Origin of the sequence: Streptomyces sp. AC602_WCS936 (genome assembly GCF_019049125.1) — a bacterium.
GTDB lineage: Bacteria > Actinomycetota > Actinomycetes > Streptomycetales > Streptomycetaceae > Streptomyces.
The window spans coordinates 352306-409315 of sequence record NZ_JAGMUF010000090.1 but is presented as its reverse complement, the minus strand read 5'-3'; the positions used below and the strand labels follow the sequence as shown (position 1 = coordinate 409315).

Genomic DNA, 57010 nt, shown 5'->3' with positions numbered 1-57010 from the left:
TCCGTACGGCCATCACCTGCGGGAACTGACGCTGGCCACCGCCAAGGAGCGGGTGCGGCGCGGGCGGCTCGCCCTCGATCTGCTCGCCCGGCACGGGGCGGACGGGGAGATGGCGCCGCTCGGTTCGCGGCTGCCGGGCTCGCTCAACCGGTTCGAGATCTCGTCATAACGTTCCGGAAACTCTCTTCACAAAAGAAGACACGACCGCGCACAATCCCACACACCTGCGTCGCCGTTCCAGCCCTCACCTCAAGGATGATGACCATGCGCAACCGCAGAGCCGCACTCGCCGCCATAGCCTCCGCCGCCTCGCTCGCCCTGACGCTGACCGCCTGCGGCCAGAACAGTGAGGGCGGCAGCGAGGAGGACAAGGGAGGCAGCGACGGCGCCACCATCGGCATCGCGATGCCGACCAAGTCCTCCGAGCGCTGGATATCCGACGGCGCCAACGTCGAGAAGGAACTGAAGGCCAAGGGCTACGAGACCAAGCTCGTCTACGGCGAGGACGACCCGGACCAGCAGGTCGCCCAGATCGAGAACATGATCACGCAGGGTGTGGACGCCCTGATCATCGCCGCGATCGACAACAAGTCCCTGGGCAACGTGCTCCGTCAGGCCAAGGACGCCGACATCCCGGTCATCTCCTACGACCGGCTGATCCTCGGCACGGAGAACGTCGACTACTACGCCTCGTTCGACAACGAGAAGGTCGGCGAGCTGCAGGGCTCGTACATCGTGGACAAGCTCGGGCTGAAGGCGGGCGAGAAGGGCCCGTTCAACATCGAGCTGTTCGCCGGCTCCAACGACGACAACAACACCAAGTACTTCTTCAACGGCGCGATGAAGGTCCTGAAGCCGTACATGGACAAGGGCCAGCTCGTCGTCCGCTCCAAGCAGACCGACCTCAACCAGGTCACCACCCTGCGCTGGGACGGCGGCACCGCGCAGAAGCGCATGGACGACCTGCTCACCTCCAGCTACCGCAGCGCCCGCGTCGACGCGGTGCTCTCGCCCTACGACGGCATCTCCATCGGCATCCTCTCGGCCCTGAAGTCGGACGGCTACGGCTCCGGTAGCAAGCCCATGCCGGTCGTCACCGGTCAGGACGCCGAGATCGCCTCGGTGAAGTCGATCAAGGCGGGCCAGCAGACCCAGACCGTCTTCAAGGACCTGCGCGAGCTCGCCAAGGTCGCCGCGAACATGGTCGACGCGGTCCTGAACGACAAGAAGCCCGAGGTCAACGACACCAAGTCCTACGACAACGGTGCCAAGGTCGTCCCCGCCTACCTGCTGAAGCCGGTCAGCGTCGACAAGTCCAACTACAAGAAGGTCCTCGTCGACGGCGGCTACTACACCGAGGACCAGCTCAACTAACCGGGTCCCTACAAGGATTGGAAGGCACGACCATGGCGGGACCCGTCCTGGAAATGCGCTCGATCGTCAAGACCTTTCCCGGTGTCAAAGCGCTGTCGGACGTCACGCTGACCGTCCGCCAGGGCGAGGTCCACGCCATCTGCGGGGAGAACGGCGCCGGCAAGTCGACCCTGATGAAGGTGCTCTCCGGCGTCCATCCGCACGGCAGTTACGAGGGGGACATCCTCTTCGAGGGCGAGACCTGCCGGTTCCGGGACATCCGGGCGAGCGAGCAGCACGGCATCGTGATCATCCACCAGGAGCTGGCGCTGGTGCCGTACCTGTCGATCGCGGAGAACATCTTCCTCGGCAACGAGCACGCCAAGCGCGGCCTGATCGACTGGACCGAGACGCTCAGGCACGCCACCGAACTGCTGCGCCGGGTCGGTCTCGACGAGCACCCGGAGACCCGCGTCGCCGACATCGGCGTGGGCAAGCAGCAGCTGGTGGAGATCGCCAAGGCGCTGTCGAAGAAGGTGAAGCTGCTCATCCTCGACGAGCCGACCGCGGCGCTCAACGACGAGGACAGCGGCAAGCTCCTCGACCTGATCCTTCAGCTGAAGGAACAGGGTATGACCTCGATCATCATCTCGCACAAGCTGAACGAGATCCGCCGGGTCGCCGACTCGGTGACGATCATCCGCGACGGGCAGTCCATCGAGACCCTCGACGTGAAGGCGGCGGAGACCACCGAGGACCGGATCATCTCCGGGATGGTCGGCCGGGACCTGGAGAACCGCTTCCCGGAACGCACCCCGCACCACCCCGAGGAGGGGGCCGCGCCCGCCCTGGAGATCCGCAACTGGACCGTGCACCACCCCATCGACCAGCAGCGCAAGGTCGTCGACGACGTGTCGATCGAGGTGCGGCGCGGCGAGATCGTCGGCATCGCCGGGCTGATGGGCGCCGGGCGCACCGAGCTGGCGATGAGCGTCTTCGGCCGCACCTACGGCCGGCACGCGGGCGGCACGGTCCTCAGGGACGGCGCCGAGGTCCGTACGAAGACCGTCCCCGAGGCGGTCGGGCACGGCATCGCGTACGTCACCGAGGACCGCAAGCACTACGGCCTCAACCTCATCGACACCATCAACCGGAACATCTCGCTGACCGCGCTGGGCAAGGTCGCCAAGCGGGGCGTGGTCGACGAGCACGGGGAGCGGCAAGTCGCCGAGGACTACCGGAAGTCCATGAACATCAAGGCGCCGACCGTCTTCGAACCGGTCGGCAAGCTGTCCGGCGGCAACCAGCAGAAGGTCGTCCTCAGCAAGTGGATCTTCGCCGGTCCCGAGGTGCTGATCCTGGACGAGCCCACCCGGGGCATCGACGTGGGCGCCAAGTACGAGATCTACACGGTCATCGACCAACTGGCCGCCCAGGGCAAGGCGGTCGTCTTCATCTCCTCCGAACTGCCCGAGCTGCTCGGCATGTGCGACCGCATCTACACGATGGCCGCGGGCCGGCTGACGGGGGAGTTCTCACGGGCCGAGGCCTCGCAGGAAGCGCTGATGCGTCGGATGACGAAGGACACGAAGGACAAAGAGGTAACCCGATGAGCACGGACGTGACCGCGAAGACCCCGGCCCCGGCGCCGCCCGGCTCAGGCGGTCCGGCCGCCGGCGGCCTGTGGCAGCTGATGCTCGACGGGATGCGCCGCAACATGCGGCAGTACGGCATGCTGATGGCCCTCGGCCTGATCGTGGCCCTGTTCGCCGTCTGGTCCGACGGCGACCTGCTGCTGCCGCGCAACGTCTCCAACCTCGTGCTGCAGAACAGCTACATCCTGATCCTCGCGATCGGCATGATGCTGGTCATCATCTCGGGCCACATCGACCTGTCGGTCGGCTCACTGACCGCGTTCACCGGCGCGATGGCCGCGGTGCTGATGGTCAGGAACGACCTGCCCTGGCCGGTCGCCGTGCTGCTGTGCCTGGCCATCGGGGCCGCCGCGGGCGCCGCGCAGGGGTTCTTCATCGCCTATCTCGGCATACCGTCGTTCATCGTGACCCTCGCGGGCATGCTGCTCTTCCGCGGTCTGACGGAGATCTTCCTGGAGGGCCAGACCCTCGGCCCCTTCCCGAGGGACCTCCAGAAGATCGCCAACGGCTTCCTGCCGGAGGTCGGACCGGAGACCAACTACCACAACCTCACCCTGCTGCTGGGCTTCGCGCTGATCGCCTTCGTGATCTACCAGGAGGTCCGCGACCGCAAGCGGCAGCAGGAGTTCGCGCTCGAGGTGCTGCCGGCCAAGCTGTTCTGGCTCAAGCTGGTGGCGCTGGTCTCCGCCGTCCTCGTCGTCACCCTGCTGCTCGCCAGCTACAAGGGCGCGCCGATCGTGCTGCTCATCCTGGGCGTGCTGGTCGTCGGGTTCGGCTACCTGATGCGCAACGCGATCGTCGGCCGCCACATCTACGCCATCGGCGGCAACCTGCCCGCGGCCAAGCTGTCGGGCGTGAAGGACAAGAAAGTCACCTTCCTGGTCTTCCTGAACATGGGCATGCTCGCGGCCCTGGCGGGTCTGGTCTTCGCCGCCCGCTTCAACGCGGCCTCTCCCAAGGCCGGTCTCAACTTCGAGCTGGAGGCCATCGCCGCCTCCTTCATCGGCGGCGCGTCGATGAGCGGCGGAGTCGGCACGGTCCTCGGCGCGATCATCGGCGGCCTGGTCCTGGGCGTGCTGAACAACGGCATGAACCTCGTCGGCATCGGCACCGACTGGCAGCAGGTGATCAAGGGCGCGGTGCTGCTGGCGGCGGTCGGGTTCGACGTGTGGAACAAGCGCAGGGTCGGTTCGTAACGGATCTCGGGCCCCGCCGCTCACGGCGGGGCCCGCTTCTTCTCACGGAAGTACAGGAGCCGCACGTATGGAACTGAGCAGACGCACGGTCATCGCATCGGCGGCCGCCGCCGGCCTGACGGCCACCGCGGCCGGCGGCACGGCACACGCCACGGGAGGCAGGAAGCCGGTGAAGGAGCTCTTCGGCAAGCTCGCCGACGGCACGAAGGTGCACCGCTGGTCGCTGGAGAACGGCGGCACGCGGATGAAGGTGCTGTCGTACGGCGGCGTCGTCCAGTCCCTGGAGATCCCCGACCGCCGGGGCCGCCACGAGAACGTCTCCCTGGGCTTCGACAACCTCGACGACTACGTGGCGTCCAGCCCCTACTTCGGCGCCCTGATCGGCCGCTACGGCAACCGCATCGACGAGGGCCGCTTCACGCTGGACGGCAAGACGTACCAGCTCTCCGTCAACGACGGCGCGCACAGCCTGCACGGCGGCGCCCAGGGCTTCGACAAGCGGGTCTGGGAGGTCGAGCCGTTCACCGACGGCCCCGACGTCGGCCTGGTCCTGCACTACACCAGCGTCGATGGCGAGATGGGCTACCCGGGCACGCTCAGGGCGAAGGTGACGTACACCCTCACCCGGCGCGGCGAGTGGCGCATCGACTACGAGGCCACCACCGACAAGGCCACCGTCGTCAACCTCACCAGCCACGTCTACTGGAACCTGGCCGGCGAGGGCAGCGGCACCATCGAGGACCACGAGCTGTCGATCGCCGCGTCCCGCTACACACCCACCGACGCGGGCCTGATCCCGACGGGCGAGCCGGCGAAGGTGTCCGGCACGCCCTTCGACTTCCGGCGAGCCAAGCCGATCGGCCGGGACATCCGCGACGCCCACCCGCAACTCGTCACCGCCAAGGGCTTCGACCACAACTGGGTGCTGGACAAGGGCATCACCGACCGCCCCGAGCACATCGCCACCCTGCGCGAGGGCACCTCGGGCCGCACCCTGCGCATCGCCACCGACCAGCCCGGCCTGCAGTTCTACTCGGGCAACTTCCTCGACGGCACCCTCACCGGCACCGGCGGCTCGCTCTACCGGCAGGGCGACGCCCTGTGCCTGGAGACGCAGCACTTCCCGGACTCGCCGAACCAGCCGTCGTTCCCGTCGACCGTGCTGCGGCCCGGGCAGACGTACCGGACGACGACGGTCCACTCGTTCGACGCGTGAGGACCCGGGACGCCGGGCGGGCACACTTTCTTCACAGGCGTTGAACGGCGTCACCCGTCCCTCCGTATGTAAGGGCGGCCCGCGCTCCCCCGCGCGGGCCGTCCACAGACGGAGGTCCACTTGTCCGGCAACGTCACCTCGCTGTTCCGCGGCACCGCGGCGCACAGCCCGTCGATGGCGGCGCTGACGCGGGAGAGCGGCGGCGAGGCGGGCGCGGGTCCGGTGGACTTCTGCATCCCCTGCAACCCGTACTTCCCCACCCCGGCGATGTTCGACGAGCTGGCCGGCCGGCTGCGCGACATCATCACGTACTACCCGAGCGGCGCCGACACCATCACGGCCGAGCTGTGCGGCCTGCTGCGACTGCCCCCGCAGTGCGTGGCGATGGGCAACGGCTCCACCGAGCTGATCACCTGGATCGACCACCTGCTGGTCCGCGAGTCCCTCGCCGTCCCCGTCCCCACCTTCGGCCGCTGGACCGACCAGCCGATGGAGACCGGCAAGCGGGTCGACATGTTCCCGCTCCAGGAGTCCGGCGGCTTCGCCCTCGACCTCGCGCGGTACGCCGAGTTCGTCCGGGCCCGCGGGACGCGGGCGGTGGTGATCTGCAACCCCAACAACCCCGACGGCGGCTACCTGCACAAGCAGACGCTGGTGCGGTTCATGGACGCGATGGCCGACCGGGACCTCGTCGTGATCGACGAGTCCTTCCTGGAGTTCGCGGACGCGGAGGCGGAACCCAGCGTCGTGCAGGAGGCGATGCTGCGCCCCAACGTCGTCGTCCTGCGCAGCCTCGGCAAGAACTTCGGCCTGCACGGCATCCGCTTCGGCTACCTGGTCGCCAACCCGGCGCTGGCCGGCCGGGTGCGCGCCATGCTGCCGAAATGGAACCTCAACTCCTTCGCGGAGCACGTGGTGTTCATGCTGCGCGACCACGGGCCGGAGTACGCGCAGAGCCTGCACCAGGTCCGCCGCGACCGCCTGGAGATGGCCAGTCAGCTGTCCGCGCTGCCCGGTCTGACGGTCTATCCCTCCCAGGGCAACTTCCTCTTCGTGCGCCTGCCCGTGGGCGCCGAGGGCACCGTCGTCCGGGACCGCATGCTCACCGAGCACCGGGTCCTGGTCCGTGAATGCGGCAACAAGATCGGTTCGTCCAGCCGCTTCCTGCGACTCGTGGTGCGCCCCCAGGTGGACGTGCGTCGCCTGGTGTCCGGCCTGGAACAGGTGCTCTACGGGTCCAGGAGGGGAGCCGCCGTGCCCGAGCCCGCCACCGGGACCGGCTACAGCTCGGGCACGGCGGCGGTGGACCGCCTGGTGAGCGAGACCAACGGGGCCGGGATGCGGGCGCTCGCCGACCGGCCGGCCGGCCCTCCGGGGCTCGCCGCCGCTCCGGCCGCCGGCACCGGCATGCCGCTCCCCGCCGCGGTGCCCGTCGCCCCGGCGGCGGCCCTCGCGGGCCCGATGCCGGTGCCGGCCCCGCCGCAGGCCCCGCAACCGGCGCCGGCCCCCCAGCCGGCGCCGTACCCCGGGCCGGTGCCGGTCCCCCACCCGGCACCGGCCCCGCAGCCCCTGCCCGCCGCCCCGGCGGCCTCCTACGCGCCGCCCGCCGGTCCCACCCCACCCGGTGTCCCGGCCCATGGTGGTCTCACGGCCGCCCAGGTCAGGGGCACCAACGGCCTGGAGTCGGTGCCGGCGACGGGCTGGCCGAACGCGGCGGGGGCGGGCCGGGCGGGCTGACCCGCCCGGCCTACTCGTCCGTGGAGCCCGGGGAACCCGACGGGGCCGGGCACTGCGTGCCGGTCGGGGAGGCGGTGGGGTCGGGAGACGGACTTCCCGGTTCCGCGGGGCAGCCGTCCGATGCGGTCGGCGTCGGGCTCGGGCCGGTCGGGTCCGGCGTGGGCGACGGGGAGTCGGTCGGGTCCGGCGTGGGCGACGGGGAGTCGGTGGGGGTCTCGGTGGGCGGCAGGGAGGGGTCCGGGCTCGTCGGAGGCGGCGTCGAGGAGGACGGGTCCGGGGACGGGGACGGCGGCGGGAGGGACGGGGACGGCCCGGAGCCGCCCGGCGCGGTGGTCGGGTCCGGGCCCACGACGATGCCGTCGTCACCTGCCCCGCCTCCGCCCCCGCCTACGCCCGCGCCCCCGCGGCCACCGCCGGCGCCCCGGTCGTCGACGGGTTCGGTCGCCGGTGTGTCGCCGCCCGCACCGGGGCTCTTCGGGACGACGCCCCTGCCGTCGGGGACGGGGTGGACTCCCCTGCGGTAGAACTCCAGCCAGTACCTGACCAGTTCCACGTAGGTGCGGGAGTTGTTGTAGCTGAGGAGCGCACGGTCCAGGTCCGCGGCCCGGCCCAGATCCCGGTCACCGGCGCACAGGTAGTGGCCGGCCGCCAGAGCCGCGTCGAAGACGTTGTTCGGGTCGGCGCGGCCGTCGCTGTTGCCGTCCGCGCCCCAGCGGGCCCAGGTGGACGGCAGGAACTGCATCGGGCCCACCGCCCGGTCGTAGACCGTGTCACCGTCGTGGGCGCCGCCGTCCGTGTCCCGGATCAGGGCGAAGCCCCGCCCGTCGAGGGGCGGGCCGGTGATGCGGCCGAGGGTCGTGCCGTGCCGGTCCACCGCGCCGCCGCGTGCCTGGCCGGACTCGACCTTGCCGATCGCGGCGAGCAGTTCCCAGGGCAGCCGGCAGCCGGGGTCCGTCCTGCCGACGGCCGACTCGGCGGTGCGGTAGGCGCGCAGCACGGTGGCCGGGATGCCCGACTGGGCGCGGACGTCCCGCCCGGTCGCGGCGGCGGCCGGTGTGCCGTTCCGCTTCGTCAGAGGCGGGAGTTCGGTGTGGTAGGAGCCGTCGCCCGGCGGAGCGAGTTCGGCGAACGGGCCGTCCGCCGTCGGCCGGAGCAGGTCGTCGGCGGCCGGACCGGCGTGGCCGTCCTTGGCGTCCCGGGCGAGGCCGGGGGCCTGGGAGGCGGTGAGGGCCGCCATGGCCGCGACCGCGAGGGCGGTCGTGCGCAGTCCCCTGCGGGCCCGGCGGGCGTGCAGGCGTCGGGCACGGCGTACGGACATGGTCGTCACTCCTGTCGGTTCCGTCTCAGACACGGGGCGGGCGAGGCGCGGGCGGTGAGGACTCAGCGGCCGAAGGTGTCGATGGCGGAGACGAGCCAGCGTCCGTCCCGGTGCACCAGGTCGACGGCGAGCATGGCCGCCGCGTACACGCCCTGGTCCTCGGCGGTGTCCTCGCCCGCCGGACCCTTCTCGTCCGGGGCCGCGCTCCCGGTGGTGGCGACGCTGCTCTGGTCGGCGTAGAGGAGGACCCGGGCCCGGTCGCCGTCGATCCGCTCGACCGCGCTCTCGGTGACCGACGTGGTGATCACCGCCTTCTGCTCGTCGGCCCGCGCACGGACGTCGGCGAGCAGGTCGCGGTGCTGGTCGACGGCCTTGCCTGTCAGGAGGTCCTTCGCCGCCTCGTCGAGGGCGCCGGGATCGGCGTGGTCGTAGGAGAAGAGCCGGTCGACGGCCTCGGCCGCCCGGCCCTTGATCTCGCTGGTGCGGGCGAGGTCGGTCAGGGCCGTGTTGGCCCGCGCGGGCTCGGACCTGAGCGCCTCGGCCTCCGCGTGCGCCCACCCGGCGAAGCCGCCGAGGAGCACCGTCAGCGCGCACAGCAGCGCGAGTACGAGGGGGCGGCGGGGCCGGGCCCGGACGGTCCTCTCGCCTTCGGCCGCGGGCGGCTCGGCCGGGGTGTCCGCGGGCGCCGGGACGGCCGTGGCGCCGCGCGGGGCGGCCCGGACCGCCGTGCGTTCCGGGCGCCCGGCGGGGTCGGAGGCGGTGACGGGCCGGGGCTCGCGGGCCTGGCGGCGCCGTTGACGGTTGATGTGGTGACGGGTCGTCGACATGGTGCGGTGTCCTCCTCGCTGCGGCCGGCCTGCGCGGTACGGGACCGGTTCAGCCGGCCGAAGTGCCGCCCACGGGCGCCTGGCCCAGGGCGCTCAGCTTCCACCGGCCGTCGGTCCGGGTGAGTTCGCCGAGCATGCGGCTGTCCTTGTCGGTCGTCGCTCCGTCGGCCGCCTTGACGGTGACGCGCAGGGCGACCAGCACCCGGGCGCGGCCCGCGCGGTCGTCGACTTCGGTGACGGCGCCCGACAGCACCCGGGCCGTGGTGACCGTCTTGGCCTCCTTCACCTGCTCGGTGAACTCGGCGCGTCCGGAGGTGAGTTGCTCGTGCAGTTCGCCGGTCGTCGACGACTCCCACAGGTCGAGGTCCCGCTTCAGCTCGCGGTGATCGAGCGTGTTCAGGTTCTGCACGGCCTGTTCCCCGGCGGCGAGTGCCGCGTCCCGCTGCGCGGCGTACGCGGCCCGGTCGTCGTGGGCCGCCCGGTACCAGTCCTGCCCCGTCCACGCCGCGAAACCTCCCGCGACGAGGGTCAGGGCGAGGGCCAGGACCGGCAGCGACCGGGAACGGGCCACGGGGCGGAGGCGGACCGGGCGTTTCATGGGGTGCTCCCGTCTCCCGCGCATGTTCAGCGGGCCTTGATGTCGGTGATCCGCCACCGGTCGTCCTCCAGCCGGGCCGTGACCGTGAGCTGGGCCGCCGCGGTGGTGACCTCGGTGCTGTCCTTGCCCTTGTGGGAGGTCTGGTCGAGGAAGACCAGCAGGCGGGCCCTGTCCCCGTCGAGTTCGATCACTCCGGTGCGGACGGCCCGGGTGCTCAGGGTGACGCGCTGCTCGGTGAGGTCGTCGCGGACCCGGGCGAAGAGGGTCTCGTACTGGCGGGCGGCGCGGCCGTCGAGGACGGTGGCCGCGGAGCGCTCGGCGGCCGCGGTGCCGTCCGGGGTGTAGGAGAAGACACGGGCGAGGGCGTTGCCGATGTCGCCCGCGACGCGTGAGGTGGCCTCGGTGTCGGTGAGCGCGTGGTTCCGGGCGGCCTCGGCCGACGCCAACCGGTGGGCCGCGTAGAAGAACCCGCAGCCGCCGAGGAGCAGGACCGCGGCGGTCCCGGCCAGGGCGGCCCGCCGCAGGCGCCCGTGCGGCGGGCGGGGGGCCGGGGTGTCGCCGGGGTCGTCCGAGGCGGGCTCGTCCGAGGCGGGATCGTCCGAGGCGGGCTCGTCCGCGGAGTCCGGTTCCTGGGACGCGAGTTGCCCGCCCGCGGAGTCCGCTTCCGGGTGCGGGGCCCGCTCGTCCACCGTGCCGGGCTCCGGTGCGGTGCCCCCGCGCGGCAGCCACTTGGGGGTCATCGCTCCCCGCCCTTCTCCTCCGTGACCGGTACGGCGCTCAGCGCCCGGACCTTCCACTCCTCCTCGCCCGTGCGGGCCAGGACGGCCTCCAGGCGTTTGCGGTCGGTGGCCGGCTTCTTCGCCCCGTCGGGGACGACCTCGACGCGGACGGTGGCGATGAGCTTGGCCGTGCCGGACCGGGTGTCGAGGGCCGTGACGGCGGCCTCGGTGACCGTGCCGCGCGCCGACGTTCCCGCCTCGGCCTCGGTGTCGCCGAGTTCCCGCTGCAACGGCCCGGTGGAGACGGCGCGCCAGTCCCGGATGCTCTGCTCGGCCCTCTGCCGGGTGGAGGCGTCGAGCGTGGTGAGTACGGCGATGCCCTTCCGCCCGTCGGCGAGTGCCTCGTCCCGTTCCCGGCCGTGGGCGAGCGAGTCGTCGGTGCGTGCCTGCGCGTACGTCCACGCGCCGGTGGCGCAGAGGCCGAGGGAGAGCGCGAGGCCCGCTGCGGCGATGATCCTGGGCCATCTCATCGCGTGCTCCCGGTGGCCGGAGCGAGGAGGCCGGCCAGCCCGGCCGGTGCCTCGCCGCTCTGTCCCGGCAGGGCGAGCGCGCCGGGGAGCGCGGCGGGGGTGTCGTCCTTCGCCGGTGTCCCGCCGTCGCCCGGGGGCAGGGAGCCGGGTCGGGCCGGGTCGGGCACCGCGCCGCTCTTCGGGGCGTTGGCCGACCCGCGTACGTTCTTCCCGCTGGACGCCGGGGCGGCGCAGGCCGCTTCGGTGTTGAGGGCGGGTGCGGTGCCGAGGTCGAGGCCGTTGCGGTAGCGGGTGGCGCCGTATCCGTCGGTGCAGGGCAGGGGACTGAAGAAGGTGACGGCCAGACCGAGGTTGAGCTTGCCGCCGTCGACGGCGGTGGCGCCGGCGGCTACGGCAGCCGGGTACTTCACGAGGAGTTCCTCGATGCCGCGCTGCCGGGTGACGGCCACCTGGGAGGTGGTGAGGAGGTTGGCGAGGACGACGCCGAGGCTCGGGTCGAGGTCCCGCAGCAGGCCGCTGACCTGGGTGGCGGCCTCGGGGGTGACCGCGAGGAGGCGGCGCAGGTCGGCGTCGGAGCCCTTGAGGGCCCGGGCCAGTTCCTCGGCGCCGACGGCGAAGTCGCGGATGGCCTGGGACTCCTCGGCCTGGGTGCGCAGGACTGTCTCGCCGTCGTGGATGAGCCGGGTGGTGGAGGGCAGGGCGCGGTCGGCGGCCCGGACGAAGTCGCTGCCGCTGTCGAGCAGCACCTGGAGGTCGTCACCGTGTCCTTCGAAGGCCTTGCCGAACTCGTCGACGACCGTGCGCAGGTCCTCCAGCGGGACGGAGGTCACGAGGTCGTCGACGCTGGTGAGGACGTCGGTGACGGGCGCGGGCACCTGCGTGTCGGCCTGTTCGATGCGGGTGCCGTCGGTGAGGTAGGGCGAGCCGTCGCTCTCGGGCCGCAGGTCGATGTACTGCTCGCCGACGGCGGAGAGCCCGGCGACCACCGCCTTGGTGTCGGCGGGGATGCTGGGCGCGGACTTCTTGATGCGCAGCTCGGCGACGACGCCGTCGGCGGTGAGGTCGATCGGGCCGACGCGGCCCACCGAGACGCCCCGGTAGGTGACGTCCGAGTGCGTGAACAGGCCGCCGGTGCGCGGGAGCCGCACGTCCACGGTGTAGTAGTCGGCGACACCCACGTACCGGCCGAGGTCGGCGTAGCGGATGCCGAGGAAGGAGAGGGCGAGGACGGCGACGAGGAGGAAGGCGAGGTTCTTCAGCCGTACGGCGAGGGTGATCACCCGCGTTCACCTCCGGACCCGGACCCGGACCCGGCCCCGGACGCGGAGGGCAGCGGCAGCGGCGAGGTGGAGCCCGGCGCGGCGGCCGGGGACGGCTGTTGCCCGGGCACGAGCGGCGGGATCACCTGGGTGCCGGGCTCGGCGGCCATGCTCAGGTACGTGTTGAGGTAGTCGCCCTTCACTCCGCTGAGGATCTCGTCGGTGAAGGGGTACGTCAGCAGCACCTGGAGGGAGTCGGGCAGGTCCGTGCCCGCGTCGGCGAGCGCCTTCAGCGTCGGCGCGAGGGCCTTGAGGTCGGCGATCATGTCGTCCTTGCTGGCGTTGACGGTGGAGACGGCGACGCCGGACAGGGTGTCGAGGGAGCGCAGCATGGTCAGCAGGGAGCCGCGCTGCTTCTCCAGGGTCTTCAGTCCGGGCGAGAGGTCGGTGAGGACGGTGCCGACGTCGTCCTTGCGGGTGGCGAGGGTCGAGGAGAGCCGGTTGACCGCGTCGAGGGCGTCGGTGATGTCGCCCCGGTGGTCGTCGAGGTCGCCCACGAGGGTGTCGACCCGCTTCAGCATGGAGCGGACCTCGGGTTCGCGGCCGCCGAGCGCGGCGTTGAGCTCGCGGGTGATGGTCTTCAGCTGGCTGACGCCGCCGCCGTTGAGCAGCAGGGACAGCGCGCCGAACACCTCCTCGACCTCGGTGTTGCGGCTGGTGCGGGCCAGTGGGATGACGCTCCCGTCGGTCAGCCGGCCGGCTCCGGTCTCCTCGGCGGGTGCGACGAGCTGGATGTACTTCTCGCCCAGCAGGCTGGACTGTTCGAGCCGGGCGGTGGCGTCGGCGGGCAGCCGCACCTCGCCGTTGATCTCCATGGTGACCCGGGCCTTCCAGTCGTCCCGGCCGAGTTCGATGCCGGTGATCCGGCCGACGGCGACGTCGTTGACGCGCACCGCGGAGTGCGGGACCAGGCTGAGCACGTCCTGGAGTTCCGCGGTGACGGTGTAGGGGTGGTCGCCGAGGTCGGCGCCGCCGGGCAGCGGCAGGTCCTCGATGCCGTCGAAGCCGCTCGGGACGACACCGACCCCGCCGACGGTCAGGGCGAGGGCGAGACCCGCGGCGGTCAGTCCGCCCGCGGTGAGCCCGGCGGCCCGGCGCGCGGTGAGCGTGCCGCGCTTCATCGGCCGTCTCCCTTCTTCCCGTCGGTCGCGCCGGTCTTCCCGTCGGTCGCACCGGCCACGGGCAGCGGCAGCAGCGGCCCGCCGATGCTGATCTCGTTGAGGTTGGCGCGGCCGTCGAGGGTGCGGGTGTCGGGGTTGTAGGCGTTCACGACGTTGTCGGCCGCCAGCGGTGCCACGTCCAGCGCCTCGGCCAGCGAGGCCCGTTGCTCGACCAGGGTCCGGGTGAGGGGGACGAGCCGGTCGACGTTCTTCTTCAGCTCGCCCCGGTTGTCCTCGATGAAGGTCTTGACCTGGCCGAGGGCCGTGCCGAGTTCCTCCAGCGCTCCGGTGAGGTCGTCCTTGTTGTCGGCGAAGAAGCTGACGACCTCGTCCAGGCGTTCCTGGGCGGTGCGCACGTCGGTGTCCTTGTTCTTCAGCATGGTGGTGAAGGTCTGCAGGCTGCTGAGCGTCCGGAACAGGTCGCCGCTGCTGCCGTCGAGGGTCTTGGCCGCCTTGCCGAACTCCTCGATGCTGTCGCCGATGGCCTCACCGTTGCCGTCGAGGTTGTCGGCACCGGTCCGCAGCAGGTCGGACAGGGCACCCTCGGCGTTGGCTCCGTCCGGGCCGAGGGCGTCGCCGAGTTCGGTGATCGAGGCGTAGATCTGGTCGATCTCGACGGGGACGTGGTTGCGGGAGGCGGGCAGGACGGCGCCGTCGGCGAGGGCGGGGCCCTCGCGGTGGGCGGGGGTGAGTTGCACGTAGCGGTCGGCGACGACGCTCGGCGCGACGACGACGGCCCGCGCGTCCTCGGGGACCTTGATCCCCTCGTCCAGGCGGAGGCCGACGCGGACCCTGGTGCCCTCGGGCCGCACCGACTCCACCTCGCCGACCCGCACCCCGAGGACGCGCAGGTCGGATCCGGCGTAGACGCCGATGGTGCGGTCGAAGAAGGCGGTGACGCGGATGCCGTCGGCTTCGAGGGCGCGGGCCGTGACCAGGCCGCCGGCGGCGAGCACCACGAACGCGAGCACCCCGGTGAGGATCTTTCGGCGTCGGCTCATCACTCACCGCTCCCCTGGGCCGCCGCCGGCTGTTTCGGCGGCAGGCATCCGGTCTCGGGCTGGGACGTCTCGGGCAGGTAGTCGCGGGGCACGACGCCGCACAGGTAGCTGTCGAACCAGCGGCCGTTGCCCAGGGTGTTGCCGACCAGGCGGTAGTACGGGCCGACCAGTGCGAGGGTCTTGCCGAGCTGGGTGTTGTTCTTCTCCAGGACGCCGGTGACCCGGCCGAGCGCCTTGAGGGTGGGGCCGAGCTGCTTCTCGTTGTCCTCGACGAGGCCGCCGAGTTCGGTGCCGAGGTCCCGGCTGCCCTTGAGCAGGGCGCTGATGGCGGCCCGGCGGTCCCTGAGTTCGCCGAGCAGGGAGCCGCCGTCCTCGATGAGCAGCTCGAAGCTGGACTTCTTGTTCTCCAGGGTCTTGGTGAACGTGGCGCTTCCCTCGAGGAGTTCGGCGAGCTTCGCGTCGCGCTTGGAGATGGACCGCGACAGGTCGGACAGGCCGGTGGCGGCCTTGCGCACGTGGGGCGGTGAGTCCTTGAAGGTGTCGGTGATGGTCTCGAAGCTCTCGGCGAGCCGCCCGGTGTCGATGGCGTCGACGGTGCCGCTGAGGTCCTGGAAGGCCTGGGTAACGTCGTAGGGGGAGGTGGTCCGGTTCAGCGGGATGCGGCTGCCGGGGTCCTGGCGGCCGGAGCCGAGCGGGTCGAGCGCCAGGTACTTGTCGCCGAGGACGGTCTTGATGGCGATGGCGGCGGTCGTGCGGTCGCCGAGCCAGGCGTCCTCGACCTCGAAACCGACCTTCACCTTGGCGCCGTCGAGCGCGACGCCGGTGACCTGGCCGACCTTGACGCCGGCGATGCGCACCTCGTCCCCCTCCTCCAGGCCCGCCGCCTCGGAGAAGTCGGCGCTGTAGGAGGTGCCGCCGCCGAGCGGCAGCCGGTCCACGTGGTAGACGAGGAGGGCGACCAGGGCGAGGACGAGCAGCCCGGCGACGCCGACGGCGACGGGGTTGCGTTCCCTGACCGGTTTGACCCGGGGGCCGGTGCGGGGGCGCTTCATCCGCGGCACCTCGATTCGGTGATCGCGATGCCGGTGGGCGGCTTCGAGCCGTCGGAGGTGGTCACTTGGCTCACGCGCGCCTCGCAGAGGTAGAGGTTGAACCACGAGCCGTAGGAGGACAGGCGGGCCAGGGCGGTCATCTTGGCGGGGGACTTCTCCAGGAAGTCCTCGATCTGCGGGGTGTGCTCGCCGAGGTTGGCCGAGAGCCGGCCCAGTTCACGGACGTTCTTCTTGAGGGGTGCGCGTCCGTCGTGGAAGAGGCCGGCGGTGACGGTCGTCAGGTCGCCCATGGCCGCGACGGCCTTGCCGAGGGGTTTGCGGTCCGCGTTGAAGCCGGTGACGAGTTCCTGGAGGGTGGCGACGAGGTCGTCGAAGCCGTCCTCGCGGTCGTTGAGGGTGTCCAGGACGGTGGTGAGGTTGTCGACGACCTCTCCGATCACCTTGTCCTTGGCGGCGACGGTGGTGCCGAGCGAACCGATGTGGCGGATCAGGCTGTCGACGGTGGCGCCCTCGCCCTGGAGCACCTGCACGATCGATCCGGCGAGTTCGTTGACGTCCTTCGGGGAGAGCCCCTCGAACAGCGGCTTGAAGCCGTTGAAGAGCAGCGTCAGGTCGAGCGCCGGCGTGGTGCGCTCCAGCGGGACGGTGCCGCCCTCCTCGAGCGTGCCGGAGACGTCGCCGCTGCCGCGGCCGAGGGCGACGTAGCGCTGGTCGACGATGTTGAGGTACTTGACGGCGGCGGTGGTCGAGCGGGGCAGCCTGCGGTCCTCGCGGACGGTGAAGGTGACCTCCGCGGTGCGTCGTTGCACGACGCGTACGCCGGTCACCTCGCCGACCGTCACCCCGGAGATCCGCACGCTGTCGCCCTCGATGAGCCCGGTGACGTCGGTGAACAGGGCCTTGTAGGTGCTGGTTCCGCTGCCGGAGCCGGTGCCGGAGCCGGCGACGCTCAGGCCCAGCACGGTCGTGGCGAGGGCGGTGACCACCACGAAGACGAGGGACTTGAGCAGCGGCCCGGTCAGCGGGCGGCGCCGGGTGGGCGCGTGGTCGGCCGCGGTCATCGCAGGGTCACCTCCGTTCCGCGGTAGACGGGGCCGACGAGCAGGCTGCTCCAGTCGGGCAGGTCCCCGGGGCTCTGGCCGGCGGCGGGGGCGAGGAGTTCGTTGACGAGGTCGTTCTCCTGCGGGGAGTTGGCGGGCCCGAGGTCCTGCTCGGCCGCGGGGGTGGCGGCAGCGGCGACGGGGCGGGGCAGGGTGCCGAGGTAGGGCACCGAGGGGCAGCGGGGTCCGCCGCCGGAGTCGTACACCGGGGTGTCGCGGCCGGGTCGGTAGGCGCCGCGCGAGGCGACGGTGGTGACGTCGACGTGGATGCCTGGCCGGTCGGTGCCCTTGCCGAGCGCCTTGTCCATGGCCGGTACGAAGTCGGCGAGGGTGCGCAGGGTGCAGGGGAAGGCCGAGGAGTACTCGGCGAGCAGTTCCAGGGTGGGCCTGCTCGTTCCGCTCAGCCGGATGATGTTGTCCTTGTTCTTCCGCAGGAAGGCCGTCACGTCCTCGGCCGTCCGGGTCGTCGCGCCGAGGGTGGCGGCGAGCTCCGCCTCCTGCTCGGCGAGGGTGCCGCTGGTGGTGGTGAAGTCGGTGAGCGCCGTGATGATGTCGGGCGCGGCGTCCGCGTAGAGGTGGCTGACCTTCACGAGTTCCTTGAGGTCCCGGTTGAGGGCGGGCAGATGGGGGTTGAACTCCTTCAGGTGCTCGTCCAGCAGGCTCAGCGTGTCGCCGAGCCGCTCTCCGCGCCCTTCCAGGGCCTGCGAGACGGCCGACAGGGTGGCGGCGAGCTTCTGCGGCTGGACGGCGGTGAGCATGGGCAGGACGTCGTCGAGCACCTGTTGCAGCTCGATGGCGTTCTCCGACCGGTCCTGGGGGACGACGGCACCGGCGGCCAGGGGTTCGGGCGAGGGGTTCTCGGGCGGCACGAGGGCCACGAACCGCTCGCCGAACAGGGTGGTGGGCAGCATCTGCGCCCGTACGTCGGACGGTACGTCGTCCAGCGCGCCGGGCTTCATGGCGAGGGTGAGCCGGGCTCCGTCGCCGGTGGCGTCGATGGCGCGGACCTCGCCGACGACGACGCCGCGCAGTTTCACCTCGGCGCCCGGGTGCATCTGGTTGCCGGCGCTGCCGGTCTCGACGACCACCGGGTCGGAGTCGGTGAACTTCTTGTCGTAGACGGCGACGGCCAGCCAGATCAGCAGGGCGGGCACCAGCACGAACACCACCCCGGCCAGCCGGTGGCGCAGTGCCTGTCCTCTCGGTCGGCTCATCTCACCCCGCCACCTTCACGGTCGTCGTCGCGCCCCACAGGGCCAGCGACAGGAAGAAGTCGGTGACGCTGATCAGCACGATGGCGTTGCGTACCGACCGGCCGACGGCGACGCCGACGCCCGCGGGGCCGCCCGAGGCGCGGTAGCCGTAGTAGCAGTGGGCGACGATCACCATCACGCTGAAGATCAGCACCTTCAGGACGGACAGCAGCACGTCCGTCGGCGAGAGGAAGAGGTTGAAGTAGTGGTCGTACGTCCCCCGGGACTGTCCGTTGAACAGGACGGTCACGTAGCGGGAGGCCAGGAAGGAGGAGAGCAGGCCGATCGCGTAGAGCGGGATGATGGCGACGACGCCGGCGATGATGCGGGTGGTGACCAGGTAGGGCATGGAACGGATGCCCATGCCTTCGAGGGCGTCGACCTCCTCGTTGATGCGCATGGCGCCGAGCTGGGCGGTGAAGCCGGCCCCGACGGTCGCGGACAGGGCGAGTCCGGCGACGAGGGGGGCGATCTCGCGGGTGTTGAAGTAGGCGGAGACGAATCCGGTGAACGCGGCCGTGCCGATCTGGTCGAGGGCCGCGTAGCCCTGGAGTCCGACGACGGTCCCGGTGAAGAGCGTCATCGCGATCATCACGCCGACGGTGCCGCCGATGACGCCGAGGCCGCCGGAGCCGAAGGCGACCTCGGCGAGGAGGCGCTGCACCTCCTTGAGGTAGCGGCGCAGGGTCCGCGGGATCCACAGCAGTGCCCGGGTGTAGAAGAGGAGTTGGTCACCGGAGCGGTCGAGCCAGACGAGCGGTGAGGCCATCTCTGCTCAGCCTCCCTTCGGCGGGACGATCTGGAGATAGACGGCCGTCATCACCATGTTGACGAAGAAGAGCAGGAGGAACGTGATGACGACGGACTGGTTGACGGCGTCACCGACGCCCTTGGGGCCGCCGCGCGGGTTGAGTCCCCGGTAGGCGGCGACGATGCCCGCGATGAACCCGAAGACGAGCGCCTTGAGTTCGCTGACGTACAGGTCGGGCAGCTGGGCGAGGGCGGAGAAGCTGGAGAGGTAGGCGCCCGGGGTGCCGTCCTGCATGACGACGTTGAAGAAGTAGCCGCCGAGGATGCCGACGACGGAGACCAGGCCGTTGAGCAGGACCGCCACGCCCATGGCGGCCAGGACCCGGGGCACCACCAGCCGCTGCACGGGTGAGACGCCCATGACCTCCATCGCGTCGAGTTCCTCGCGGATCTTGCGGGAGCCGAGGTCGGCGCAGATGGCCGAGCCGCCGGCGCCGGCGATGAGCAGCGCGACGATGAGCGGGCTGGCCTGCTGGACGACGGCGAGGACGCTGGCGCCGCCGGTGAACGACTGGGCGCCCAGTTGCTCGGTCAGGGAGCCGACCTGGAGGGCGATGACGGCGCCGAACGGGATCGAGACCAGGGCGGCGGGCAGGATGGTCACGCTCGCCACGAACCAGAACTGCTCGACGAACTCGCGGAACTGGAAGGGTCTTCGGAAGGCGGCGCGGGTGACTTCGGCGGCCAGCGCGAAGAGCCGGCCGGTCTGCCGCAGGGCTCCGGTGATCACGCGCCGCTCCCGGCGGCGGGCATCGGCAGGGTGGCCGCCTCGGAACTCTTCGCGTAGGTCTCCCGGATGGCGTCGCGCGCGGCGGGCGGCAAACTGTCGATCATGCCCATGACACGCTGGTGTCGTCGGGCGGCGGCCCGGCGGGGCGGCAGACCGGGCGACGGCTCCAGCTGCGGGACGATCACGCGGGGCGCGGCGGGGGCCGTGCGGGCGGCGTCCGCCTCGGCGGCGAGGGTGGCCGCGTCCTTCTCCTCGGACATCCCGATGGGGCCCTCGCGCCGGCCGCCGAGGAACTGGGCCACCACCGGTTCGTCACTGGTCAGCAGTACCTCGCGCGGGCCGAAGGTGACGAGTTCGCGCAGGAAGAGCATCCCCATGTTGTCGGGCACGGTGGCGGCGATGTCGAGGTTGTGGGTGACGATCAGCATCGTCGCGTCGAGCTGCGCGTTCAGGTCGATCAGCAGCTGGGAGAGGTAGGCGGTGCGGACCGGGTCGAGCCCGGAGTCCGGTTCGTCGCACAGGATGATCTGCGGGTCGAGGACGAGCGCGCGGGCCAGGCCGGCCCGCTTGCGCATGCCTCCGCTGATCTCTCCCGGGAGCTTTCCCTCCGCACCGAGCAGCCCGACGACCTCGATCCGCTCCATGACGATGCGGCGGATCTCGGACTCCTTCTTGCGGGTGTGTTCGCGCAGCGGGAAGGCGATGTTGTCGAATAGGGACATGGACCCGAAGAGGGCTCCGTCCTGGAACATGAGGCCGAACAGTTTACGGGTCTCGTAGATGTCCCTTTCCGGACTGTTCACCATGTCCACTCCATTGATGAGGACACGGCCCTTCTCGGGCTTGAGCAGCCCGATGAGCGACTTCAGGAAAACAGTCTTCCCGGTGCCGGACGGACCCAGCATCACACTGACCTCTCCGGCCGGAAGAGTAAGTGACACGTCCCGCCAGATGCTCTGCTTACCGAAGGACTTGGTCAGACCCTCGACCACCACTTCGATTCCCATATCACCTCCAGCGGAAGTCAATCGGATACGTACTGCGGGTCCGCACGTTAAATCGGCCCGGAGCGCACTGACAACGGATGCGGCGCCGAATCTCGAGCGGCCCGCGGAACTTGTCACCACGCTGACAACACGGCGTCCCCGCACTTGTCTGGGCGGAGACAGGGCGGGGTCTCGCCGATCCCGGGGGGTGGACCCGGCGAGACCCCGCCGGCGGACACCGGAAGCCGACGGGAGGGTGGGCCGGAAAGCGTCCGCCACGGCTCCGGCCGACGGGGGGCCACCGACCGGGAACCGAGCACCACACCGGCACGTTACGACCGAGTAACCTCGGCGAGCAACACCGGGATCGGAGTTTTCAGGGATGCCGACTCCGCCTATCCGAAAGCTGTCACCCAAGAGACAAGAAGCGCTCACCGGCTTGTCATCCGGTGCGCAAAAGAAGCCTCGGCACGGATGACGTCAGCAGGCCCGGACCACTCCCGCCCGGACATGTCGGCCTTGGCAACGGATGACTAAGGCGAGTGGCGATTCACTCACCCCGGAAACAGCTTGTTCCACTTTTCAAAGAATCTTGGACGACCGCATTGTTCGCCTATGTTTCCGGCGAGTAGCGTCACGGCTCAATGCCGGTCAACCCTCAAGGAGATTCCCGAGCATGAAGAAGAACACGAGAAGGTCGGTCGTCGTGGCGTGCGCGGCCGCGGCCTCGCTGGGCCTCACCGTCGGCACCGCCTCGGCGGCGCCCTCCACGGTGTGGACCGTCAACCCGTCGCCGGCCGAGTTCGAGGCCGTGAACGTCGGCAACATCGTGCTGACCGCCACCATCCCGATGACCTGTACGGTTTCGAACGCGTCCGGGTCGATGGCGAGCGCCACCGGCAACCCCGCGGACGTCGCCGACATCGACACCATGAACTTCGGCGCGTCCGGCTCTCCGTGCACCAGCGTCCTGGGCAACGTCACCACCACGTCGGTCACCCCCTGGGACGTCGTCGCGGTGGACTACAACGCCTCCACCGGTGTCACCACGGGCCACATCGGCAACGTCAGGGCCAACGTGACCGCCGGTGCCTGCAAGTTCACGGTGACGGGCAAGGCCTCGGCCACCTACACCAACTCCACCGGTGTCCTGGCGGTCAACAGCGCCGCCGGCGAACTGGCGGTCAGCAACCCCGTCAACTGCGGTGCGATCGTCACGACCGCCACCAAGCCCACCTTCAAGGGCAACTACGCCGTCAAGGAGGCGGGTACCGGCGCCGTCCCGACCATCGTCGGCTCCAACCCGTAGGCCGCCGGACGCTCACGTCCGCCCGGCCGGCACCCCGGCCGGGCGTTCGCGGACCCTGAGCCGCGCCCCACGCCACCACGTCCGAGCGGAGTCGCATGAAAGCCCACCGCCCCACCGCACCGCGGCCACCCCGGGCCCGCGCCCGGTCCGCCTCGATCGCCGCGTTCGTCGTGCTGGCCGCCCTGGTCCCCACCACCGCCTCGGCCGAGGGCGCCCAGGAGATCGAGGCCGAGTTCCCCTACGTCTGCGCGCTGCCCTCGGGCCCCCTGCCCGCCACGGTACGCATTTCGGCCGACTTCCCGGAACGGGCCGAGGCGGGCGAGGCGTTCACGCCGTCCGGCGTCACCACCACCGTGGAACTGCCGCCGGAGGCGGTCGCGGACCTCACCGCACGCGACGCGACCGAGGTACGGGCGGCCACCCGGCTCGACGTCGGCGTCGCCCAGAACGCCGCCACGGCCACGGCGACCTGGCGGGGCAGCGCCGAGCCGGTCGCACTGCCCGGGTCGGGGCCGCTGACCCTGGTCACGACGGGCGACGTCCCCTCGGTGGCCGGCCGGAGCGACGGCGACCTGACGTTCTCCGCGGGCGCCCTCGCGATCGACCTGGCGCTCGGCGCCGCGGCCCCGGCCACGACCGACCCGGCCACGACCGGCCCGGCCGCCGCCGGCCCCAGCCCCGGCCCCGGCCCCCTGACCGTCGACTGCACCCTCGCCGAGGACGCGCCGGAGCGAGGGCTGCTGGCCACCGTGCCGGTCGGCACCGACGGGCCGGTACCGAGCGGTTCGCCCTCCGCGCCCGGACCGGCCGGCACCTCCGGGGCGCCGGACGACGGACAGCCGGACGGGCGAGGGGACCGGCAGCCGGAGCGGCAGTCCGAGCGGTCGCCGAAGGTGCTGGAGAACACGCCCGGTACCGCCGCGGACCGCGACGAGGTCCCGCCGTGCCGCTACGACGAACAGCACCCGCCCACGGACGTGTCCCTCAACGCCTACGTCACCGGCTACGCCAACGTGAGGAAGATGAAGGGCGCCGCACACCTCCCGCCGTCCTGCGTGCTGATCGAACAGGGGCTTCCCGTGCCGGGCCCTCCCGACCCGGAGCACCTGGTCTTCGACACCGTGTCGTACGCGAACTTCCACTACCGGGAGCGCGAGCGGACACCGCCCTTCGAAGCGACGTTCCTGTCCTTCGACTTCACCCCGGTGAAGGCCACCATGGTGCTGGAGCAGACGGGCCCCATGAGGATCGACTCGCGCATGAAGATGCGCCTGACCGACTTCACCACGATCACGGACACCTACATCCGGGCCCCGTTGGTCCTGCACGTGCTGGATCTCGAGGTCAACGGCACACCCCTGGACGTCGGCCCCGGGTGCCGGACCGAGACGCCCCTCACCTCCGAGGACCCGGACCCCGCCAACTTCCCCGGTGACCACCTGGTGCTGTACGGCCGGGGCGAGCAGATCCTCGGCATGCCGGCCACCGGCTACCTGCTCCTGAGCGGCGGCACGCTCTCCGGCGAGACGACCATCCCCGCCTTCACCGGCTGCGGCACCGACGGCGAGGACCTCGACCGCCTGCTCACCGCCTCCGTCTCCGGTCCCGGCAACCACGTCAAGCAGGTCCAGGGCCAGACGTGCGCGATCGCCGCCCCCGTGTTCCCGAGCCCGACCAACGAAGGCCAGTGCACCGAGGACCTCCAGCCCTACGAGATCCCCGTCGCCGAACGCTGACCCCCTGTCTCCCGACCCCACGGAAGGCCACCACCATGTCACCTGCCTCCACCCGCACCCGGCTCGCCACCGTGTCCGCGCTGACCGCGCTCGGCGCCCTCGCGTCCCTGGGCACGGCTACCGCCGCCGGCCCCGCGCTCAACGGCGAGTGGGCCCCCTTCACCCGCTGCCCCGTGGACGCTCCGGCGATGCGGGCCGCCGACGGCCTCGACCGTACCCCGCAGTGTGTGGTCTCGACGTCGGCGAGCGGCTCCATCAAACTGGGCAAGACCACCGTGACGACCGGCAGGACCAACCTCCAGATCGGCGTCGTGCAGAACGCGGACGGCACCAGCAGCGTGGTCGCCCCCGCCTCCGGCGCGCTGGTCGCCGAGCCCGCGACCGTGCCCGGCGGGCTCCTCGGCCTGATGTGTCCGAGCCAGATCCCCGTGATCACCGGGATCTGCGAGTCGCTGGAGAACTCCAGCCTCAACAAGATCACCGCCACCATGGAGTCCGTCGGCGCGCCCTACGCCTTCGACCAGACCGCGGGCGTCCTCACGGACGCGCCGATCGTCGCCCTGCCGGTCCGCATCCACCTGGAGAACCCGCTCCTCGGCGACAAGTGCTACATCGGGACGGCTGCGGACCCGATCGTGCTGCGCCCCGAGAACCGCGACTACCCGGCGTTCGGAATGACCTTCTTCCAGGGCGACGGCACCGCCGACCCGGCCGGCGAGATGAGCCGGATCAACCTCAGCGGCGCCACCCAGAACGACAGCACCTTCGCGGTGCCCGGCGCCACCGGCTGCGGCCTGGACCTCGGCTTGATCAACGCCGCGGTGAACGCGAAGACCGGGCTGCCCTCCGCGTCCGGGAACAACACGCTCACCCTCGACGACACGCAGACCCACCTCACCGGTCTCAACGCGCCCGGGACCGTCGCCCCCGACGCCGGCGAGATCCTGGCCGAGAACTGGCACTCCGCCGTCAAGTAACGGCCGAGAACACACACAACCGGAACACGGTCTCTCCCCAGGAGATGTACAACACAACAGAGTTGATTTACCTTCAGCTTTGCCAGACCGGTGAACACCCAGTGGACCGGTCCAGGCTCCCGCCCGCCGAGGGCGGCGGGCCCGGCCCGGCCCACCCCACCGGACATGTCGACGGCAAGGGATCACTCATGCCCTCAATCGCGCGTCCCTCGGTGCTCGGTGAACCGCTCGACCCCCTCCCGAAGAAGTTCGCGGCCTTCATGCGACCGCTGATCCCGGGGCTGCTGAACGAGATCCGGACCGAGGTCACCCGCAGTTATCCGGTGTACGGCAGGCTGCTCAACGGCCCGGACGGAGAGGCGATCCGCCAGGGCGTCGAGCAGGCGCTGACCGCCTTCGTGGACCGGGTGGCCGACCCCTCCCGCGACTTCGAGCTACGGGACGAACTGCTGCGCAGATTCGGCCGGGTGGAGGCCTACGAGGGCCGCGACCTGGAGGTTCTGCAAGGGGCCTACCGGCTCGGCGCCCGCATCGCGCTGCGCCGGGCCAAGACACTGGGACGGCAGTACAGCCTCTCCCCCGCGATGATCCTGGCCTTCGCCGACGCCCTCTTCGCATACATCGCGGAGATGGAGGCGATCACCCGCGAGGGGTACGCGGAGGTACGGGAACGAGCGGCCCTGGAGGAGTCCGCGTTACGAAGACAGTTACTGCACTTCCTCCTGGCCGCCTCGCCGCTGCCCCGGACGACCGTCTCCGAACTGTGCACGACCGCCGCCTGGGAGCTGCCCCGGTCGTGCTTCCTCGTCGCCCTCCGGCCTCCGGTGCCGGAACACATCCAGGCGCGACTCGACCGGGACGTCCTCGCCGATCTGGACATACCGCAGCCGCACCTGCTCGTGCCCGGTGACCTCACCCCCGCCCGCCTGGACATGATCCGCGCCGCCCTGGCGGACACCCGTGCCGCGGTGGGCCTGACCGTGCCGCTCTCGCAGGCCGCCGACTCCGTCCGCTGGGCCCGCCGGGTGCTCCAGCTCGTCGACGACGGGGCCGTACCCGACACTCCGCTGATCCGCTGCGAGGATCACCTGACGACCCTGTGGCTGCTCTCCGACTCCGCGCTCGTCGACCGGGTCGCGGCCCGGGAGCTGGCCCCGCTCGACGACCTGCCCGCCCGCCGGCGCGACCGGCTCGTCGAGACCCTCCGCGTCCACGTGTCCACCCGGGCGCCCGCGGAACAGGTCGGCGAGATGCTGGGCGTCCACGCGCAGACCGTCCGCTACCGCCTGCGGACGCTGGACAGCTATCTGGGCGACCGGCTCACCGACCCCGACCACCGCTTCGCCATCGAGGTGGCCCTGCGCTCGCTCCACCTGCGGGGCCACGACGACGACGGGTGATGCCCGGGGCCGGCGTCCCGGGTCAGTAGGCGACGGGCCAGCCGCTGCTCCAGTCCAGGAGGTTGACGCCGAGCTTGGGTGTGCCGTTGTCGTTGCCGTCGTAGTAGTGGTAGACGAGCAGGTCACCGTCCACGTCGGGCATGACCGACTGCCCGCCGGGGCCGATGACGCTGCCGTGCGACTCCAGCACGGGCGTGCCGCCGTTGTTCATCATCGAGACGCCGTTCCGGTCGTAGTAGGGCCCGGTGACGCTGGTCGCCCGGCCCGCCTTGATCTTGTACGTGGAGCTGGTGCCGGCGCAGCAGGTGTCGTACGAGGCGAAGAGGTAGTAGTACCCGTTCCGCTTGACGACGTAGGGGGCCTCGACGGCCTTGGTGCCGGACGGCCGGGAGGCAAGGGAGCGCCGGGCGGTGTCAAAGGCGTGCTGCTTGCCGGTGGACGGGTCGATCCGGATCATCTTGATGCCGGTCCACCAGCTGCCGAAGGACAGCCACCACGTGCCGTCGTCGTCGACGAAGAGGTTGGGGTCGATGGCGTTGTAGTCGCTGGACGAGCCGGACGTGTAGACGATGCCGTAGTCGCTCCAGCTGCCCGGCCGTCCGGTGGTGGAGCCGGCGAGTCCGATGGCGGAGGTGTTGGAGCCGAACGACGAGACGGAGTAGTACATCAGGTACTTGCCGCCGTGGTACGAGATGTCGGGCGCCCAGGCCTCCGGGACCGACGAGTAGCGCGACCACCAGCCGGGCCGGGAGCCGAAGGCGTCGGCGCCCGCCGCGAAGGCGGTGCGGTCGGAGGACGTCTTGCTGCTGATGCCTCCGCCGGTGGCGTAGAGCTGGTACTGCCCGGACGCGGTGCGGATCATCGTCGGGTCGTGGGTGACGACGGAGCCGGTGACCCGGCCGGGGCCCGGGTACGCCGACGCGGTGGTGGGGACGAGCGCGAGCAGGGCGGCGGTGGGGACGGCGAGGAGTGCGGTTCGTCTGCGCCTCATGGGGGGACGCTCCTGTTCCATATCTCGAACGTCGATCGGATTTTCGGACGGACTGTCGGACGGAACGTAGAATCGAACCCCTTGCGCGTCAATGGCCCGCGCGGCAAGGGCAACCAACGTCCGGAAAACACCCCGTGGCACAGATGACACACCGGTGAACTCCTGACGGATGGTCGACGCAACCGTGTTCGAAGACGGTTCCGCCCGGACAACATGGCCTCCCCATCCATGTGCGTGTCTGCGTCGGGAGTCGGTCATGAGCGGTGTCTCGTGGGAGTCGGTGATCGCGGTGTTCGGCCTCGCCGTGCCCGTCGTCGCCGCCCTGTGGGAGTTCGTCGTGGCGGGCCGCAAACGGCTGGGCTACCGGGTCCAGATGGACACCAGCGCCCGGGATTCGGGCACGTCCACGGGACCGCAGGCCAGAGTCCTCCAGCGCATGCAGTGGGACGGCGTCGACCTGGACGATCCCTCGGTCGTCCTGCTGCGCATCGAGAACGTCGGCTGGACCCCGATCGTCGAGGAGGACTACGTCGCCCGCATCGACGACCCGGTGGGCATACGCGCGGCGTTCCCGGGCCGCCGTGTGGTCGGCATGGTCGTGACGGAGTGCAGCCACCCCGTGCTGCGTGAGTTCTTCGAACCGGGAACGGCGGGCCTGGGGGCCACGGACGGCGTCATCACGCTGCCCAAGGTGAAGCTCAACCGCCGCGCCCACTACAAGGTGCTGGCGGTACTGGACCGCCTCCCCGACGCGGCCGGGGACGACCTTCCCGGCCCGGAGATCAGCGCGGGCATCGTCGGCGGGGTGCGCGGCGGGACCATCAAGAGGACCGAGTACTACCCCTTCGCCTCCCGGCCGGTCCGCTGGCTGCTCGCCCTCCTCGTCCTGGTGAGCGTCGCCCAGTCCGTGTCCACCTTCGCCCGCGGCGAGGACGCGGTCGCCGCCCCGCTGGACTGCGCCGAGGGCACGCTGCACCTGTCGGGTTCCACCGCCTTCAAGGAGGTGCTGGAACAGGCCGCCGAGCAGTACACGAAGACCTGCCCCGAAGCCCGGATTCCGCTGACCGCCGACTCGTTCCGGGGCAGCGTCCCGGGTCTGGACACCCTCGCCGCGGCGGGCGAGAAGGCGAAGCCCGGCGAGGACGGCGGGCTGGGCGACCGGCTGGCCTTCAGCGACGGCCCCAAGTCCGACGGCCGCCCGCAACTGCTGCCCAGGCCGGTCGCCCTGTCGCTGTTCACCCTGGTCGTGAGCGAGGACACCGGGGTCCGGGACCTGTCCCTGCGGCAGGTCCGGGACATCTATGCCGGGAAGATCACCAACTGGGAGCAGGTGAAGGGCGAGGACCTGCCGATCCAGCTGGTCAGCCGCCACCCGGGCTCCGGCACCCGGACCGCCCTGGAGCGGCGGGTGCTGGACGGCGGCCCGCTGCCCGCGGTCACCACCAACGACTGCCGGAGCCTGGACCCCGGCAGACCCGGCCGCTGCGAGGTCGGCGGCACACGGGCCCTGCTGGACACCGTCGCCGCGACGCCCGGCGCCCTCGGCCACAGCGAGGTCGGCTCGGCCACCGCCCACGAAGGCGTGCGGCAGGTCCGCATCGACGGCTACCCGGCGACGCTGGAGGGCGCCGACCAGGGGGCGTACCCCTTCTGGGAGACCGAGATCGCCTACACCTACGGCGAGCCGCCGGCGGACTCGATCGCCGCGGGCTTCCTGCGCTACCTCGCCGACGAGGTCGGCAAGGACATCATCCGCTCCAAGGGCCACCGCCCCTGCTCGGAACTGGCCAAACCGCTGGTGTGCCGCCCGAGCGGGGCGTGACCCGGGCGGTCAGGAGTCGGGGCACTCCTTCCACGCCAGGTGGTACACCGTGCTGATGTCCCCGTCCGTCGAGTCCATCGTCATGAAGCTCACCTCGGCGGGGTCGGACGTGCCCGTGCTCACCCGCAGCTCCGTGTTGATGTTGAAGTTGCGCTGGACCCCGCAGGGCGCCCAGACCAGCTGGGCCCAGTCGGTGCTGTCGGTGGCCTGCCAGTTGTCGTTGAGGGGGCCGTCGAAGGGGTGGGTGCGGTACTCCGTGTTCGGAGAGCCCTGGAAGTAGTACGAGGCCCGCTGGGTGCCCTTCGCGCCGTCCTTGAGGGCGGCGAAGCCGCGGTAGTCCGCGCTGGCCACGGCGTAGGTGAAGCCCTGCGGGACGTGGACGAGCAGGTTGAGCTGGCAGTTCTTGCGGAAGGCCGTGGGCGGCGAGTCGCCGCCGGCCTGGGCGAGGTAGTCGCTGTAGGTCACGGTGAAGGCGGTGTTGTCCTCCGAGACGGCGACGGCCGCGGTGCCCTGCGGGCAGCCGGAGCCGTTCACCGTGGCGACCTTGATGACGATCTTGTCCGGCGGCGGGTCCTCGAACCCGCCGGAGGGCTGGTGCTGCGCGGGCAGCACGGAGGTGAGGAGCGCGGCGATCGTGCCGCTCAGGAGCAGGCCGGTGGCCATGGGTCTCCCATCCCGGTCGGTGGGGGGTGTAGTTGAATGCGCTGCACACATGTTGTGCACATGTCAGTCACGACGCGCTCGCATCGTATGTTCGTCCGCCGGACCCGGACAGGTCACACTTTGGCCATTTACCGCAGCACCGCTCCGGTTGTGCAGAATGGCCCGGCAGCGAAGCAGCGGAAGTACGGCAAACAGGAGAGGCTCCCTTGGAGCTCAGCAGGCTCAGCAGACGAGCGTTCAGCACCCTCGCGGGCACCACCGTCCTCGGTCTGGCGCTCGGCGGCAGCGTGAGCAGCCAGGCACTGCCCCGCTCCGGCGCCCGCGGCCCCGTGCCCACCGGCCCGCCGCCCGGCCCGCCCGCCGCCGACGGGCAGCACCACCACGTCGCCCTGGACCGCCACTCCCTGCTGGTCGACGGCCGGCGCCTGGCCCTGTGGGCCGGCGAGATGCACCCCTTCCGGCTGCCGAGCCCGTCCCTGTGGCGGGACGTCCTGCAGAAGATGCACGCGTACGGCTACAACGCCGTCAGCGTCCGCGTCGCCTGGAACGTGCACTCCCCCGCCCCGGGCGAGTACGACTTCACCGGCGTCCGCGACCTGGACCTGTTCCTGCGCACGGCCGCCGAGACCCGCATGTACGTCGTCCTGGACCCGGGCCCGTACATCGGCGCGGACGTGGACGCCGGCGGCCTGCCCGGCTGGCTGACGGCCACCGGGGGCGAGGCCCGGACCACCGACCCCGCGTACCTGCGCCACGCCGACGAGTGGCTGAGCCGCGTCAACGCCGTCGCCGCCCGGCACCTGTACACCCGCGGCACCGGCACCGTCCTGCTCTACCGCCTCGACGCCCCGCACCGCGCCCAGCTGTCCCACCTGCACCAGAAGGTCCGCGCCGACGGGATCGACGTACCCCTGCTGCACGCCGACACCCCCGTCGCCCCGGGCGAGCCCGAGCGGACCCGGAACGCCGGCGAGGCACGGCAGGTCCACCTCGCGCACCTGGCGCAGGGGGTCACGCTGCACCACGTGCGCACCGCGTTCGGCGGCACCTCCTGGGGCTGGCTGCCCGCGCCGTCCGCGCCCGGCCCGACGTACGACCCCACCGCCGGGATCGACGAGGCACGGCGGCCGACGGACAAGACGGCCCCGCTCCACCAGCTCGGGCAGCTCCTGCGCCACGTGCCCGACTTCACCCGGATGGAGGAGGCCGCCGAGGTCGGGGCCGCCGACGCCCGCCTGCGGGTGCGGCACCTCGCCAACCCGGACACCGGCACCCACGCCTACGTCGTGCGCAACGACTCCGCCTCCGACGTCACGTCGAGGCTGCCGATGGGCGGGACCGACGTGGAGGTCACCGTCCCCGGCCGGGACGCCAAGCTGTTCGCCACCGGGCTGCATCTGGGCGCGGGGCGGAAACTGGCGTACGCCACCGTGCAGCCCATGCTCTCCATGAGCGTCGGGAAGCTGGACATCGCCGCCTTCGTGGGCCGGGCCGGGGACAAGGCGCACCTGGTGCTGGACTGCCCGCACGAGCCGTGGCCGACCCGGCTGGACGAGGAGGTCGCCTGGACGTTCGTCCGCGGGAAACTGCACGTCACGGTGGAGCTCAAGGAGGACAGGCTGACCCGGCTGCGGATCCGCAGCGGCAAGACCGACCGCACCATGATCGTGCTCCTCGCCGACGACGCCGCCTCCCTGAAGCTGTGGCCGTACGAGACCCCGTCGGGCCGGGTGCTCGTGTACGGCCCGGCGCTGCTGCGCGACGCCGCCCTGGACGGGCACACGATCCGGCTGACCGGGGACTCCGTCGAGGAGCGCGGCCTCGAGGTGTGGGCGCCGCCCGGCATCACGGACGTGGCCTGGAACGGCAGCCGGGTGAGCGCGTCGCTCGGCCGGGCGCACAGCCTGTGGGCGGGCCGAGCCCTGCCCGGCGTGCCCGAGCTGGTCCTGCCCGCGCTGGACGGCTGGCGGCGCCGCGACGAGAACCCGGAGTCCCGGCCCGGCTACGACGACTCGGGGTGGACGGCCGCCGACCGGAAGACGTCGTTCAGCACGACCCCCGTGCCCGACGGGCAGCCCGTGCTCTTCGCCGACGACTACGGCTTCCACTACGGCGACGTCTGGTACCGGGGCCGGCTCACCGGCGCCGCGGGCCTGGAGTCGGTGGCCCTGTCCTACAGCACGGGCGCGCGGGGGCTGCTGATGGCCTGGCTGGACGGGGAGCCGCTGGGCACGCACCGGATGGAGGGGGACGGCCGGCAGGGCACCTGGACCGCCACGGCCGGGTTCCGGCTGCCGGACGGACTGCGGGCCGCGCTGCGGGAGCGGCCCGGCGCGGGTGCCCCGCCCGTGCTGTCGGTCCTGGTCCGGCGCACCCAGCACGACCAGGACGACTACAAGGCGGCCCGCGGGCTGACCTCGGCCGCCTTCGAGGGGGCCTCGCCCGAGGTGGCCTGGCGGATCATGGGCACGGCCGCCGCCGACCCCGTGCGCGGGCCGCTCAACAACGGCGGCCTGTACGGGGAACGGCACGGCTGGCATCTGCCCGGGTACGACGACGGCGCCTGGGAGCCCGTCTCCTCCCCCGGCGGCGGCGACCGGCGCCAGGGCGTGACCTGGTACCGGACCACTTTCCGGCTGGACGTCCCGCCGGACGTGGACGCCTCCGTCGGGCTGGCCCTCGGTGGCGGGCCGGGCCGCGCCCAGCTCTTCCTGAACGGCTGGAACATGGGCGAGTACGCGGGCGACGTCACGGGCGCACCGCACACCTTCGTCCTGCCGAACGGCATCCTGCGCACCCGTGCCGCCGCCAACACCCTGGCCCTCGCGGTGCTGTCCGACGGCGAGGCGGAGCCGGGCCTCGGGACGGTGCGGCTGGAGCTGCTGGGCGGCGCGGCCGGAGGAGTGCCGGTGGAACCGGTCGCCTCCCCCGGCCGGCGCCGCTGACCCGGGCGGGCGGGCCTCAGCGCAGCCGGATCACGTTCCAGGACAGCGGCTCCAGGGCGGCGCTCAGCCTGCCGTCGCCCAGCACCGCGCCGTCCACCGCGTGCGGGACGACCCGCTCGGGCTCGGCGAGGGTGTTGCGGGCGTCGGGGTCGGCGTCCGCGAGGGCGCTGTGTTCGACGACCTCGGTGAGGCCGAGTCCGCCGAGCGCGACGTCCAGCGGCAGCGGCTCGGTGCGCGAGCGGTTGACGGCGAAGACGGTGACCGAGCCGTCCTCGGCGCGCACGGCGGTGGCGTGCAGCAGGTCGGCCTCGCCGTACTTCTCCGTCTCGTACGTCGGTGAGTCCACCCGGACGTCGAGGACCTCGCCGCGGCCGTACTTCGAGGCCTGGGAGAAGGGGAAGAACGTCGTCTGGCGCCAGGCGGGGCCGCCCGGCTCGGTCATGATCGGGGCGATGACGTTGACGAGCTGGGCGAGGCAGGCGACGGTGACGCGGTCGGCGTGCCTGAGCAGGGCGATGAGGAGCGAGCCGAAGACCACCGCGTCGGTGACGCTGTAGTTGTCCTCCAGCAGGCGGGGCGCCTCGGGCCAGTCGAGGGCGCTCACCTCCGCCTGGGTCTTGGCCATGTACCAGACGTTCCACTCGTCGAAGGAGAGGTTGATCTTCTTCTTGGACTTGAGACGGGCGCCGACGTGGTCGCAGGTGGCGACGACGTTCTCGATGAACGACTCCATGTCCACGGCGGAGGCGAGGAAGGAGTCGACGTCGCCGTCGTGCGGCTCGTAGTAGGCGTGCAGGGAGATGTGGTCGACCAGGTCGTAGGTCTCCTGGAGCACCGTCGCCTCCCACGCCGCGAAGGTCTCCATGGACTGGCCGGAGGAGCCGCAGGCGACGAGTTCGAGGTCCGGGTCGATCTGGCGCATGGCGCGTGCCGTCTCGGCGGCGACGCGGCCGTACTCCTCGGCGGTCTTGTGGCCGGTCTGCCAGGGGCCGTCCATCTCGTTGCCCAGGCACCACAGGCGGATGCCGAAGGGGTCCTTGTCGCCGTGCTCGGCGCGCAGGTCGGAGAGGGTGGTGCCGGAGGGGTGGTTGGCGTACTCCTGGAGTTCGAGGGCCTCGGCGACGCCCCGGGTGCCGAGGTTGACCGCCATCATCGGCTCGGCCTGGGGGCCGATCTTCTTGAGGAAGGCGATGTACTCGGACAGGCCGAAGCGGTTGGACTCCGTGGTGCGCCAGGCCAGGTCGAGGCGGCGGGGGCGGTCCTCGGCCGGGCCGACCGAGTCCTCCCACTTGTAGCCGGAGACGAAGTTGCCGCCGGGGTAGCGGATGGCGGTGACGCCGAGTTCGCGGACCAGTTCCAGCACGTCGGTCCGTATGCCGTCGGCGTCGGCGGCGGGGTGGCCGGGTTCGAAGACGCCGGTGTAGACGCAGCGGCCGAGGTGTTCGACGAAGGAGCCGAAGAGACGGGGGTTGACTTCGCCGACGGTGAAGGCGGGGTCGAGGGTGAAGCGAGCCGTTCGCATGTGCGCCTTTCGGAGAGGGGGTGCTTGTTCGTTGGCGGCTGAGGGTCGCCGGTGGCTGGTCGCGCAGTTCCTCGCGCCCCTAACGGACGCGAGGCCAGCCGTCCTTCGTCCAGTTCAGTCTGTTGAGGCCGAGCTTGGGCGTGCCCTCGTCCTGCCCGTCGTAGTAGTGGTACGCCAGCCAGTCGCGGCCCCGGTCGCGGAAGACCGACTGGCCGCCGGTGCCGATGTAGCGGCCGTGGCCTTGCAGGAGCAGGTCGCCGCCGCCTTCCAGCAGCGGCTTGCCCGTGCTGTCGACGTAGGGGCCCGTGATCGATGCCGACCTGCCGACCTTGATCTTGTACGTGCTGTTGACGCCGGAGCAGCACGCGTCGTGGGAGGCGAAGAGGTAGTAGTACCGGCCGTGCTTGACGATCTCCGGGCCCTCGACCGCGTACGGTTCGTCCGGCCGGGTCGCCAGGTGGTGGACCTGCGCGCCGTCAACGGCCTTGCCCGTCTCCGGGTCCAGCTCGACCATGCGGATGCCGGACCAGTAGGAGCCGAAGGACATCCACAACCTGCCGTCGGCGCGGATGACCGCCGGGTCGATGGCGTTCCAGGTGTCCGTGGTCTCGGAGGAGAAGACCTTGCCGTGGTCGGTCCAGGTGCCGGGCAGGCCCGTGCGGGAGGTGGCGACGCCGATCGCGGAGTGGTTGGTGCCCCAGGACGAGACGGCGTAGTAGAGCCAGTAGCGGCCGGCGCGGTAGGTGAGGTCGGGGGCCCACGGGTCGCCGGTGTCGTTGTACTCGTACCACCAGGCCGGGGGCTTCGCGAAGGCGTTGCCCGCGTCGTCCCAGTGCCTGCCGTCCTCGGAGAGGCGGGCGCCGATGACGCCGCCGGTGGAGTAGGCGACGTAGCCGCCCGACTTGAGGCGCAGGACGGTGGGGTCGTGGATGATCTCCTGGCCGGTGATGGGGCGCGGGTCGGGGTAACTCCGCGCCGCCTGGGCCGTGTGCGGCAGCAGGGCCATCAGGGCCGCGGTCGCCGCGGCGGTGAGGATTCTGCGTACGGTCACTGTCCCGCCAATCCCGTGTGGGCGACGCCCGCCACGATCTGCCGCTGGAAGAAGACGAAGACGACGATCAGGGGCAGGCCGGCCATGAGGCCGCCGGCCATGAGCTGGGCCCACTGGATGCCGTAGGAGTTCATGACGGTCGCGATGCCGTTCGGCATGGTCATCAGGTCGGGGTTGTTGGTGACCATGTAGGGCCACAGGAAGTTGTTCCAGGAGCTGATGAAGGTGAAGATGCCGACCGCCGCGAGCGAGGGGCGGGAGAGCGGCACGATGATGGTGAAGAAGACCCGCCAGCGGCCGGCTCCGTCGATGAAGGCGGCCTCCTCCAGCTCGCGCGGGATGCCCTGGAAGAACTTGTAGAGGATGTAGACCATCGCGGCCGGCGCGCACTGCGGCAGGATCATGCCCCAGTAGGTGTCGACCATCCCCATCTGCTGGACGGTGGTGAACAGCGGTACGCCCAGTACGGCCGGAGAGATCATGAGGCCGGCCATCACCAGGGCCATCAGGGCGCCCTTGCCGCGGAACTCGGTGCGGGCGAAGCCGTAGCCGGCCAGCGCGCTCACCAGCAGGACCACCGTCGTGACGCAGACCGACACGACGAGGGAGTTGACGAACCAGTTGGTGATGTTGCCGGTCTCGAAGAGGGCCGACCAGGCCTGGCCGGTCCAGTCCTCGGGCAGCCAGTGCGTCGGTACCTCGACGGCCTCGGTCTCCGATTTGAGGGAGGTGAACAGGGCCCAGGCGAGGGGGGCGAGGAAGACCGCGGAGACGGCGGTGCCGAGCAGCGTGAGCACGATCTGGCCGGGGGTCCAGCTCCGGCGGGGCCTGGCGCGGATCGACGGTGCGGCGGTGGTCATCGGCCGCCCTCCTCACGGTTGCGCAGCAGCCACATCCGGGCGAGGGCGACGGCCGCGATGAGCACGAAGAAGATGATGGAGATCGCGGAGGCGTAGCCCACGCGGTAGCTGGTGAAGCCCTGTTCGAGGGTGTACTGGACGAAGGTGCGGGTCGATTCCTCCGGTCCCGGCCCGAAGTCCTGCATGACGACGGCCTGGTCGAAGACCTGGAGCGAGGCGAGGATCTGGAGGGCGACGACGAGGCCGGTGATGTTGCGCAGCATCGGCAGCGTGATGTGGAGCGTGCGGTGCCAGGCGTTCGCGCCGTCCAGCTTGGCGGCCTCGTAGAGGTGGACGGGGATGCCCTGGAGGGCGGCGAGGTAGAGCAGGAAGCTGAAACCGACCGTCCACCACAGGGTGGTGATGACAACCGCGAGCAGCGCGTAGGACTTGTCGGTCAGCCAGGGTGTTTCGAGGCCGAAGACGTGGTTGACCATGCCGGTGCCGGGGTTGAACAGCCACTGCCACAGGTTGGCGGCGACGGTGGACGGCAGCAGGAAGGGCAGGAAGAAGCACAGCCGCCACAGCCATTTGCCGCGCTCGATGTGGTGGGCGAGCATCGCGAGGAGGAAGGCGAGGACCGTGATGCAGGGCACGACGAGCAGCGTGAAGTACGCGCTGTGGCCGAGCGCGTCCCACATCAGGGGGTCCTGGAGGGCCTCGCGGTAGTTGTCGAGGCCGATGAAGCTCGCGCCGTCGCCGGAGATGTTGGCGTCGGTGAAGCTGAGGTAGAGGCCGCGCAGCAGCGGCCAGATCACGAAGAGTGCGAACAGGGTGAGGAACGGGGCGACGAACCAGCCGCCGTGCTGGAAGCCCTGCCTGCGGCGGACGGTGGCGCCGGCCGCGGCGGTCTTCGCGCGCGCGGGGCGGACGAGCGTCTCGGCGCTGGTGGTGGTCATGCTCAGGCACCTCCCTGCGCGGCGGTCCGGCCGTCCATGGGGTTCTTCATGGCGAGCAGTTCGGTCAGCGCGCCCTTCATCCGGCGGGCGGCGGCCTCGGGCTTGGCGGAGCCCATCGTGGAGGAGACGACGATCGGGCCGACGCGCTGGGCGAGGATGCCGGTGGAGCCGGCGAACCACACCTTCGGTTCGGTGGCCTGGTGGTCCATGGCGTCGGCGTACTCGTTCTGCGGTTCCAGCTTCCTGTACGCGGCGGTGGACAGGGTGGGGGTGTAGGCGGGGATGTGGCCGCCGGCCGCCCACTGCCGGGCGTGCGTGACGACGTAGGCGGCGAGTTGGTGCGCGGCCTCGTTGGCGGCGCCGCCGCGGTCCGCCTGGTGGGGCAGGACGAAGGAGTGCGACTCGGCGTGGGTGGCCCGCTCGCCGAAGACGGGCGGCAGCGGGGTGGCGCCGTAGTCGAGCTCCGCCCCCGAGAAGACCGGCACCGACCAGTTGCCCTCCCAGGCGAAGGGGGCGCCGTTGACGAACTGTTCGGCGCCCGCGCCGCCGCCGAAGTTCGGGTCGGCGTACCCGTCGGCGATGTGCCGGCGCAGGAACTCCAGTACCTGGACGGCCTTGCCGGTGTCGAAGGTGACGTCGGTCTTGGCCTCGTCGAACCAGGTGCCGCCGAGCTGGGTGTAGAAGGCGACGAAGAACCACCACTGGAAGTTCTGGTCGTTGTGCCAGAAGCCCATGGTCTGCAGGCCCTTCTCGGTGGCCTTCTTGGCTTCCTTCAGCACGTCGAACCACTCGTCGACGGAGGTGACCGGGACCATCCGGCCGTCGTCGCCGAGCAGGCCCGCCTTCCTCAGCACGTCCTTGCGGTAGAAGCAGAGCTGGACGTGGATGTCGAGAGGGAGGGCGTAGAGCTTGCCGTCGATGACGGCCCGCCGCCACAGCTCGGGGTTGAAGTCGGCTTCCTTCACGCCGTACTTGGCGAGCAGGCCGACGTCCCAGGGGTCCAGGAGGCGGCCGGGCGAGAAGCCGGTGACACGGCCCAGGTGCATCACGCCGAGGTCCGGTGCGCGGTTGCCGGCGGCCGCCATGGCGAGTTTGGTGTAGAAGGGGCTGCCCCACTGGAGGGTGGAGTCCTCCACGTCGATGCCGGGGTTGTCCGCACGGAAGGCGTCCAGCATCGCGATCATGTTGTATCCGTCGCCGCCGCTGAAGAGGTTCCAGTAGCGCACCCGGGTGTCCGCGTCGGAGGCCAGGGCGTCGGCGCCCGTGCCGAGGGCCGCGAAGCCGAAGCTTCCCGCGACCGTCAGGCCACCCGCCGCGGCCAGAAAGTGCCTGCGATTCAGGTCAGGTCGTCCCATGCCCTGCCCATCTGTCATGAAGCTGTTCGATATTTCGGATAGCGCTCGTAACTTCGAACGGGACCGTAAGGTCGCACGCCGGGCGCGTCAATGGGTCGCGCACGAATTCCCACGGCCGGGAGTCGTTCCGCGTTGAACAGATGTCCCTCGATCACATGACGCGGACAGACGCGGACGCGTAACCTCGGAGGGCTTCGGACCGGCCGTGAGAAGGGGGAGACATGAACCTCGCGGGCGCGCGCGGGCGGGCCGTCCGGGCCGCCGCGGCACTCAGGCGCTCGCGCGGCGGCTCCGCCGGCACCCTGGCCGCCGACCTCGCCGCCGCGGCCCACGCACGCGACCGGGCACCGCGCGACGTGCGGGAGCTGTGCCACACGCTGTGCGCCGAGATGGCCGCGCGCCGCGCCGGACGGCCGGTCGAGCTGCGCTTCGAACGGTTCCCGGACGAACTGCTGGTCACCGGGCTGTGGGTGGAGTTCCACGACCGCGACCTGGTCATCGTCGAGGAGCGGGCCGAGGCGGTGCAGCAACTGGTGATCCTCGGACACGAGTTGTGGCACATCCACGCCGGGCACCGGCACCACCACGGCGTCGGCTCCACCGCCGTGCGCGCCCTGGCCGACCGGCCCGGCTGGACGGACGTGGCGCTGGCCGCGACCGCCCGCGACGGCTCCCGGCAGGACGACGAGGCCGACGCCGACGACTTCGGTCACCGTCTCGCCGCCGCCTGCCGGCCGCTGCTTCCCGGGCGGACCGGCGCCGTCCCTCCCGGCCCCGTCCAGAGGTCGCTCGGCTACCGCGGGCGAGGAGGTGCACCACGGTGACGACGGAGTCGCTCGCGGGCCGCTACGTCGTCCGGTCGGCGCTCGAACCGGCCGACGTGCTCGGCGAGTTGTACATCTCCTTCTGGATACCGGCCGCGATCCTCACGGCCGCGTTCGCGATCAAACTGCCCACCGTCGTCCGGCTCTGGCGGGACCCGTTGCTGCGCGCGGTCGGCGGTCTGCTGCTGCTCGCGTGCGCGGTGTTCGTCTTCGCGGCCCCCTCGACCATCGCCTGGACCAACCGGGTCACGGGCGTCACCAACATCTCGGCGCCGTGGGTGTACTCCCTGCTGACCGCCTTCTGCGGCTCCTGTCTGCTGCTGATCATCACCTGGCGCAACGGGCCGTCCGAGCGCGCCGCGGACACCCGCCGCGCCGTGCGCTGGGTGGTCGGCGTCTACTCGGGGGTGATCGCCGTCCTGTGGACGCTGTTCGCCCTCGCCGACGCGCCCGTGGAACGCCTGCGGGACCTGGACACGTACTACGCGACGACACCCTTCATGCGCGAGCAGATCCTGCTCTACCTGCTCGCCCACACCGTGGCCGTCCTGATCACGTCGTGGCTCATCTGGAACTGGGTGCGCACCGACGGCCTCGACGCCTGGCTGCGCTGGGGGCTGATGTTCCTCGGCGTCGGCTACGCGCTGAACCTGGTCTTCGACGCCGCCAAGCTCACCGCCGTCGTGGCCCGCTGGACGGGCCACGACGCGGACTGGCTGAGCACCGATCTGGCCCCGCCCGTCGCCTGCCTGTCCGCCATCGTGATCGCCCTCGGCTTCATCCTCCCGCACGCCGGCCAGTACCTGCACGAACGGCGGCTGGTCAGGCTCGCCCACCGCGAACTGCGGCCGCTGTACCAGTTGCTGCGGTCCGGCGAGAGCTCCGGTCTTCCGTTCGTCCTGCGCTCCACGCCGGAACTGCGCCTCGTCCGCCGCGAGACGTTCATCCGGGACGCGCTGCTCCCCCTGTCCCGGCACATCGACGAGGCGCGGCGCAGGCGGTCGTACGAGGCTGCGCTGGCTCTCGGCTTCGCTCCGGAGCGGGCCAAGGCGCTGGCCGCCGCGGTGGTGGTCCTGGACGCCGTGGAGCACGGACGGCGAGCGCCGGAAGGCGAGGACGGCACCGGCGAGGTGGACAGCACCGACCTCCTCCACGACATCGGGGCCATGTCCCGGGCGCTGCGCCGCCCCGACGAGATCGAGGCGGTACGCGCCCGTGCGGCCGCCCCCACAGAGAGCGCCCGCACATGAGCCATCGCACCACCGGAGCCGTCGTCCTCGGCGGCTCGCTCACCGGCATGCTCGCCGCCCGCGCCCTGGCGCCGTACGCGGGCCGGGTCACCGTGGTCGAGCGCGACGCGCTGCCCGCGGGGTCCGGACCGCGCCGGGGACTGCCCCAGGCCCGGCACGCCCACCAGTTGTGGTCGGGCGGGACACGGGCGCTGGAGGAGCTCGTACCGGGCGTCACCGCGCGCCTGCGCCGGGCGGGGGCGCACCGGCTGCCCGTCACCACGGACATGGTGGTGCTCTCGCCCCGGGGCTGGTACCGGCGGTGGGACGAGTCCCACCAGATGCTGCTGTGCACCCGCGACCTGCTGGACGCCACCGTGCGGGAGCTGGTGCGCGCCGACGAACGGATCGAGGTCGTCGAGGACGCCGAGGCGCTGGGGCTCGACGGCTCGGGCGGCGCCGTGACGGGAGTGCGCGTACGGGTGGGCGGCCAAGGCGTGCGCACGCTGCGCGCCGGCCTGGTCGTCGACGCCACGGGGCGTGCGTCGCGCACCCCCCGGTGGCTGGCGGAACTCGGGCTGCCCGCGCCGAGGACACGGCGGGTCGACGCGGGGGTGCGGTACGCGAGCCGCCTGTACCGGGCACCTCGGGACGCCCGCGACGGCTTCCCGGTGGTCAACGTGCAGCCGGACCCGCGGTCCCCGGGGCCGGGACGCGGCGGGGTACTGCTGCCCGTCGAGGACGGACGGTGGCTGGTCACGCTGTTCGGCACCCGCGGCGGCGAACCGTCCACCGACGCCGGGGACTTCGAACGGTACGCCCGCGAGGAGCTGCGGCATCCGCTGATCGGCGAACTGCTGGCGCGGGCGGAGCCGCTGGGCGGCGTGTCGGCCACGCGGACCACCGCCAACCGGCGTCACTACTACGAGCGCATGCCCGTGCGGCCGGAGAACCTCGTCGTGCTCGGAGACGCGCTGGCCGCCCTCAACCCGGTCTACGGGCACGGGATGTCGGTGGCGGCGCAGAGCGCGCTGGCGCTCCGCTCGGTGCTCGGCCGGTCCGGCTGGGACGCGCCGGACCTGGCCCGGTCGGCCCAGCGCGCGGTGGCCCGCCCGGCGGGCGCCGCGTGGGAACTCGCGGTCGGGCAGGACGTGTTCTTCCCCGGCGCCGCGCGGGGCGGGCCGTCGCTGCGGGAGCGGCTCTCGGCGGCCTACGTCGGCCGGCTCGCGTACACCGCCACGGGCAACGGGCGCGTCGCCCGCCGGGTGACGGACGTGATGGCACTGGAGCGGGGCGCGCACGTCCTGCTGGCGCCGCGGGTACTCGTGGCCGCGGCGGCCGGCCCGCTCAAGCCGCAGCTGAGCGGCCCACCGCTGACGAAGCGCGAGCGCGTGGCCGCCGGGTTGCTCTAGGCGTACGTCGGGGCCCCCGAACCGGCCGCACACAGCCCCGACCGCCGCACGCGTCCTGGGGGCATGCCTCACACGCCCTCGGACCTACAGCACACGGCCCCCGAACCGGCAGCACAGGCTCCGGGACCGGCTACACACGGTCCGAAACCCGCCACACACGGCCCCGAACCCGCAGCACGCACCCTGGACCGGCCGCACCCGCCCGGGACCGGCGACCGCGCCCCGTCCTCAGCCCGCGAACGCCGGCTGCGGCACCCCCCGTCCCGCACCCGGCACCACCAGTAGCGAACCCGCCAGCGGATGCGGGGCCGTGAGGCCGACGCGGGCCGTGGTGATGTACAGGTCGCTCAGCCCTGGGCCGCCGAACGCGCAGGCCGTGACCCGCGGCACCGGGAGGGGGATCACCCGGTCCAGGTCGCCGGCCGGCGTGTAGCGGCGTACCGCACCGCCGTCCCACAGGGCGACCCACACGCATCCCTCGGCGTCGACGCACAGTCCGTCGGGGAAGCCGGCGCCGGCCTCGATCACGGCCAGCGGGCGGCGGCCCGTGATCCGGCCGTCGGGGGCGGCGACGTCGAAGACGTCGACGCGGCGGGTCGGTGTGTCCACGTAGTACATCAGCCGCCCGTCGGGGCTCCAGCCGGTGCCGTTGCTCACCGTCACGTCGTCCAGCACGGTCGTCACCGCGCCGTCCCCGGTGATCCGGGACAGCGTGCCGCCGCCGGGTGCCTCGTCGTAGCGCATGGTGCCGGCCCACAGCGTGCCGTCGGGGGCGACGGCGGCGTCGTTGGCGCGGCGGCCGGGGACGGTCTCCCGGTGCAGCCAGCGGAAGGTGCCGTCGGGATCGAGCAGGCCGATGCCGTCCCGCAGGTTGAGGACGAGCCCGCCGCCCGCGCGGGGCTTGACCGCGCCCACGTGCTGCTCGGTGCGGCGCACCGTGCGCCGGCCGGTCGCCGGGTCGTACGTGTGGACGCGGCAGTTCAGGATGTCGATCCACAGGAGGCGGCCGGCCGCCGGGTCCCAGGTGGGTCCCTCGCCGAGGGCCGCCTCCGCCCGGACGGCCACCTCGTACGCCGTGCCCGTACCCGCCCCCGTCATTCCGCGCCCCGGTGGCCGAGGCGCTCGGACAGGTCGGCGGCGCCCTTGACGGCCAGTTCCTCCAGCTCGCCGAGGCGGTCCTCGCTCCAGCGGATCATGGGCACGGAGATGGACAGCGCGGCGACGACCCGGCCGGTGCGGTCGCGGACCGGTGCGGCGACGCAGGAGACGTCCGGGTTGGACTCGCGGTTCTCCACCGCGGTGCCGCGCTCGCGGATACCGGCCAGGGCCTCGCGCAGCGCCGCCGGGTCGGTGATGCTGTTCGACGTCATCGCGGCCAGTTCGGTGCCGTCCGGGAAGCGGGCGGCGAGCTCCGGCTCGGGGAGGGAGGCCAGCAGCATCTTGCCGACGGAGGTGCAGTGGGCGGGCAGCCTCCGCCCGGCCGCCGACACCATGCGCACCGCGTGCGTGGAGTCGACCTTGGCGATGTAGATGACGTCGGTGTCCTCGAGGATCGCCACGTGCACCGTCTCGTCGCAGGTCTCGGCGACTGACCGGGCGACCTGCTGGCCCTCGGCGGCGAGGTCGAGGTGCTCGGCGTAGCGGGCGCCGAGCTGGTACGGGCGCACACCTAGCCTGTACCGTCCGGGCTGCCCGGCCACGGGGACGATGTACTTGCGGGCGGCGAGCGTGGTGACCAGCTCGTGCACGGTGGTGCGCGGCAGCTGGAGCCGGCGCACGATGTCGGGGGCGGAGAGCGTGCCGTCCCCGTCGAGGAAGAGCTCGAGTATGTCGAGAGCCCGGGTCACGGCTGGTACGAGGCGCCCCATGTCCGGCCCCCTCCCTAAGTTGTTCGAGATTTCAACAGGCGATCGGAATAACGAACACAGGCTACTCACATCGCGTTTGCCGGGGCAATGGGCGTGCGCCCCGCGTACTCCCCGCGTACTCCCCACGTGCTCCTGCGTGCCCGCGGGGCTGATGGGCCACGATGGACCCATGCCCACCGGAAAGCGGCCCTCCGGCCCGTTCACCCCGCGCGACTTCCAGCTCGTGCTGCTGCGCCGCATGGCCGACCACAACCCGGGCCCGGTGGAGGACGCCCGCCGTGAGCTGGGCGCCTCGATCGCGGAGATGCGGGAGGCCAACCGCCGCTGGCAGGCGATGCTCCGCTCCCCGCATTCCCGCTCGGCGGCCTCGCGGTACCGCTCCGTCCTGGGCGAGCCCGAGTCGGCGGCACCCCGCCGGATCGGCGACCTGGAGTGCGAGGCCCGGCAGTGGGCGCTCCCCCTCTGGCCCGACCTGCGCTTCGAGGTCCTCGTCGCCGACAAGGGCGTCGTCTGGAACGAGTGGCTGGTCCGCGCCCCGGGCGCCGAGGCGCCGCCGCTGCGCACCCTGGACGACCTCACGCCCTGGTCCTGCACGGTCGACGAGGCGGCCCGCGCCTTCGCCCCCGCCCGCCCGCTCCAGGGCTCGGCCCCGACCCGGTGGGGCCTGGCCTTCACCGCCCCGGACGCGGACGGGCAACGGCACGAGGTCGTCGCCGAGTTCACCTGGGGCCTGCTCCAGCGGACGGCGGTCCGGGACAGCTAGCGAGCCGCCGCGTCCAGCACCGCCTCCACCACCCGCGGCAGCGACCGCTCGTGCAGCCACAGGAACAGGTTCGGCTCCACCAGCTCCAGTTCCATCACCCGCGGCCGCCCGTCGTCCCCGTCCACCAGGTCGACCCGGGCGTACAGCAGCTCGGGAGCGTCCGGTACGGCGGCCAGGGCGCGTTCGGCGACGGCCAGTTCGGCGGCGGTCGGTGTCCAGGGTTCCAGGCCCGGGTGCGCGACCTTGCGTTCGTCGTACGGCGTCCCGGGCGTGAGGACGGCGCCCTTGCGGCTGGCGTGCAGCAGACGCCCGCCGATGAACTGCAGCGCCCGCTCCCCGGTGGTGTCGATGCCGCGCACGTACGGCTGCACCATCGCCGTGAAGCCTTCGGCGTGCATCCGCTCCACCTGGCGCAGTGCGGTGGTGTGCTCGCCCGGGGTGTAGCGGGCGGCGAAGCGGGCCCCGGCGCCGGAGGTCGGCTTGACGACGTACTCGTGGCCGTCGGGGAGGATGACCGCCTCGCCGGGTGCCGCGTAGCTCGTGGGCACGGTGGGCACGCCGGCCTCGGCGAGCTCGCCCAGGTAGCGCTTGTCGGTGCTCCAGCGCACGACGGGCGCCGGGTTCGCCAGCCGCGTCAGCTTCCCGCACTGTTCGGCCCAGGCCGTGAACTCGGCGGCCCGCCAGCTGTAGTCCCAGGTGGAGCGGATGACGGCGAGGTCGAAGGCGCCCCAGTCGACGCCGTCGTCGTCCCACACCTCGGTGGACGCCGTAGCCCCGACGTCCTCCAGGGCCCGCACCAGCACCGGCAGGTCCCGGTCGACGCTGACCTGCGGGCCGGGGCGGCAGGTGACGAGTGCTATCCGTGGCATGGTCCTATCGTTCCTCTCCCGGGTCCCAGTCCAGCAGACGGACCTTGGCGACCGTACGGACGTGGCGGCGCATCGCGGCGGCGGCCTGCCCGGGGCGGCGTTCGGCGATCGCGTCGAGGATGGCCTGGTGCTGGGCCAGGGAGCGGACGGGGCGGCCGGGCTGGCGCAGGGACTCGGTGCGGCTCTCGGCGATCTGGTGGGCGATGGAGCGCATGAACTCCGCGAGCAGGCTGCTGTGCGCCGCCGCCGTCACCGCCGCGTGGAACAGGCGGTCGCCCTCGACGCCGTGACCGCCCTCCTCGACCTCCTCGGCCATGACCGTCAGCGCCGACCGCATCGCCGCCAGGTCGTCCTCCGTGCGGCGCTCGGCGGCCAGTTCGGCGAGCTTGGTCTCCAGCGCCTCGCGGGCCTCCAGGACGTCCGGGAGCCGCCGCCGGCGTTCGACCATGTCCTCGACGGGCTCGACGTCGAGGCTGTCGCGCACCAGGTACGTGCCGCCGCCGTGCCGCGCCTCCACCAGACCCTGGACCTCCAGGACCACGATCGCCTGCTTCACCGAGGCGCGGCTGACGCCGAGGCGCTGGGCGAGGTCCCGTTCGGGCGGAAGACGGTCGCCGGCCCGCAGGCCGCCGTCGGTGACGTACTGGCGCAGCCGCTGAAGCACCTGCTCGTACAGGCGCTGCTTGGTCATGGGGCGCAAGGCGTCGGTCACGGATCCCCCTCTCGCCGGGAGAGTAACACCGGGCCGCCCGTGGACGAGTGGCTGAGCCAATTCGTGCGCGACCCCTTGACGCGGGCACGGTGCGGGCCCACGCTGACCGACCAGTCGACCCGTCGCATCGTCCAAGTGGCTCAGCCACTCTGCCAATCAGACCCCCTGCCCGTCAGGTCAGCCCTCGGGAGCCCCGCATGTCCCCCGAACTCGTCTCGATCCTCGTCCTCGTGGTGGTGTTCGTCATCGCCACCACCCGCTCCGTCAACATGGGCGCCCTCGCCTTCGCCGCCGCCTTCGGGGTGGGCACGCTCGTCGCGGACCTCGACGCGGACGGCATCTTCGCCGGTTTCCCCGGCGACCTGTTCGTCGTCCTCGTCGGTGTCACCTACCTGTTCGCGATCGCCCGCGCCAACGGCACCACCGACTGGCTGGTGCACGCCGCCGTCCGGCTGGTGCGGGGGCGGGTGGCGCTGATCCCGTGGGTGATGTTCGCGCTGACCGGCGCGCTCACGGCGATCGGCGCGGTGAGCCCGGCGGCGGTGGCGATCGTCGCGCCGATCGCGCTGAGCTTCGCCACCCGGTACGCGATCAGCCCGCTGCTGATGGGCACGATGGTGGTGCACGGTGCGCAGGCCGGCGGCTTCTCGCCGATCAGCATCTACGGCTCGATCGTCAACGGCATCGTGGAGCGTGAGGGCCTGCCGGGCAGCGAGGTCACCCTCTTCCTGGCCTCGCTGATCGCCAACCTGCTCATCGCGAGCGTGCTGTTCGTACTGTTCGGCGGGCGGAAGCTGTGGGCGCGGGGGTCCGTGACGCCCGAGGACGACGGCGCGGTGGGCAAGGGCGCGGAGCCCACCGGGCCCGGCACCGGCACCGGTTCGGGGTCCGGGTCCGGACCCGCGGGCACCGCCCCCACCGCCGTGGCCGTCCGCCCCGACCAGGACACCGACGGCACGGGCGGCGCCACCCGCCTCACCCCGGCGCGGATCGCCACCCTGGTCGCCCTGGTCGCCCTCGTCGTGGCCGTCCTCGGCTTCGACCTGGACGCGGGACTGACCGCGGTCACCCTCGCCGTCGTGCTGAGCACCGCCTGGCCGGACGACAGCCGCCGCGCGGTCGGCGAGATCGCCTGGTCCACGGTGCTGCTGATCTGCGGTGTCCTGACGTACGTCGGTGTGCTGGAGGAGATGGGCACGATCACCTGGGCCGGTGAGGGCGTCGGCGGGATCGGTGTCCCGCTGCTGGCCGCCGTGCTGCTCTGCTACATCGGCGCGATCGTGTCGGCCTTCGCCTCCTCCGTGGGCATCATGGGCGCGTTGATCCCGCTGGCGGTGCCGTTCCTCGCGCAGGGCGAGATCGGGGCGGTCGGCATGGTGGCGGCGCTCGCGGTGTCGGCGACGGTCGTGGACGTCAGCCCGTTCTCGACCAACGGCGCGCTGGTGCTGGCCGCGGCCCCGGACGTCGACCGCGAGCGGTTCTTCCGGCAGTTGATGATCTACGGAGGCATCGTGGTGGCGGCCGTGCCCGCGCTGGCGTGGCTGGTGCTGGTGGTGCCCGGCTTCGGGTAGGTCCAGGCAAGGAACCGGCAATCGCATGCAGCAGCCGAACGACCGGCGAAACGACTAAGGAGTACGACGCGTGTCCTCTCTCTTCCCGGCCCTCTCCCCGGCTCCGACCGGCGCTCCGGCCGACGCTGTGGCCGACCGGCCCGCCCTGCGGTTCGGCGAGCGCTCCCTGACGTACGCGCGACTGGCCGCCGCGGCGGGCGGCACGGCCGGACGGATTCGGGGGGCCGGCCGGGTCGCCGTCTGGGCGACCCCGGCGATGGAGACCGCCGTCGCCGTCGTCGCGGCGCTGCTGGCCGGCGTCCCCGCCGTGCCGCTCAACCCGAAGTCCGGCGACAAGGAACTGGCGCACATCCTCGCCGACAGCGAGCCGTCGCTCGTCCTCGCGCCCCCCGGCGCCGAACTCCCGCCCGCGCTGGGCGCCCTGGAGCGGATCGACGTCGACGTGCACGCCACCGCCCCCGTCCCCGAGGACCGCGCCGACGACGGCGACCCCGCCCTCGTCGTCTACACCTCCGGCACCACCGGCCCGCCCAAGGGCGCGGTCATCCCGAGGCGCGCGCTGGCGACGACGCTGGACGCGCTCGCCGACGCGTGGCAGTGGACCGGCGACGACGTGCTGGTGCAGGGGCTGCCGCTGTTCCACGTGCACGGTCTGGTGCTGGGCATCCTCGGCCCGCTGCGGCGCGGCGGGTCCGTGCGGCACCTGGGCAGGTTCTCCACCGAGGGCGCGGCCCGCGAGCTGAACGACGGCGCGACGATGCTGTTCGGCGTACCGACGATGTACCACCGGATCGCCGAGTCCCTGCCCGGCGACCCGGAGCTGGCGAAGGCGCTCGCCGGGGCCCGGCTGCTGGTCTCCGGGTCGGCCGCGCTGCCCGTGCACGACCACGAGCGGATCGCCGCCGCCACCGGCCGGCGGGTGATCGAGCGGTACGGCATGACGGAGACGCTGATGAACACCAGCGTGCGGGCGGACGGCGAGCCGCGCGCCGGGACCGTGGGCGTGCCGCTGCCGGGCGTCGAGCTGCGGCTGGTGGAGGAGGACGGCACGCCGATCGCGGCCCTGGACGGGGAGAGCGTCGGCGAGATCCAGGTGCGCGGCCCGAACCTGTTCACCGAGTACCTGAACCGCCCCGACGCCACCGCCGCCGCCTTCACCTCCGACGGCTTCTTCCGCACCGGCGACATGGCGGTGCGCGACCCCGACGGCTACGTCCGCATCGTCGGCCGCAAGGCCACCGACCTGATCAAGAGCGGCGGGTACAAGATCGGGGCCGGCGAGATCGAGAACGCGCTCCTCGAACATCCGGGGGTGCGGGAGGCCGCCGTCACCGGGGAGCCCGACCCGGACCTCGGGGAGCGGATCGTGGCGTGGATCGTGCCCGCCGATCCGGCCTCCCCGCCCGCCCTCCAGACGCTGGCCGACCACGTCGCCGGGCGCCTCGCCCCGCACAAGCGGCCCCGTGTCGTGCGGCACGTGGACGCCCTGCCCCGCAACGACATGGGCAAGATCATGAAGCGGGCGCTGACCCATGGCTGACCGCCGGTCCGCGCGCGAGTTCCTCGCCCTGCTCACCGACGACTTCGCCGAACTGCCCCGCCCGCCCGCCCGGCCGGAGCCGTCCGACGGCCCCCTCGGCTGGGACGGCTACGACGCCTCCCGTGCCCGCGCCGCCGAGCGCACCGGCGAGGAGGAGTCCGTGGTCTGCGGCACCGGGCACGTCGAGGGCGTCCGGGCCGTGCTGCTGGCCTTCGAGTTCGGCTTCCTCGGCGGCTCGCTGGGCCGGCGCACCGGCGACCGGCTGGAGGCCGCGTACGCGTACGCCCGTGAACACCGGTTGCCGGTGGTGCCGTTGGTCGCCACCGGCGGCAGCCGGATGCAGGAGGGGATGCTCGCGCTGACCCAGCTCCAGCGGGTGGCCCGGCAGTCCGCGCTCACCCGGGAGGCCGGGCTGCCGCAGATCGCCGTACTGCGCGACCCGGCCACCGGTGGCGGCTGGGCGACGCTGGGCGCGGGCGCCGACGTGGTGCTCGCGCTGCCCGGCGCCCAGGTCGGTTTCGCCGGGTCCCGGGTCCGGCCGCCGGACGCCGACCCGGCGGCGTACACGGCCGAGGCGCAGGTGGCGGCGGGCAGTGCGGACGCCGTAGTGCCGACCGGGGAACTGCGCGCGACGCTGGGGCGGTGGCTGCGGCTGCTGACGGCGCCGTCGACCGAACCGGCGCCCGTGCCCGAGCCGCTGGGAGCGCGGGACCTGCCGGTGAGCGGCTGGGACGCGGTCCGGCGGGCCCGGTCGCCCGAACGCCCGCGCGCCGGGGCCTACCTGGACGCCTACTTCACCCACCGTGTGGCCCTGTCCGGCGACCGCTGCGGCGGCACCGACCCGGACGGCATGCTGTGCGGCTTCGGCGAGCACGCGGGGCGGACGGTGGCGTACGCCGCCCAGACCGGGACGGCGACGCGTCCCGCCGGTTACCGCACCGCCGCCCGGCTGCTCCGGCTCGCGGACCGGCTCGGCGTCCCGGTGCTGACCCTGGTGGACACCCCGGGCGCGGCGGCCGACGCGGAGGCGGAGCGGCAGGGCGCGGGCCCGGCGATCGCCGACCTGTTCGCCGCGCTGGCGTCGGTGGCCACGCCGGTGACGACGCTGCTGATCGGCGAGGGCGGCTCGGGCGGGGCGCTGGCGCTGGCCGCGCCCGGCCGCACCTGGGCCACGCCGGACAGCTACTTCTCCGTCATCGCGCCGGAGCTGGCGGCGGCGATCCTGAAGCGGGGGCCGGAGGAGGCGGAGGCGACGGCCGGTCAACTACGCCTGTGCCCCGTGGACTTGGCGGAGCTGGGCGTGATCCGAACAAGCGATCAGTTGTTCCCTGGAACAGGTGATCGTCGCTCAGAATGACGCATGTGGCTGCAGGGTCCAACGATACTTACGGTGTGCAAGCAACGGGCTGCAGACCGTAGTTGACGCACATGTCCCAAGTAGCAGTAGGTCCTAGCAGTAGGTCCCACACAGCACAGCGCAAGGAGCTGCACGATCATGAACCTTCTCACCGACATCCTCGCCGGCATCGTCCACTTCGTCGGCTGGCTGGTCTGACGGTCCGAGAAACCAGGCGGCGCCGCCTCCCCGTCCCAGGGAGGCGGCGCCGTCCGCGTGTCAGCGCACGGCCACGGCCCGCACGATCTCCTGCGTGACCGAACCGCCCCGGTCGTCGCTCGCCGAGGCCCGCAGTGAGACGTGCTCCGCGTCGCGGGGCACCCTCAGCGTCCCGTGCCAGGACGCCTCCCCGTCACCGCCGCGCAGCCGGACCTGCTGCCAGGTCTTCCCGTCGTCGTACGACACCTCCAGCTCGCCGCCGCCGATCGTCCCGGTGTCCGGGGCACCGGCCACGTACTCGGCGCCGATCCCGACCCGCAGCTTCTTCCCGCCGCGCACCTTCCCCGCGAGGTCGGTGTCCACGTCGAAGGAGAGGTTGATCAGCGGCAGGTAGGTCCAGCGGTCCTCCGGCGTGGCGGCCGAGCGGAAGGTCCACTCCGCGCGGCCCTCGGTCGCCAGTGGCCAGCGCCCGGCGTCGAGCGCCGTCTCGGTGACGAGCCTGTACGTGCGCTCGTCGGCCGGCGCGTCCCACACGTACGCGGCGGAACTCGGCCCCTGGTCGACCAGTTCACCGTCCAGGTACACCGACGTCGTCTGCGTCATCCCGCTGCCCTCGCTCCACACGTCGCCGAAGCCGGTGTGGTCGGGGCCGGAGTCGCCCCAGCCGGGCGCGTTCAACTGGATGCTGTTGCCGGACCGCTGCTGGCCCCAGCCGAGGCCGGTGCCGAGGTAGGGGTGCCACACCGGCTTGAACCAGTTCAGTTCGGTGCGCGAGCCGCCCTCGTACCGGACCGTCCCCGACCGCTGCTCCAGCGCGCCGTCGGCGGTGGTCACGGACTCGTGCCACAGCTGGCCGGGCCCGGTCGACACGTACTCGGTGCGCTCGGCCGGGAAGGCGATCCGCTCCTTGAAGCCGAGGCCGATCGGGAAGGTGTCGGTGATGGAGTACCGGAACTCGCCGCCGCCCGCGGGCTCGGCCGCGTGGTACCTCGCCCGCAGCTCGGCCAGGTCACGGCGGCCCGGCTCATAGGTGAGGTCCCGGTCGGGCACGGCGCCGCGATGGCCCTCGGACAGGTCGTACGTGTACGGCGTGTCGCGCGTCCCGGTCATGTCGACGCGCTTCGCGTCCCGCAGCCGCTCGGCGTCGGCCGCGCTCACCGTGGCGATCTGCAGCGGCCGGTCGGCGTTGTCGTCCGTGCCCCACCAGGACATCAGCCGCCCGGGCGCGTCGTCGGTGACGAACAGCGCCTTCACGCCCGCGTCCTGCGCGGCCTGCGCGAGGGCCGTCGGCTCGGTGTCCCCGGTCAGCTCGGCGAGGACCGCCTCGCCCCGCACACCCTCGGGGAAGGGCCCGTCCCCGACGTCGGTCAGCGGCAGCCGGGTGCGGCCCTCGATCAGGGTGCCGCCCGACTGGACGGCGGCGTCACCGATCCCCCGGACCTCCAGCAGCGGCTTGCCGAGCCGCCACACCGTCCGGTACTCGAAGTCGCCCTCGGTGACCTTCTTTCCGGTGGGCGCGGCGAAGACGCTGTCGTAGGTCAGGGGCACCTGAACCGCGCCGAACAGGTCGGAGCCGTTCGCGCTGCGGTCGTACTCCATGATCAGCTGCCGGGTCTCGGTGCGCTTGCCGACGTCGGCGCTGACCTCGCGCAGCTCACGGCCGTCGAGGGTGATCTCGCGGTCCCGGTCGACGACGACCTCGGGGGCGGCGAGGAAGCCGAGCCCCAGCGAGTCGGCGCCGTGGCTGCCGCGTACGTCGAGGAAGGAGGCCAGGCTGTACGTCCCCGGTACGAGGCGCAGTTCGAGGGTCCCGGAGTCGCCGACGTGCGCGGGGAAGGGGTCGACGCCCTCGGCGAGGCGCTGGACGGTCAGGTCGGCCGGAGTGGCCGCGCCCGCCCGGTCCTTGACGTGGACGGTGAGCGTGTACCGCTCCTCCTCCTTGACCAGTCCGAACGCCGTGTGCGCGACGGGCGTGCCGTCCGCGCCGGTCGCCACGATCCGGCCGCTGGTCTGGCCGACGGGGGCCTCGGCGCCGTCGCCGGTCACGGTGGTCGCGGCGGTGCCGTGCGCGGGCACGGTGAGGGTGGTGTCGGCGAGGGTGGCGACGCCCTCGGGGGCGCCCTCGACGGACAGCTTCAGCTCGACGTCGGTGTCGGAGGAGTTGGTGTAGGTGACGGTGCGGGTGACCGGCTCGTTGGCGTCGTACGGCCAGGAGTAGAAGCCGAGGTCGGCGCTTCCGGTGGCGGTCACCTCGGCGCCGATCGCGTCCGGCACGCTGACCCGGCCCGCGCCCAGCTGATAGGCCGAGGCGTCGAGTTGCTTCGAGGTGGACATCAGCGCGTCCTTGAGCCGGGCGCCGCTCCAGTCCGGGTGCTGCTCGGCGAGCAGGGCGGCGACGCCGGAGACGTGCGGCGTCGCCATCGACGTACCGTCCATGGACGTGTAGTCGCCGCTGCCCTCCGCGAGCCGGGAGCGGGCGGCGAGGATGCCGACGCCCGGGGCGGACAGGTCGGGCTTGAGGGCGTTGTCCCCGTACCGGGGCCCGGCGCTGGTGAACCAGGCGGCCTGGTCGGCGGAGTCGACGGCGCCCACGGTCAGGGCGGCGTCGGCGGCGGCGGGCGAGCCGATGGAGGACGAGGCGCCGGTGTTGCCGGCCGCGATGACGAACAGCGCGCCGGTCTCGGCGGACAGGGTGTTGACCGCCTGCGCCATGGGGTCGGTGCCGTCGCTGGGCTCCGTGGAGCCGAGGCTCATGGAGACGATGTCGGCGTCCACGTCCCGGGCGGCCCACTCCATGCCGGCGATGATCTCGGACTCGCTGCCGAAGCCCTCGTCGGAGAGGACCTTGCCGACGGCCAGGGTGGCGCCGGGCGCGACGCCCTTCTCCTTGCCGTCGGAGGCCGCGCCGCTGCCGCCGACGGTGGAGGCGACGTGCGTGCCGTGGCCGTGCCGGTCGGCGACCTCCTCGCCCGGTATGAAGCTGCGGCTCTCGGCGACGCGGCCCGCCAGGTCGGGGTGGCCGGCGTCCACGCCGCTGTCCAGCACGGCGACGGTGACGCCCTTGCCGGTGAGCCCGGCCTCCCAGGCCTCGGGCGTGCCGATCTGCGCGTTGGACTCGGCCATGGTGGCGGTGACCCGCCCGTCGAGCCACACGCCGTCGACGGCGGAGCCCCGACGGGTGAATTCCCGCCAGAATGCGCGCCCCTTGTCCGCCTCGACGGCGGCCCCGCGCACGCTGGGCAGCGACCGCGTCCGCTCGGCCCCCTTCAGGGTGGCGGCCCGCGCACCCTTCTCGTAGGTCACGATCAGCGGCAGCTCGCCGGTCTCGGTGTCGGCGAGCCCCTGCTCCAGCAGTGCCCCGACGTCGAAGAGCCGTTCGTCGAGGCTGCCGTCGCGCAGATGGGGCAGCGCCTCGTCGGGCACGACCAACGTCCGCCCGTCGCTGCTGCGGGTGTGCACCGCGCCGGTGGCGCCCTCAGGCCGCTCGACGGTGATCGTCTTCCGGCCACCGCCGAGGTCGGCGACGGTCACCCGGTCGCCGGTCACGAGGGTGACGGTGCGGGCGCCTTCACGGGCGTCGGTGCGGGCGTCGGTACGGGCGTCGGCGGCCGGGGTGCGGGCGGACGCGCCGGGCGGCTCCTGCGCCGCCGCCGTCCCGGCCGGCAGCAGCGCGATCACGAGCCCCGCCGACAGGAGGGTCGCCCCACGTCTGACTGGTCCTGTGCTCATCCACGTCTCTCTTCGTGTCGTCGTAGAGTGCTGTGACGAGTGCTGAACAGCAGTCTCAGGGGGCTTGTGGGGCACGGGAGTTGACCAAGGGTGGCGGTTTGGCGCCCTGGCGGGTTTCCGCCAGCCCTGCGCGGCACCGGCTACGGAGGGCGGGACACCGTCAAGTACCGTCCGTCACAATGAGGTTCCGCACGGGTACGGAAGGCGAACGGGGAGCGAACGGCGTCATGGACCGGTTGGTCGAGTTCAGCACCGAGGACGGTGCGCTGGTGGTCGTCGAGGGCGTCGAGGACGAGGACGGCGCGCGGCTGGTCTCGCGCGGCGACGGTCCGGCCCGGGCGGCACGCACCTTCGAGGGGTCCCTGGAGGGCGTGCGGGCCGCCGCCGGGTCCGCGCTGCGGGTGTTCCGGGACGGCTCGCTCAGACCCGACTCGGTGGAGCTGGAGTTCGGGGTCAAGCTGACCGCGGAGACCGGCGCGGTCATCGCGAAGGGGGCGGCCGAGGGCCATCTGGTCGTGCGGCTGAGCTGGTCGCCCCGGCCCGCGGAGGACTCCGGAAGTCCCGGGGGTGCCGGGGACTCCGGGGGTGCCGGGGGTCCGGACGCCGCCGGCCGGTCATGAGCGGTGCCGCGTGGCACGCCCGCGTCGAGTGCGGCAATGAGGTCGGTGCCGGGTTCCTCGTGTCGGGGCGCCGGCTGCTCACCTGCGCCCATGTCGTCCGGTGGAGCGAGGACGCCGCGGTCACGGTGACGTTCCCGGGCCACCGGGAGCTGGGCGAGCTGTCCGCGACGGTCGCCGTGCACGGCGGCTGGCGGGGCGGCGCCGCCGACCGCGGCGACCTGGCCGTACTCGAGCTGGGGCGCGAAGTGCCGCTGGCCCCGGCCGTCTTCGCCCGCCCCGGCACGGAACGGACCGCGCCCGCCCCCGAACTGGTCGCCTACGGCTTCCCCAAGGGGTACGACGAGGGCATGCTCGCCTCCTACCGGGCCCTGCCCGGCCCGCTCATCTCGGACGAGTGGGTCCAGCTGGAGGCGCTGACGGGGCACGGGCAGCCGCTGGCGGCCGGGTTCAGCGGGGCGGCGGTGACGCTGGCCGACGGGACGGTCGTCGGCATGGTCTCCGCGGTCGCGGGCGCCAGGGACGTGCGCGTCGGGCGGATGCTGCCGGTCGAGGTCATGGCGCGCTACTGGCCCGAGCTCGGCGAACTGGTCCCCACCCCGGGGCACCGGTCGGACGCGCGCCGGCGGCTGTACACGCTGGTGCGCCGGGCCGAGGAGACGGGCCTGGCCTGCGATCCCAACCGGCTGTACGTCTCCGCCATGGACGCCTTCGCCCCGCCGCCCCCTCAGGGCGGTTTCGCCTCCCTGCGCCAGGCCGCCGCCTACGTCCAGTGGGAGGTGACGGAGCCGGACGCCGTGGCCCGGTTCGCCGACCGGCTGGAGCAGCGGCTGACGGAAGGGCAGTCCCCGCCGCCGAGGCCCGCGACGTGGTCGCCCATCGTCGTGGAGATCGACCACAGCGGCGCCGGTGCCGACCAGGTCACGGTCGAGGTGTCCGCGTACCGGGACGGGCAGCGCCGCCCCGTGGCCTCGCGCCGGATGGCCCGGAGCGCGGTGCGGGCCTTCGTGCAGGAGCGCATCGACGAGGCGTTCACCCAGCTCGACCCCGGCGCCGAGGAACTGCTCACCTTCGTCCTGCCGCGCGCGTGGCTGAACGAACCGGTCGCGCACTGGGCGTGCAGCGAGGACGACCCCACCCCGCTCGGCTGCGCCTACCCGCTGGTCGTCACCGACCGGTACCGCCACCGCAGCGGACGCCTCCGCCACCAGTTGCGCAAGAGGTGGCGCAAGCTCGGTGTCAGCCCGGGCGCCACACTGCACCGCGTCGACTGCGGCACCCCGGAGCGGCCGGCCGGGCTGCGCAAGCGGCTGCGCGACGACGCGGAGCTGGCCGGTTTCGCCGCCCCGCCCGCGGCGGCCCGCGAGCACTTCGAGGTGGGCCTCAACCTGCCCGTGCCCGTACTGCTGTGGCCGCGCGGGGGCTGCCCCGGCGACGGGCACGACGGCGCCTGCTCCGGCACCGCGTTCCTCGACGAACTCGCCGTGTCCGTGGCGGGGGTCCCGCCGTCCGAACTCCCCCGCCTGGTCATGGAGCTGCGCGAGACGGCGGACGCGGCCGACGACCCGGACGGGCACTGGGCGAGGGACCTCCAGCTGCTGTGGGACGACCCCCGCTGCTTCGCCGAACCCGCCGCCCTGCTGCACTCACCCGTCGCCTGAAGCCGCCCGCCCGACGTCACCGGAACCGCCCGCCCCAGCCGCCTGGACCACCCGAACCACCTGAACCACCCGCCGCACCGACCGCTCGGAGAGAAGAACCATGCCCCTGTGGCCCGTCTACACCGGCGCGCCGGACCCGCACGACGGCATCACCAGGCTGCCCCCGCCCCCGCCCTGGCGCGCCTTCGACGGCCACCCCGTGCTCGACCCGCCGGACGACGACGGCGGCGCCCCGGCCACCTCCCCCGACCGCGCCCACCGGGCCGCGACCTACCAGGCCACCGAGCACACGGTGCAGTTGGTCAACGCGGCCCTGTACCTGCGCCGCCCGCTGCTGGTCACCGGCCCGCCCGGCACCGGCAAGTCGTCCCTCGCCTACGCGGTGGCGCGCGAGCTGCGGCTCGGCCCGGTCCTCAGGTGGAACATCACCAGCCGCAGCACCCTCCACGACGGCCTCTACGCCTACGACCCGCTGTCCCGGCTGTACGCGGCGCGCCAGGACGCCGAGCGCCCCGGCGACGCGGCCAGCGG

At 72.4% G+C, this 57010-nt stretch carries 48 protein-coding genes (2 of these 48 running past the window's edge); 22 read left to right on the top strand and 26 right to left on the bottom strand.

All coding sequences use genetic code 11. From position 1 onward, the window contains the following. The 6 genes from KUM03_RS27140 to KUM03_RS27115 all read left to right on the top strand — a co-directional run. A protein-coding gene (locus tag KUM03_RS27140; protein ID WP_217252255.1) for a hypothetical protein crosses the window boundary here: on the top strand, window positions 1-169 show its end. Its footprint begins 803 nt before the window's first position; the window shows 169 of its 972 coding nt (coding positions 804-972); the start codon falls outside the window, past its left edge; its stop codon occupies window positions 167-169. A 95-nt stretch (window positions 170-264) separates the two neighbouring features. After that, window positions 265-1374, top strand: a complete 1110-nt coding sequence (gene chvE / locus KUM03_RS27135) for a multiple monosaccharide ABC transporter substrate-binding protein (protein WP_217252252.1) — start codon at window positions 265-267, stop codon at window positions 1372-1374. A gap of 32 nt (window positions 1375-1406) precedes the next feature. Then, window positions 1407-2966, top strand: a complete 1560-nt coding sequence (mmsA, locus tag KUM03_RS27130; RefSeq protein ID WP_217252249.1) for a multiple monosaccharide ABC transporter ATP-binding protein — start codon at window positions 1407-1409, stop codon at window positions 2964-2966. Beyond that, the gene (gene mmsB, locus KUM03_RS27125; RefSeq protein ID WP_217252247.1) at window positions 2963-4204 is read left to right on the top strand and encodes a multiple monosaccharide ABC transporter permease; all 1242 of its coding nucleotides are present in this window, start codon (window positions 2963-2965) and stop codon (window positions 4202-4204) included. Before mmsA ends, mmsB begins: the two co-directional genes overlap by 4 nt. A 67-nt stretch (window positions 4205-4271) precedes the next feature. Continuing rightward, window positions 4272-5420 carry an aldose epimerase family protein gene (locus KUM03_RS27120; protein WP_217252244.1) on the top strand — a complete coding sequence of 383 codons (1149 nt, stop codon included), beginning with the start codon at window positions 4272-4274 and terminating at the stop codon, window positions 5418-5420. 120 nt (window positions 5421-5540) lie between these two features. Continuing rightward, a complete protein-coding gene (locus tag KUM03_RS27115; RefSeq protein WP_217252241.1) occupies window positions 5541-7157 on the top strand; it encodes a histidinol-phosphate transaminase in 1617 nt (538 codons plus the stop codon). A 10-nt stretch (window positions 7158-7167) separates the two neighbouring features. On the opposite strand, the gene KUM03_RS27110 is transcribed toward KUM03_RS27115, so the two are convergent. The 14 genes from KUM03_RS27110 to KUM03_RS27045 form a co-directional block, all read right to left on the bottom strand. Then, window positions 7168-8475 (bottom strand): lytic transglycosylase domain-containing protein, encoded by a 1308-nt coding sequence (locus KUM03_RS27110; protein ID WP_217252238.1) that lies wholly within the window; start codon window positions 8473-8475, stop codon window positions 7168-7170. Window positions 8476-8537: 62 nt separating this feature from the next. Then, window positions 8538-9302: a hypothetical protein gene (locus KUM03_RS27105; protein WP_217252235.1), complete on the bottom strand. Its 765-nt coding sequence runs from the start codon at window positions 9300-9302 to the stop codon at window positions 8538-8540. Between the two features lie 49 nt (window positions 9303-9351). After that, window positions 9352-9900 (bottom strand): hypothetical protein, encoded by a 549-nt coding sequence (locus KUM03_RS27100; protein WP_217252232.1) that lies wholly within the window; start codon window positions 9898-9900, stop codon window positions 9352-9354. 26 nt (window positions 9901-9926) lie between these two features. Further along, window positions 9927-10640, bottom strand: a complete 714-nt coding sequence (locus tag KUM03_RS27095) for a nuclear transport factor 2 family protein (protein ID WP_217252230.1) — start codon at window positions 10638-10640, stop codon at window positions 9927-9929. After that, window positions 10637-11149 carry a hypothetical protein gene (locus KUM03_RS27090; RefSeq protein ID WP_217252227.1) on the bottom strand — a complete coding sequence of 171 codons (513 nt, stop codon included), beginning with the start codon at window positions 11147-11149 and terminating at the stop codon, window positions 10637-10639. The genes KUM03_RS27095 and KUM03_RS27090 overlap by 4 nt, the downstream gene beginning before the upstream one ends. Continuing rightward, complete coding sequence (locus KUM03_RS27085; RefSeq protein WP_217252225.1) at window positions 11146-12429, bottom strand: MlaD family protein; 1284 nt, start codon at window positions 12427-12429, stop codon at window positions 11146-11148. Before KUM03_RS27085 ends, KUM03_RS27090 begins: the two co-directional genes overlap by 4 nt. Beyond that, window positions 12426-13589 carry an MCE family protein gene (locus KUM03_RS27080; RefSeq protein WP_217252222.1) on the bottom strand — a complete coding sequence of 388 codons (1164 nt, stop codon included), beginning with the start codon at window positions 13587-13589 and terminating at the stop codon, window positions 12426-12428. The genes KUM03_RS27085 and KUM03_RS27080 overlap by 4 nt, the downstream gene beginning before the upstream one ends. After that, the gene (locus tag KUM03_RS27075) at window positions 13586-14629 is read right to left on the bottom strand and encodes an MCE family protein (protein WP_217252220.1); all 1044 of its coding nucleotides are present in this window, start codon (window positions 14627-14629) and stop codon (window positions 13586-13588) included. Before KUM03_RS27075 ends, KUM03_RS27080 begins: the two co-directional genes overlap by 4 nt. Beyond that, entirely contained in the window at window positions 14629-15681 is a 1053-nt protein-coding gene (locus KUM03_RS27070) for an MCE family protein (protein ID WP_217252217.1), read from the bottom strand. The genes KUM03_RS27075 and KUM03_RS27070 overlap by 1 nt, the downstream gene beginning before the upstream one ends. Continuing rightward, on the bottom strand, window positions 15678-16742 hold the full coding sequence (locus tag KUM03_RS27065) for an MCE family protein (protein ID WP_217252214.1): 1065 nt from the start codon (window positions 16740-16742) through the stop codon (window positions 15678-15680). The genes KUM03_RS27070 and KUM03_RS27065 overlap by 4 nt, the downstream gene beginning before the upstream one ends. After that, entirely contained in the window at window positions 16739-17995 is a 1257-nt protein-coding gene (locus KUM03_RS27060) for an MCE family protein (RefSeq protein ID WP_217252212.1), read from the bottom strand. The genes KUM03_RS27065 and KUM03_RS27060 overlap by 4 nt, the downstream gene beginning before the upstream one ends. A gap of 1 nt (window position 17996) precedes the next feature. Further along, complete coding sequence (locus KUM03_RS27055) at window positions 17997-18803, bottom strand: ABC transporter permease (RefSeq protein WP_217252209.1); 807 nt, start codon at window positions 18801-18803, stop codon at window positions 17997-17999. A 6-nt stretch (window positions 18804-18809) separates the two neighbouring features. Next, the gene (locus KUM03_RS27050) at window positions 18810-19574 is read right to left on the bottom strand and encodes an ABC transporter permease (protein WP_217252206.1); all 765 of its coding nucleotides are present in this window, start codon (window positions 19572-19574) and stop codon (window positions 18810-18812) included. After that, window positions 19571-20581 (bottom strand): ABC transporter ATP-binding protein, encoded by a 1011-nt coding sequence (locus KUM03_RS27045; protein ID WP_217252204.1) that lies wholly within the window; start codon window positions 20579-20581, stop codon window positions 19571-19573. Before KUM03_RS27045 ends, KUM03_RS27050 begins: the two co-directional genes overlap by 4 nt. A 655-nt stretch (window positions 20582-21236) precedes the next feature. On the opposite strand from KUM03_RS27045, the gene KUM03_RS27040 reads away from it, so the two are divergent. The 4 genes from KUM03_RS27040 to KUM03_RS27025 all read left to right on the top strand — a co-directional run bounded on the left by KUM03_RS27040 (window position 21237) and on the right by KUM03_RS27025 (window position 25982). Continuing rightward, on the top strand, window positions 21237-21869 hold the full coding sequence (locus tag KUM03_RS27040) for a hypothetical protein (RefSeq protein WP_217252201.1): 633 nt from the start codon (window positions 21237-21239) through the stop codon (window positions 21867-21869). 95 nt (window positions 21870-21964) lie between these two features. Then, window positions 21965-23605 (top strand): DUF6801 domain-containing protein, encoded by a 1641-nt coding sequence (locus tag KUM03_RS27035; RefSeq protein WP_217252198.1) that lies wholly within the window; start codon window positions 21965-21967, stop codon window positions 23603-23605. 35 nt (window positions 23606-23640) lie between these two features. Next, a complete protein-coding gene (locus KUM03_RS27030) occupies window positions 23641-24582 on the top strand; it encodes a hypothetical protein (RefSeq protein WP_217252196.1) in 942 nt (313 codons plus the stop codon). A gap of 188 nt (window positions 24583-24770) precedes the next feature. Then, window positions 24771-25982, top strand: coding sequence for a helix-turn-helix domain-containing protein (locus KUM03_RS27025; protein ID WP_217252193.1), 1212 nt, complete (start codon window positions 24771-24773; stop codon window positions 25980-25982). Between the two features lie 22 nt (window positions 25983-26004). Here the strand turns inward: KUM03_RS27025 and KUM03_RS27020 are convergent, their stop codons facing one another. Continuing rightward, window positions 26005-26973: an arabinan endo-1,5-alpha-L-arabinosidase gene (locus KUM03_RS27020; RefSeq protein ID WP_217252191.1), complete on the bottom strand. Its 969-nt coding sequence runs from the start codon at window positions 26971-26973 to the stop codon at window positions 26005-26007. 256 nt (window positions 26974-27229) lie between these two features. Between KUM03_RS27020 and KUM03_RS27015 the strand changes: the two genes are divergently transcribed. Beyond that, window positions 27230-28795, top strand: coding sequence for a substrate-binding domain-containing protein (locus tag KUM03_RS27015; RefSeq protein WP_217252188.1), 1566 nt, complete (start codon window positions 27230-27232; stop codon window positions 28793-28795). Window positions 28796-28804: 9 nt separating this feature from the next. Here KUM03_RS27015 and KUM03_RS27010 read toward each other — a convergent pair whose 3' ends face one another. Then, window positions 28805-29458 carry a DUF4360 domain-containing protein gene (locus KUM03_RS27010; RefSeq protein ID WP_217252186.1) on the bottom strand — a complete coding sequence of 218 codons (654 nt, stop codon included), beginning with the start codon at window positions 29456-29458 and terminating at the stop codon, window positions 28805-28807. A 206-nt stretch (window positions 29459-29664) separates the two neighbouring features. On the opposite strand from KUM03_RS27010, the gene KUM03_RS27005 reads away from it, so the two are divergent. Further along, window positions 29665-32403 (top strand): beta-galactosidase, encoded by a 2739-nt coding sequence (locus KUM03_RS27005; protein WP_217252183.1) that lies wholly within the window; start codon window positions 29665-29667, stop codon window positions 32401-32403. A gap of 16 nt (window positions 32404-32419) precedes the next feature. Here KUM03_RS27005 and KUM03_RS27000 read toward each other — a convergent pair whose 3' ends face one another. From KUM03_RS27000 to KUM03_RS26980, 5 genes are all read right to left on the bottom strand, one after another. Continuing rightward, the gene (locus tag KUM03_RS27000) at window positions 32420-33925 is read right to left on the bottom strand and encodes an alpha-N-arabinofuranosidase (protein ID WP_217252180.1); all 1506 of its coding nucleotides are present in this window, start codon (window positions 33923-33925) and stop codon (window positions 32420-32422) included. Window positions 33926-34004: 79 nt separating this feature from the next. Further along, window positions 34005-34976: an arabinan endo-1,5-alpha-L-arabinosidase gene (locus KUM03_RS26995; RefSeq protein WP_308406424.1), complete on the bottom strand. Its 972-nt coding sequence runs from the start codon at window positions 34974-34976 to the stop codon at window positions 34005-34007. Then, on the bottom strand, window positions 34973-35836 hold the full coding sequence (locus KUM03_RS26990) for a carbohydrate ABC transporter permease (RefSeq protein ID WP_217252177.1): 864 nt from the start codon (window positions 35834-35836) through the stop codon (window positions 34973-34975). Before KUM03_RS26990 ends, KUM03_RS26995 begins: the two co-directional genes overlap by 4 nt. Further along, window positions 35833-36774 carry a carbohydrate ABC transporter permease gene (locus KUM03_RS26985; protein WP_217252175.1) on the bottom strand — a complete coding sequence of 314 codons (942 nt, stop codon included), beginning with the start codon at window positions 36772-36774 and terminating at the stop codon, window positions 35833-35835. Before KUM03_RS26985 ends, KUM03_RS26990 begins: the two co-directional genes overlap by 4 nt. 2 nt (window positions 36775-36776) lie before the next feature. Continuing rightward, complete coding sequence (locus tag KUM03_RS26980; protein ID WP_217252173.1) at window positions 36777-38129, bottom strand: extracellular solute-binding protein; 1353 nt, start codon at window positions 38127-38129, stop codon at window positions 36777-36779. A 221-nt stretch (window positions 38130-38350) separates the two neighbouring features. Here KUM03_RS26980 and KUM03_RS26975 point away from each other — a divergent pair, with 221 nt between their 5' ends. The 3 genes from KUM03_RS26975 to KUM03_RS26965 are packed head-to-tail and all read left to right on the top strand — an operon-like array spanning window position 38351 to window position 41594. Further along, entirely contained in the window at window positions 38351-38953 is a 603-nt protein-coding gene (locus tag KUM03_RS26975) for a toxin-antitoxin system, toxin component family protein (protein WP_217252170.1), read from the top strand. Beyond that, window positions 38950-40203 carry an MAB_1171c family putative transporter gene (locus tag KUM03_RS26970; RefSeq protein WP_374225394.1) on the top strand — a complete coding sequence of 418 codons (1254 nt, stop codon included), beginning with the start codon at window positions 38950-38952 and terminating at the stop codon, window positions 40201-40203. The genes KUM03_RS26975 and KUM03_RS26970 overlap by 4 nt, the downstream gene beginning before the upstream one ends. After that, entirely contained in the window at window positions 40200-41594 is a 1395-nt protein-coding gene (locus KUM03_RS26965; RefSeq protein ID WP_217252168.1) for an NAD(P)/FAD-dependent oxidoreductase, read from the top strand. Before KUM03_RS26970 ends, KUM03_RS26965 begins: the two co-directional genes overlap by 4 nt. A gap of 228 nt (window positions 41595-41822) precedes the next feature. On the opposite strand, the gene KUM03_RS26960 is transcribed toward KUM03_RS26965, so the two are convergent. Both KUM03_RS26960 and KUM03_RS26955 read right to left on the bottom strand, forming a co-directional pair. After that, window positions 41823-42692 carry an SMP-30/gluconolactonase/LRE family protein gene (locus tag KUM03_RS26960; RefSeq protein WP_217252165.1) on the bottom strand — a complete coding sequence of 290 codons (870 nt, stop codon included), beginning with the start codon at window positions 42690-42692 and terminating at the stop codon, window positions 41823-41825. Continuing rightward, window positions 42689-43462, bottom strand: coding sequence for an IclR family transcriptional regulator (locus tag KUM03_RS26955; protein ID WP_217252163.1), 774 nt, complete (start codon window positions 43460-43462; stop codon window positions 42689-42691). Before KUM03_RS26955 ends, KUM03_RS26960 begins: the two co-directional genes overlap by 4 nt. A gap of 169 nt (window positions 43463-43631) precedes the next feature. Between KUM03_RS26955 and KUM03_RS26950 the strand changes: the two genes are divergently transcribed. Continuing rightward, the gene (locus tag KUM03_RS26950; protein ID WP_217252160.1) at window positions 43632-44225 is read left to right on the top strand and encodes a hypothetical protein; all 594 of its coding nucleotides are present in this window, start codon (window positions 43632-43634) and stop codon (window positions 44223-44225) included. Here KUM03_RS26950 and KUM03_RS26945 read toward each other — a convergent pair. Continuing rightward, window positions 44222-45094: a RimK family alpha-L-glutamate ligase gene (locus KUM03_RS26945; protein WP_217252158.1), complete on the bottom strand. Its 873-nt coding sequence runs from the start codon at window positions 45092-45094 to the stop codon at window positions 44222-44224. The two genes, KUM03_RS26950 and KUM03_RS26945, sit on opposite strands and share 4 nt — an antisense overlap. 4 nt (window positions 45095-45098) lie before the next feature. After that, window positions 45099-45806 carry a FadR/GntR family transcriptional regulator gene (locus KUM03_RS26940; protein WP_217252157.1) on the bottom strand — a complete coding sequence of 236 codons (708 nt, stop codon included), beginning with the start codon at window positions 45804-45806 and terminating at the stop codon, window positions 45099-45101. Between the two features lie 197 nt (window positions 45807-46003). On the opposite strand from KUM03_RS26940, the gene KUM03_RS26935 reads away from it, so the two are divergent. The 3 genes from KUM03_RS26935 to KUM03_RS26925 all read left to right on the top strand — a co-directional run bounded on the left by KUM03_RS26935 (window position 46004) and on the right by KUM03_RS26925 (window position 50274). After that, window positions 46004-47377 carry an SLC13 family permease gene (locus KUM03_RS26935; protein ID WP_217252156.1) on the top strand — a complete coding sequence of 458 codons (1374 nt, stop codon included), beginning with the start codon at window positions 46004-46006 and terminating at the stop codon, window positions 47375-47377. Window positions 47378-47447: 70 nt separating this feature from the next. Further along, window positions 47448-48917: an acyl-CoA synthetase gene (locus KUM03_RS26930; RefSeq protein ID WP_217252154.1), complete on the top strand. Its 1470-nt coding sequence runs from the start codon at window positions 47448-47450 to the stop codon at window positions 48915-48917. After that, window positions 48910-50274 (top strand): carboxyl transferase domain-containing protein, encoded by a 1365-nt coding sequence (locus tag KUM03_RS26925; protein ID WP_217252151.1) that lies wholly within the window; start codon window positions 48910-48912, stop codon window positions 50272-50274. Before KUM03_RS26930 ends, KUM03_RS26925 begins: the two co-directional genes overlap by 8 nt. A gap of 258 nt (window positions 50275-50532) precedes the next feature. Here KUM03_RS26925 and KUM03_RS26920 read toward each other — a convergent pair whose 3' ends face one another. Beyond that, entirely contained in the window at window positions 50533-54201 is a 3669-nt protein-coding gene (locus KUM03_RS26920) for a S8 family serine peptidase (RefSeq protein WP_217252148.1), read from the bottom strand. A 227-nt stretch (window positions 54202-54428) separates the two neighbouring features. Here KUM03_RS26920 and KUM03_RS26915 point away from each other — a divergent pair, with 227 nt between their 5' ends. From KUM03_RS26915 to KUM03_RS26905, 3 genes are all read left to right on the top strand, one after another. Then, window positions 54429-54821, top strand: coding sequence for a CU044_2847 family protein (locus tag KUM03_RS26915; RefSeq protein ID WP_217252145.1), 393 nt, complete (start codon window positions 54429-54431; stop codon window positions 54819-54821). Next, window positions 54818-56479, top strand: coding sequence for a trypsin-like peptidase domain-containing protein (locus KUM03_RS26910; protein WP_217252142.1), 1662 nt, complete (start codon window positions 54818-54820; stop codon window positions 56477-56479). Before KUM03_RS26915 ends, KUM03_RS26910 begins: the two co-directional genes overlap by 4 nt. Window positions 56480-56579: 100 nt before the next feature. After that, window positions 56580-57010, top strand: the beginning of a protein-coding gene (locus KUM03_RS26905; protein ID WP_217252140.1) for a MoxR family ATPase. The gene runs 595 nt beyond the window's last position; only the first 431 of its 1026 coding nucleotides appear in the window; it begins with the start codon at window positions 56580-56582; its stop codon lies beyond the right edge, outside the window.

Excerpts from the sequence above, each read along its gene's own strand:
- KUM03_RS27070 (WP_217252217.1), bottom strand. The coding sequence starts at position 15,681 with ATGAAGCGCCCCCGCACCGGCCCCCGGGTCAAACCGGTCAGGGAACGC.
- KUM03_RS26975 (WP_217252170.1), top strand. The coding sequence starts at position 38,351 with ATGAACCTCGCGGGCGCGCGCGGGCGGGCCGTCCGGGCCGCCGCGGCA.
- KUM03_RS27020 (WP_217252191.1), bottom strand. The coding sequence starts at position 26,973 with ATGAGGCGCAGACGAACCGCACTCCTCGCCGTCCCCACCGCCGCCCTG.
- mmsB (WP_217252247.1), top strand. The coding sequence starts at position 2,963 with ATGAGCACGGACGTGACCGCGAAGACCCCGGCCCCGGCGCCGCCCGGC.
- KUM03_RS27055 (WP_217252209.1), bottom strand. The coding sequence starts at position 18,803 with ATGGCCTCACCGCTCGTCTGGCTCGACCGCTCCGGTGACCAACTCCTC.
- KUM03_RS27030 (WP_217252196.1), top strand. The coding sequence starts at position 23,641 with ATGTCACCTGCCTCCACCCGCACCCGGCTCGCCACCGTGTCCGCGCTG.
- KUM03_RS26950 (WP_217252160.1), top strand. The coding sequence starts at position 43,632 with ATGCCCACCGGAAAGCGGCCCTCCGGCCCGTTCACCCCGCGCGACTTC.
- KUM03_RS27080 (WP_217252222.1), bottom strand. The coding sequence starts at position 13,589 with ATGAAGCGCGGCACGCTCACCGCGCGCCGGGCCGCCGGGCTCACCGCG.
- KUM03_RS27075 (WP_217252220.1), bottom strand. The coding sequence starts at position 14,629 with ATGAGCCGACGCCGAAAGATCCTCACCGGGGTGCTCGCGTTCGTGGTG.
- KUM03_RS27045 (WP_217252204.1), bottom strand. The coding sequence starts at position 20,581 with ATGGGAATCGAAGTGGTGGTCGAGGGTCTGACCAAGTCCTTCGGTAAG.
- mmsA (WP_217252249.1), top strand. The coding sequence starts at position 1,407 with ATGGCGGGACCCGTCCTGGAAATGCGCTCGATCGTCAAGACCTTTCCC.
- KUM03_RS26920 (WP_217252148.1), bottom strand. The coding sequence starts at position 54,201 with ATGAGCACAGGACCAGTCAGACGTGGGGCGACCCTCCTGTCGGCGGGG.
- KUM03_RS26915 (WP_217252145.1), top strand. The coding sequence starts at position 54,429 with ATGGACCGGTTGGTCGAGTTCAGCACCGAGGACGGTGCGCTGGTGGTC.
- KUM03_RS27100 (WP_217252232.1), bottom strand. The coding sequence starts at position 9,900 with ATGAAACGCCCGGTCCGCCTCCGCCCCGTGGCCCGTTCCCGGTCGCTG.
- KUM03_RS27015 (WP_217252188.1), top strand. The coding sequence starts at position 27,230 with ATGAGCGGTGTCTCGTGGGAGTCGGTGATCGCGGTGTTCGGCCTCGCC.
- KUM03_RS26960 (WP_217252165.1), bottom strand. The coding sequence starts at position 42,692 with ATGACGGGGGCGGGTACGGGCACGGCGTACGAGGTGGCCGTCCGGGCG.
- KUM03_RS27095 (WP_217252230.1), bottom strand. The coding sequence starts at position 10,640 with ATGACCCCCAAGTGGCTGCCGCGCGGGGGCACCGCACCGGAGCCCGGC.
- KUM03_RS27065 (WP_217252214.1), bottom strand. The coding sequence starts at position 16,742 with ATGACCGCGGCCGACCACGCGCCCACCCGGCGCCGCCCGCTGACCGGG.
- KUM03_RS27105 (WP_217252235.1), bottom strand. The coding sequence starts at position 9,302 with ATGTCGACGACCCGTCACCACATCAACCGTCAACGGCGCCGCCAGGCC.
- KUM03_RS27025 (WP_217252193.1), top strand. The coding sequence starts at position 24,771 with ATGCCCTCAATCGCGCGTCCCTCGGTGCTCGGTGAACCGCTCGACCCC.
- KUM03_RS26965 (WP_217252168.1), top strand. The coding sequence starts at position 40,200 with ATGAGCCATCGCACCACCGGAGCCGTCGTCCTCGGCGGCTCGCTCACC.
- KUM03_RS27040 (WP_217252201.1), top strand. The coding sequence starts at position 21,237 with ATGAAGAAGAACACGAGAAGGTCGGTCGTCGTGGCGTGCGCGGCCGCG.
- chvE (WP_217252252.1), top strand. The coding sequence starts at position 265 with ATGCGCAACCGCAGAGCCGCACTCGCCGCCATAGCCTCCGCCGCCTCG.
- KUM03_RS27060 (WP_217252212.1), bottom strand. The coding sequence starts at position 17,995 with ATGAGCCGACCGAGAGGACAGGCACTGCGCCACCGGCTGGCCGGGGTG.
- KUM03_RS27110 (WP_217252238.1), bottom strand. The coding sequence starts at position 8,475 with ATGTCCGTACGCCGTGCCCGACGCCTGCACGCCCGCCGGGCCCGCAGG.
- KUM03_RS26910 (WP_217252142.1), top strand. The coding sequence starts at position 54,818 with ATGAGCGGTGCCGCGTGGCACGCCCGCGTCGAGTGCGGCAATGAGGTC.
- KUM03_RS26980 (WP_217252173.1), bottom strand. The coding sequence starts at position 38,129 with ATGGGACGACCTGACCTGAATCGCAGGCACTTTCTGGCCGCGGCGGGT.
- KUM03_RS26985 (WP_217252175.1), bottom strand. The coding sequence starts at position 36,774 with ATGACCACCACCAGCGCCGAGACGCTCGTCCGCCCCGCGCGCGCGAAG.
- KUM03_RS27010 (WP_217252186.1), bottom strand. The coding sequence starts at position 29,458 with ATGGCCACCGGCCTGCTCCTGAGCGGCACGATCGCCGCGCTCCTCACC.
- KUM03_RS26955 (WP_217252163.1), bottom strand. The coding sequence starts at position 43,462 with ATGGGGCGCCTCGTACCAGCCGTGACCCGGGCTCTCGACATACTCGAG.
- KUM03_RS27000 (WP_217252180.1), bottom strand. The coding sequence starts at position 33,925 with ATGCGAACGGCTCGCTTCACCCTCGACCCCGCCTTCACCGTCGGCGAA.
- KUM03_RS26925 (WP_217252151.1), top strand. The coding sequence starts at position 48,910 with ATGGCTGACCGCCGGTCCGCGCGCGAGTTCCTCGCCCTGCTCACCGAC.
- KUM03_RS26990 (WP_217252177.1), bottom strand. The coding sequence starts at position 35,836 with ATGACCACCGCCGCACCGTCGATCCGCGCCAGGCCCCGCCGGAGCTGG.
- KUM03_RS26935 (WP_217252156.1), top strand. The coding sequence starts at position 46,004 with ATGTCCCCCGAACTCGTCTCGATCCTCGTCCTCGTGGTGGTGTTCGTC.
- KUM03_RS27090 (WP_217252227.1), bottom strand. The coding sequence starts at position 11,149 with ATGAGATGGCCCAGGATCATCGCCGCAGCGGGCCTCGCGCTCTCCCTC.
- KUM03_RS26945 (WP_217252158.1), bottom strand. The coding sequence starts at position 45,094 with ATGCCACGGATAGCACTCGTCACCTGCCGCCCCGGCCCGCAGGTCAGC.
- KUM03_RS27120 (WP_217252244.1), top strand. The coding sequence starts at position 4,272 with ATGGAACTGAGCAGACGCACGGTCATCGCATCGGCGGCCGCCGCCGGC.
- KUM03_RS27035 (WP_217252198.1), top strand. The coding sequence starts at position 21,965 with ATGAAAGCCCACCGCCCCACCGCACCGCGGCCACCCCGGGCCCGCGCC.